The sequence below is a fragment of the Nonomuraea sp. NPDC049649 genome (assembly GCF_040675175.1).
Lineage (GTDB): Bacteria > Actinomycetota > Actinomycetes > Streptosporangiales > Streptosporangiaceae > Nonomuraea.
On record NZ_JBFAOH010000001.1, the window covers coordinates 225,078 to 281,822 of the forward strand.

A 56,745-nucleotide genomic window follows, 5' to 3' on the forward strand; every position below is an offset into this window, starting at 1 on the left:
TGGACCTGGACGGCCGGGCCGTGAACGTGCTCAAGATCGACGGCGAGCCGGTGCGGGTCCCGTACGACGTGCTGGTGCTCGCCCCGGGCAGCATGACCAGGAAGTTCGACGTGCCGGGCCTGGACGAGCACGTGCACGGCATGAAGACGCTGGCCGAGGCGGTCTATCTGCGCGACCACGCGATCGCCCAGCTGGAGCTGGCCGCCAGCACGCACGACCCGGACGAGCGGGCGGCCCGGTGCGGGTTCCTGGTGGTGGGCGCCGGTTACTCGGGCGTGGAGACGGCGGCGGCGCTGCAGCTCGTCACGCGCCGGGCGATGGCCCGCTTCCCGCACCTGGATCCCGGGCTGCTGCGCTGGACTCTGATCGACATCGCGCCGAAGGTCATGCCGGAGCTGGGCCCTGAGCTGGGCGCGGCGGCGACCCGGCTGCTGGAGAGCCGCGGCGTGGAGGTGCGGCTGGGCGTCTCGCTGGACCGGGTCGCCGAGGCCACCGCGACGCTGACGGACGGCACCCGGATGCCGGCGCGCACGGTCATCTGGACGGCGGGGGTGACGCCGCGGCCGGTGGTGTCCAGCCTCGGCACCGAGACGGTCAAGGGCCGCTTGGTCGTGGGCGCCGATCTGCGGGTGCCGGGGTGCGAGGGCGTGTTCGGGCTGGGCGACGCGGCGGCGGTGCCCGACCTGACGGCCGGGCCGGGCACGCCGTGCGCGCCGACCGCCCAGCACGCGCACCGGCAGGCGAAGGTCGCGGCGGAGAACGTGCTGGCGGCGCTGCGCGGCGGCCGGATGCGCGAGTACCGTCACCACGATCTCGGCCTGGTGGTCGATCTGGGCGGCTCCGACGCGGTGGCCAGGCCGTTCGGGCTCAACCTGGAGGGGCGGGCGGCGCAGCTCGTGACCCGCGGCTACCACCTGCTGACGACGCCCTCGGGCCGCTCCCGGCTGCGCGTGAGCGGCGACTGGCTGCTCAACATGCTGGCCCCGGACGACCTGATCAGGCTCGACTTCCTCCAGGACTCCCCCGGCACGCTGGATCAGCTGGAGCACATGCCGGTCAGGCCGCGCTCGCGCCGGATCAGCGTGACCGAGCCAGTGGGATCCCGACCGTGATCTCCCTGCCGAGCTGATGGCCGCCGAGCAGGTCGAGGTCGTCGCCGCTCCAGAACCTGCCGGGGTCGTACCAGCTGGGCCGGCGGCCCGCGGGCAGCAGCCCCATCTCCTGGTAGGTGACGGCCACCACCTCGGCGCAGTAGGCGTTCTCCAGCGCGCGTTCCCCCGCCGGGCCCCGCAGCTTGGGCAGCCGGCCGCGCAGCCAGCGGGCGGCGAGCCTGGCGGTGGACGGGAACGGCGTGCCGTCGAGCCGGGCCACGGTGCGCAGCGCGGCGTCCTCCATCTCCCGGGTGGCCTGCGGTTCGAGCTGGCGCAGCCACGCGCGCTGGCCGTAGCGGTCGGCCCAGACGGTCACCGCGTCGCGCAGGTCGTGCAACTGCACGCCGCGGTGGTGGGTGCCGGACCAGAGGTCGGGCAGCGACCTGCCGAGCTCGGCGTGCCACATCATGGGCGGCAGGTCCTCGATGACGATCGCCATGCCGACGTGGTTGACCGGGCTGTTGGTCATGGTCTGGATGGCCCGGTCGGGGACGGCGCGGCCGCGGAAGATCCACAGGTCGCCCGTCCTGGTGAGCTCAACCGCCTCGTCGAGAGTCAGCACGGGGCTAGCCTAAGCAGATGCGCTGGTGGAAGATACTCGGCCTGGCAGGGGTCGCGGGCGTCGCGGCCACGGGAGTGGCGATCGCGCGCGCCGAGCGCCGCCGCCGCGCCTACACGCCGGAGGAGATCAGGGTACGGCTGCGCGAGCGGGTCGAGGGTCAGCCCGAGGGCCGCAGGTCGTAGACGAAGACCGTGTCCGGGTAGGCCGGGTTGTCCACGTAGCCCTGCACGCTGCCCAGGTAGGCCCGCCGGTAGTTGAGCACCCACGGCATGGCCGCCGCGGCCTGCTGGTCCAGCACCCTGCGGGTGGCCCGGACGAACGCCTGCTGCGCCGTGGCCCGGTCGGTCACGGTCAGCTCGGGCAGCGAGTCGAGCAGCGCGTCGGTGGTCGGGTCGTTCAGGTAGGCCAGGTTGAACACGGGCGGGTCGGCGCTGTGGAAGACGTTGCCGAACCACGAGTAGCCGTCGGGGTAGTCGGGCCACCAGTACATGAAGATGATGTCCTGGCCGCGCTTCTTGCCCCGTTCCCACTGGTCCGGCCAGGGCAGGGCGCGGGCGCGGAGGGTGACGTTGAGCCGCAGCAGGTCCCGGCGGAGCCGGTTGACCAGGACGCGCTGGTCGGTGTCGCCCTCGGTGTAGGTGAGGGTGAGCCGCAGCGGCCTGCCCCCGGGCCCGTACCCGGCCTTCCTGAGCAGTTCGGCGGCGCCTTCGAGGTCCTGGCGGGGGGTGCGGCCGGGCACGTGGCCGAGCAGCCCCTCCGGCACCACGCCGCTGTGCGGCATGACGCCGCCGCGCAGCGCCTGGATGGCGCCGCGGTAGTCGACGGCCTTCTGCACCGCGCGCCGCACCCGGAGATCGGACATCGGCCCGTCGGCGGTGTTGAACAGCAGCATCGCGGTCTGGAAGGAGGGCCGCTCCGAGGTGCGCAGGCCCGGCCTGATCGTCGCCCGGGCGAACAGCCGCGGGTCGGGCCGGCTGAGGAAGCTGACCTCGCCGCGGAGCAGCAGCCGCCAGGCCTGCTCCTGGCCGGGCAGCACCCGGTACTTGACCGTGCGGTAGTGCGGCCGGTCCCAGCCTCCCCAGTAGCCGTCGTACGCCTTGAGCGTCAGCTCCTCCTCGGCCCCCTTCTTCCAGGAGTCCACGGTGTACGGCCCGGTCCCGGCGTCGCGGCCCGCGGCGAACCAGCCCGGCAGGTCGGGCGCCGCCTTCGTGTCGTAGATGTAGGCCGCGTAGGCGGAGGCGGCGACCACGTCGAGCGGCGCCGGGTAGCGCAGCGCGAACGTGATCGTGTACGTGTCCTCGACCCTGATGGAGGAGACCGCGTCCCAGATGTAGTAGGCGCCGGACTTGGTGGCGATGGTCCGCTCGATGGCCTCCTTGACGGCGGTGGCGTCCATGGGACGGCCGGTGTGGAAGGTGACGTCCTCGCGGAGGGTGAACGTCCAGGTCCGGCCGTCGGCGCTGCTTCTCCACTCGGTGGCCAGGCGGGGGACGCTCTTCTTGGTGACCGGGTTCCACAGGGTGAGCGTCTCGTAGACGTTCTGCAGGGCGATGATCTCGGTGGAGTAGGACGTGCCCGGGTCCCAATCGGTGATCACGTCGGTGTTCTTGACGTAGACGAACGCCGACTCTCCCAGCCGCGGCTGCCGCACCGCCTCCGGCGCCGAGCACGCCGTGGCGAGCAGCACCAGCGCGACGACCGCTGCGAGACAACGGCGCAACGCATCTCCCTCTATGACCGATCTACCGGGAGAACCTACTAGACGATCATGGCCGAATGTCCGAAACCACCGAAAAATTGGGCAATCCGGTGATCGAATTGCTATCCTCGTGCCTTGTCCCGTCCGGGGTTGCCAGCAGGGGACCTACCGGAGTGAGGTGCCATGGGTCGTAGCCGAACGATCCGTATGAAGATCATCGGCCTACTGCTGGTTCCGCTCGCCTCGATGGTGGTGCTGTGGGGCGTCATCACCGCCGTGACGGCGAGTGAGAGTCTGGAGCTGCGGCAGTACCAGACGCTCTGGACGAACCTGCGACACCCGGCGTACCGGCTCGGCAACGAGCTGCAGCGCGAACGCCTCGCCTCCGTGCAGCTCCTGCGCGGCGACGCGTCGTCCGAGAGGCCGGCGCTCACCGAGCAGCGCTCCCGCAGCGACAGGGCGATGGAGGAGTTCCAGAGACTCTCGGGCACGTCCCGGAATACGTCGGAGGCGATCCGCAAGCAGGTGGACGCGGTGGACACGCAACTCGACAGGCTCGACGCGATCCGAGGAGAGATCGACACGGGCCTGTCCGACCGTCTGCGCACGGTGGAGGCGTACAGCGCCATCATCGACACCCTCTTCGACCTGCACCGGCGGGTCGGCTACATCGACGACCTGCCGATCTACGAGCAGTCCCGGATCGTCATCGACCTCGGCTACGCCAAGGAGCTGCTCACCCGGGAGCAGGCGCTCGGCCTGGGCCCCACCACGACGGCCGAGCGCAGGCTGTTCACCCGGCTGGCCGGCAACCGGCGCTTCCTCATCGACCACTCGCTCGGCCAGCTGGACCCGAGCCTGCGCGAGACCCAGGTCTCGATCATCACCTCGCCCGCGTACCAGCGGATGCGGCTGATGGAGGACCAGATCATCGCGGGCGGGTCGCCCGCCGGGTGGCTGGACACCACAGAGTCGCTGGCGAGGTCTTTCCAAGAGGCCCAGATGCGCGCGAGCATGATCCTGCAGGAGCGCTCGGAGCCGGTGGCCGAGGCCGTCCTGGTCCGGGCTCTCCTGCTGGCCGGGACGTGCCTCGTGCTGATCCTGGTCTCGATCGCGTTCTCGCTGCGGATGGGCGGCCGGCTGTCCAAGGAGCTGGCCGGCCTCCGCGGCGCGGCGCTCGAGGTGGCCCACCATCGGCTGCCCGAGGTGGTCGCCAAGCTGCGGAAAGGGGAGGTGGTCGACGTGCCGGAGGTCTCCGTCGCGAGCACGACCGCCGAGATCGACGACGTCGGCCAGGCCTTCTCCGTCGTCCAGCAGACGGCGGTGGAGGCGGCCGTGGGCCAGGCCCAGCTGCGCGACGGCGTCGGTCACGTCTTCCGCAACCTGGCCCGGCGCAGCCAGGCGCTGCTGCACCGCCAGCGGATCCAGCTGGAGGGCATGCAGCACCGCGCCACCAACCCGGACGACCTGGACGACCTGTTCCGGCTGGACCACCTGACCACCCGGATGCGCCGCCACGCCGAGGGCCTGATCATCCTGTCGGGCGCCACCCCCGGGCGCGGCTGGAGCAAGCCGGTGCCGATGCTGGACGTGGCCCGCGGCGCCGCCGCCGAGGTCGAGGACTACCAGCGGGTGGTCGTCGAGCCGATGCCGCCCCAGTGCCTCGCCGGCCCGGTGGTCGGCGACATGATCCACCTGGTGGCCGAGCTGATCGAGAACGCCACCGTCTACTCCCCCGCGCACACCTCCGTCATCGTGCGCGGCGAGGTCGCCGCCCGCGGCTTCGCCTTCCACGTGGAGGACAGAGGGCTCGGGATGCCCGACGAGCAGCTGGCCGAGTACAACGAGCGGCTGGCCAGCCCGCCCGAGTTCGACCTGGCCGACAGCGAGCGCCTCGGCCTCTTCGTCGTTTCCCGCCTTGCCGCCAGGCATGACATTCGCGTGATGTTGCGCGATTCACCATATGGAGGGACCACCGCCATCGTGCTGATCCCGGCAGAACACGTGACAGATCCTCCGGACGAGCCGGAGGAGCCCGCCAGGGCCCCGGCCCGCCCGATCCGGGTGGTGCAAGGTGAGTAGGGACGAGCGCTGGCTGGACGAGGACGCCGGTCCGATCGTCCCGGCCTACTTACTGACCCGGGGCCGCACGGTCCCCGCGAGCGAGGCCATCGACCTCATCGCGGTCATCATCACCTCGGGCGGCCTGACGCCGCCGGTCGGGCTCGGGCCCGAGCATCTCATCATCCTGCAGAAGTGCACCAAGCCGACCCGGCTCGTGGACGTGGCCGCGGAGCTCAACCTGCCCATCGGCGTGGTGCGGGTGCTCGTCGGCGACCTGCACCAGCAGAAACTCGTCCAGGTGGAGTCGCCGCCTCCGGCCCCCGACGCCACGGTGCTCCTGGAGGTCATCGACGGCCTCAAGGCTCTCTGAGCACGTCCTCCGCCCGGTGGCAGGCGACCCGGCGTCCGTCGTGCCCGGCGAGATCGCGCAGCGCGGGCGCCCGTTCACACTCCGCGACCGCCATCGGGCAGCGCGGCCGGAACGCGCAGCCCGTCCCCGTCCCCTCGTCCGTGACCGGCCGCGCGCGCAGCGCGGGCGGCTCTCCGCCGAGCCTCGGCACCGCGTCGCGCAGCGCCCTCGTGTACGGGTGAGCGGGCCGTTCCAGCAGGCCGGCCGTGGGGCCCGACTCGACGACGCGGCCCGCGAACAGCACGTGCGAGGTGCGGCAGAGCTTCCCGACGACGGCCAGGTCGTGCGTGATGAGCAGGCGTTCGGCGGGCAGCCCCGCAAGCAGGTCGAGGATCCTGGCCTGGACCGTCACGTCGAGGGCGCTGGTGGGCTCGTCCAGGATGAGCAGCTTCGGGCCGACGGCGAGGGCGCGGGCGATGACCACGCGCTGGCGCTGGCCTCCGGAGAGCTGGTGCGGCCTGCGGCTCGCCAGGGCGGGGTCGAGGCCGACCTGTTCGAGCAGGCCGGGGACGCGGTGGCGGGCGGAGCGGGGCAGCGCCTCGGCGACGGAGCTGCCGACGCGCATCCGGGGGTCGAGGGACTCGGCCTGGAAGACGGGCTGGACGTCGGCGCGGAAGCGCTTCATGTCCACTTTTTTTAGATTTCGGTCCCCGTACAAGATATTTCCGGACATTGGGGTGAGGAGGCCGAGGAAGGCGCGCGCCAGCGTCGTCTTGCCCGACCCGCTCTCGCCGATCAGGCCCACCCCGCCCTCGGTGATGTCGAGGGTGACGTCGTGGACCACCGGCGTGCGCCCGTACCCGAGCGTCACGGCCTCCGCCCTCAGCAGGCTCACGGCAGCGCCTCCAGCAGCTCGCGGGTGTAGGGGTGGGCGGGCTCGGCGAGCACGCGGGCGGCGGGCCCGCTCTCCACGACCTCGCCGTCGCGCATGACCAGCACCCGGTCGGCGATGGTGGAGACCAGGGCCAGGTCGTGCGAGACCAGCAGCAGCGCCAGCCCGCGCTCGGCGCAGAGGCCGCGCAGCACGGCCGCCACCTCGGCCTGTACGGTCACGTCCAGCGCGCTGGTCGGCTCGTCGGCCAGGATCGCCTCCGCGCCCAGCGCGACGGCCAGCGCGATCGCGAACCGCTGCGCCTGCCCGCCGGAGATCTCGTGCGGGTAGCGGCGCAGGATGGCCGGGTCGAGCATGACCGCCCGGACGGCCTCCGTCATGACCCGTTCGGCGTCGCCCACGCGGTGCAACTTGAGCGCCCGGCGCATCAGCGTGCCGAGCCGGGTGGTGGGGCTGAGCGCGGCCTGCGGCGACTGCATGACGAGCGCCACCCGGGCGCCCCTGATCGCGCGGAGCTCGGCCGGCGAGGCGGCCGTCACGTCCACCCCGGCCACCCGGATCCGCCCGGAGACCTCGGCGCCCTCGGTGAGCCCGAGCAGCGACAGCAGCGTCGTCGACTTGCCGGAGCCGCTCTCCCCCACGATCGCCACGCACTCGCCCGGCGCCACGTCCAGCTCGGGCACCCGCGCCACGGTCCGTCCGCCATAGCTCACCCGCAGGTCGCGTACCTCGATCACGTCACGATCCTCCGCGGGTCCAGCGCGTTGCGCAGCCCCTCGCCCAGCACGTTGAACGCGAACGCGGTCAGCAGGATCGCCAGCCCGGGGAAGGTGACGACCCACCAGTTCGTGGTGAACAGCGTCTGCCCCTGCTCCACCATCAGCCCCCACTCGGCCGTCGGCTCCTGCGCGCCCAGCCCGAGGTACGAGAGCGCGGCGGCGGTGAGGATGACCCCGCCCGCGTCGAGCGAGACCTGGACCAGGACGGGCGTCAGCGAGTTCGGCAGCACGTGCCGCAGGATGATCATGTGCGCGGGCACGCCCAGGCAGCGCGCCGCGTCCACGTACGGGCGGGTGGCGATGGAGGCGGCCATCGACGCCGACAGCCGCGCGTACCACGGCCACCAAGTGACGGCGATGGCCACGATCACGGTGGTGACGCTCGGCCGCAGCACGACCGCCAGGGCCACCGACAGCAGCAGCGCGGGGAAGGCCAGGAACACGTCCGTGACCCGCATGATCACGTCTCTGACCCAGCCGCCCGCGTACCCGGCCACCACGCCGAGCAGGACGCCCGCGGTGGCCGAGACCGCCAGCACGGTCACGGCGATGAACAGCGACGTCCGCCCGCCGTACAGCACCCGGCTGAACACGTCGCGGCCCGCCGCGTCGGTGCCGAACCAGTGCGCCCCGTCCGGAGCCCGCAGCGAGTCGAACGGGTTCACCTCGTCCGGCGGGTAGGGGGCGATCCACGGCGCCAGCAGGGCGGCCAGCGCGATGAGCGCGATCAGCACGGCCCCGGCGAGGGCGAACCGGTCGGTGACCCGCGGCAGGGTGCGGCGGAGCGGCGCCGCCTCGGCGGGCGTGCTCACCGGGCCCTCGCCCTCGGATCGACGACCCCCTGCAGCAGGTCGACCACCAGGTTGGCGAGCACGTACACCAGCGCCACCAGCAGCGTGACGCCCGCGACGGCCGGGGTGTCGGAGTGGGAGATGGCGTTGACCGCGTAGCGGCCCAGGCCGGGCCAGTTGAAGACGGCCTCCACCAGGAACCCGTTGACGATCGCGTACGCGAAGACCAGCGCGATCAGCGACAGCACCGGGTTGAGCGCGGGCCGCAGCGCGAACCTGGTCAGGATCGTCGTCTCGCGGAACCCGAGCGCCCGCTCCATCCGGGCGTGGTCCTGCGACGCCTCCTCGATCAGTGTGGCGCGCACCATCTGCGCGATCACCCCCGCCGGGTAGGCGGCCACGACCAGGGCCGGGAGCACCAGGTGGGACAGCGTGCTGGTGAAGATCGGCCAGTTGCCGGTGATGAGCGCGTCCACGAGGGTGATGTTCGTCCAGAGCGTCAGCGGGCTCGTGGTGTCGAGCGCGCTGTCGTACTCGCCGGCGACCGGGAACCAGCCCAGGTGGCTGGCGAAGACCGTCTGCAGGGCCAGCGCCAGCCAGAACACCGGCAGCGACACCGCCAGCATGCTGGTCAGCCGTACCGAGAAGTCCGGGAGGCGGCCCTTGAACCGGGCGGCCAGCACCCCGACCGGGATGCCCGTCACGACGGCGATCACCAGCCCGGCCCCGACCAGCTCCAGGCTGGCCGGGAAGGCGTGGTACAGGTCCTCCAGCACCGGCCGCCGGGTGTGCAGGCTGGTCTGCCAGTCACCCGACAGCAGGTCGGTGACGTAGGCGCCGAGCTGCACCCAGAGCGGCTCGTCCAGCCCGAACCGCTCGCGCACCTCGGCGAGCTGCTCGGGCGTGGCCTTGGGCCCGGCGTAGGCGACCGCCGGATCGCCGGGCACCATCCTGGTGATGACGAACGTGAGGGCGACCACGCCGGCCATGACCAGGAGGGCCTGGCCCAGCCGGCGGATCAGGTAACGCGGCATCGCTCAGCCGGCGGGCTTGAGGTCGTGGAAGAAGACCACGTTCGGGTAGGCCGGGTTGTCGACGTACCCCTGCACGTCCGCGGAGAGCGCGCGCTGGTAGGTCTGCACGTACGGCACCGCGACCGCCGCCTGCTCGTCGATGATCTTCTTCTGCAGGTCGGCGTAGGCCTGATGGGCGGCGAGCTGATCAGTCGCGGTGAGCCGCGGCAGCCCGTCGATGGCCGCGTCGATCTCCTTGTCCTTCAGGTACGACAGGTTGAACTGGACGTCGTCGGCGCTGCGGAAGACGTTGAGGAACCACGAGTACGGGTCGGCGTAGTCGGGATACCAGTACATGACGAAGATGTCCTGGCCGCCCTTCTTGCCCTGGTCCCACTGGGCGTTCCAGGCCATCGCCCGCGCCTGGAGGTCGATGTTGACCTGCTTCAGCGCCGCCGTGAGCAGCGTGACCAGCAGCTTCTGGTCCTCGTCGCCCTGGGCGTAGGTGAGCGTGAGCTTCAGCTCCGGGTTGTCCGGGCCGTACCCGGCGTCCTGCAGCAGCTCCTGGGCCTTCTCCAGGTCCTGCTTCGGCTCCAGGCCGGCGGTGTGGCCGAGCAGGCCGGGCGGGACCAGCCCGCTCGCCTTCTGCCCCGCGCCCTTGAGCGCCGCCACCAGGCCGTCGTAGTCGATGGCGTGCTGCAGCGCCCGCCGGATCCGCACGTCCTTCAGCGGCCCGTCGGCGGTGTTGAACAGCACCAGCAGGTTCTGGAACGACGGCGCCTGCTTGGCCTGCACGCCCTCGGTCATGCCGGCCTGCTCGAACAGCTGCGGGTTGAGCCGCTGCACGAACCCGACCTCGCCACTGCGGAGAAGCTGCCAGGCCGTGGTGATCTCCGGCGTCACCCGGAAGGCGACCTTCTTGTACTGCTCGGGCTGCCAGCCGCCCCAGTAGTCCTCGAACGCCTTCAGCGTCAGCTCGGTCTCCTGGCCCTTCTGCCAGGTGTCGATCGTGTACGGGCCGGTACCGGCGTCGAGCTTGCCGTCCTCGACGTCCTCGGCGTTCTCCTCCAGGGCGTCGGCGTCGTAGATGTGGGCCGCGTACCCGGAGGAGGTGATGAGGTCCATCGGGGCGGCGTACTTGAGCTTGAACGTCAGCGTCGAGGCGTCCGGCGTCTCGATCGTGTCGACCGCGTCCCAGATGTAGGCGGCGCCGCCGCCCGCCTTCATCGTCCGCTCGATGGCCTTCTTGGCGGCCTCGGCGTCGAGCGTGCCGCCGGTGTGGAACTTCACGCCCTGACGCAGCTTGAACGTCCAGAGCTTGCCGTCGTCACCCGAGGTCCACTCCGTGGCCAGTAACGGGTCGACCTCCTTGGTCTGGGCGTTGTAGCGGGTGAGACCCTCGTAGATGTTGGCCAGGGCGATGATCTCGTTCGAGTACGAGGTCGCCGGGTCCCAGTCGGTCACCACGTCCAGGTTGGGGGCGTAGACGAAGGTGGCGTCGTTCTCCGCCGTGTTCTCCGCCGTGTTCTCCGTCGTGGTCGCCGCCGTGCTCTCTTGGCCGGTGCTCGGCTGTGGGGTGCCGCCGGCGCCGCGCACCTGGCCACCCGCGCACGCGGATGCGGCCAGGGCCACGACACCGGCGATCCCGGCTACGAGCAGACGCTTGTGCCAGCGCATGGGGGGATCCTTTCGAGTTGTCACCGGGTGAGTGGACCGGCGGCTTTGGCGTGTATCCGCACGGCAGGCTCGGCGAGATAGCTGAGCGGCACCTCGAGGAGGTCGACGATCTGGACCCGGGCCGGATCCGCGCCCGCGGCCACGGCACGCGCCGCGGCCTCCTGTCTGACCCTTTCGATCGCCTCTGTCCGGCTTCCACCCGCAGGCATGATCGTATCCACTCTGCCGCTCGCCAGGGCGATGGCGGCGCCGACGGCGTTGGCCACCTCTGCGTGCTCGGGGCGGACGACGCGGCTCACGCCGGGGATCTCGCCGGGCAGCAGGAAGGCGCCGCCACCCACCGCCACCAGCGGACGCCCGGTGCGGCCGAGCGTCATCCGGTCCACGGCGTCGGCGGCCAGGCCGTCGGCGATGGCGAGGGCGTTTTGCAGAGTGTCGCGGATATCTTCCGACATGTCGCCCAGGTCCCAGGTGACGCCCGCGGGCCGCCGCCCGGCCGCGACCGCCGCGTCCGTGAGCGTCGCCGTGCCGCCCCCGAACACCAGCGCCTCCTGCTCGATCCGGTAGCCCACCGAGTCGGGGCCGACCCCGGTGCCGCGCACGACCGTGCCGCCGCCGAGCGCGATGGCCAGGATGTCCGGCATGCGGAAGTTGGTGAGCACGCCGCCGATCTCCACCGCCGCCGCCGACTCGCGCGGGAACCCGCCGGTCAGCACCCCGAGGTCGGTCGAGGTGCCGCCGACGTCCGCCACGATCGCGTCCGGCACCCCCGACAGGAACGCGGCCCCGCGCAGCGAGTTCGCCGGGCCGGAGCCGATGGTCGCCACCGGCAGCCGGGCCGCGTGCTCCAGCGTCATCAGCGTGCCGTCGTTCTGCGCCAGGTAGGGGGTGGCCGTCAGGCCCCGCTCCGCCAGCGCCGCCGTCAGGGCCGCCGTGACATGCCGGGCGACCCCGTACAGCGCGGCGTTGAGCACGGTCGCGTTCTCGCGCTCCAGCAGCCCGAGCGAGCCGATCTCGTGGCTGACCGAGACCGGCAGCCCGTACTCGCTCCTGACCAGCTCCTCGACGGCCCGCTCGTGATCGGCGGTGGCCGGGCTGAACACGGCGGTCACCGCGACCGCGTCCGCCTCCGCCTCGTCCAGGAACCGGCGGATCGAGCCGGGGTCGACGCGGCCGATCTCGCGCCCGTCCACGTAATGACCGCCGGGCACCACGGCCTCCCCGGCCGAGACGGCCTCGCGCAGCGCGGCGGGCCAGCCGGTGAGCGGCGGCACGGATGTGGTGGCGGGCGCGCCCAGCCGCAGCACGGCCACCCGGCCCAGGTTGCGGCGCTCCAGGATGGCGTTGGTCGCGTGGGTGGTGCCCAGCATCACCCTGCCGACCCGGCCGCGCGCCTCCTCGCCCAGGCTCCGCAGTACGGCGTCCAAGGCGTCGCGCAATCCCCCGGTGACATCCCGGCTGGTCGGCCGCTTGGCCTTGGCTATCACCCGGTCGGCCGCGTCGAGCACCACCGCGTCGGTGTTGGTGCCGCCGACGTCGATCCCGATCCGCAGGTCCGGCTCAGCCATCGGTCAGGTCCTCCACGGGTACGTAGTCCAGGTCGTAGCCGAAGGCCCGGGGCCCGGCCGTGTCCAGCCCCCTGTCGGTGCGCCAGAGCGGGTCGCACGGCCAGGCGAGCACGGTGACGCGCTGGCCGTAGCGCAGCGCCTCGGTCTGGATCGCGGCCGCGGTCTCGGTGTCGACCACCGTGATCAGGTCCGGCACCATCGCGCGGGCCTGGTTGTCCTCGACGGCGACCAGGTTCTCGTTCTGCAGCTCCAGCACGAGCGTGCGGCCGCGGTCCTCGCCGGTGCCCTCGACCGTGGCCGTGCCCCTGACGAACCCACCGCTGGTGCGCCGCGCCACGTCGGTCAGCTTGCCGGTGATCAGCCGGACCGCCCCGAGCGCCGACGTCAGGGCCGCCAGCGGGTCGGCCGCGCCCTCGGTCGACCGGCCGATCTCCAGCGCGCGCGTGACCGTACCCTCGATCACCGCTCCCCTGGCCCGCTCGGCGGTGAGCACGTAGTCGGCCATCAGCGCCGACGAGCCCGACGCCACGCAGACCGCCCGCGCCAGCCGCTCCGACCACAGGCCGTCGACCGGGCGGATCGTCACCACGTTGCCCGCCACGTCCGACATGATCACCAAATCGGCGGGTAACCCCGCCACGTACATCGAGACCATCTGGACCTCGGGGAAGGCCCGGCCCATGCCGTCCGCGTCGAGCAGCGGCAACCCGAGCTGGGCGGCCCACGCCACCGGGGCGACCCCGTTCGAGCCGCCGATCTCCGACGACATGACGGCCGCCGGCGGCCTGCCGAACAGGCGCTCGACCTCCCCGGCGATGCGTACCGGCTCGTCCTCGCCGTGGAGCATCTCGTGGCTCACGGTCGGCGCGCCGATGCCGGACAGCGGGACGACCAGGGCGTCCGGAGGGAGGTCGGCCAGCCTGACGAGCGGCACCGGACCGTACGTCTCGATCGCCCGCACGGCGGCCAGCGACCCGGCCCGCACGTCGCCGCCGCCACCGGTGCCGAGGACGGCGCAGCCCCGCGCCAGGGCCGGAATGTCAGTTTCACTGATCCTCATAAGGAACCCCAAGCTCGCACATAGCACCGCATCACGCCAGTGACGTGGCGTGCGCGAACCGTCGGTGCCGGGGTTTAAAGTGCGGGGCACGGCCCGGTCGTTCACCCTCGGCGCACACTGGTCAAGTGAGACGGCGTCGTCCTGCACAATTGACCGGCGGGACCATCGAAAGGCAGGCAAGTGCTCTCTATACACCAGCGGATCGCCGAAGAGCTCGGGGTGCGCGAGGGGCAGGTGCGGTCCGCGGTCGAGCTGCTCGACGGCGGCGCGACCGTGCCGTTCATCGCGCGCTACCGCAAAGAGGTGACCGGCGGCCTCGACGACGCCCAGCTGCGCACGCTCGAGGAGCGGCTGCGCTACCTCCGCGAGCTCGACGAGCGCCGGGCCGCGATCCTGGAGTCGATCGAGTCTCAGGGCAAGCTCGACGACGAGCTGCGCGCGCAGATCATGGCGGCCGAGACCAAGGCCCGCCTCGAAGACATCTACCTGCCCTACAAGCCGAAGCGGCGCACCAAAGCGCAGATCGCCCGCGAGCTGGGGCTGGAGCCGCTGGCCGACAAGCTGCTCGGCGACCCGGCGCTCGACCCGGCCGAGACGGCCGCGGGCTTCGTCACCGAGGGCGTGGCCGACGCCGGGGCGGCGCTGGAAGGCGCCAGGGCGATCCTCATCGAGCGGTTCGCCGAGGACGCCGACCTGATCGGCGCCCTCCGCGAGCAGCTCTGGGAGCGCGGCACGCTCGTCGCCAAGGTGCGCGAGGGCAAGGAGGAGGCGGGCGCCAAGTTCTCCGACTACTTCGACTTCGCCGAGCCGTTCACGAAGCTGCCCTCCCACCGCGTCCTCGCCCTGTTCCGGGGCGAGAAGGAGGAGATCCTCACCCTCACGCTGGAGCCCGACGACCCCGCCGCCTACGAGCAGCGGATCGCCGCCCGGTTCGGCGTCTCCGACCAGGGCAGGCCCGCCGACACGTGGCTGGCCGAGACGGTCCGCTGGGCGTGGCGCACCCGCATCTTCGTCCACCTCGGCATCGACCTGCGGATGCGGCTCTGGCAGGCGGCCGAGGACGAGGCGGTGCGGGTGTTCGCGGCCAACCTGCGCGACCTGCTGCTGGCCGCGCCGGCCGGCAGCCGCCCCACCATGGGCCTCGACCCCGGCCTGCGCACCGGCGTCAAGGTGGCCGTGGTCGACGCCACCGGCAAGGTCGTCGAGACCGCCACCATCTACCCCCACGAGCCCAAGCGGCAGTGGGACCAGTCCCTGGCCGTGCTCGGCGCGCTGGCGCAGCGCCACGGCGTCGAGCTGATCGCCATCGGCAACGGCACCGCCTCCCGCGAGACCGACAGGCTCGCCGGCGAGCTGGTCAAGCACATGCCGCACATCACCAAGGTGGTGGTGTCGGAGGCGGGCGCGTCGGTCTACTCGGCGTCCGCCTACGCCTCCCAGGAGCTGCCCGAGCTGGACGTGTCGCTGCGCGGCGCGGTCTCGATCGCCCGCCGCCTGCAAGACCCGCTGGCCGAGCTGGTCAAGATCGACCCCAAGTCCATCGGCGTCGGCCAGTACCAGCACGACGTCGCCGAGACCAAGCTGTCCCGCTCGCTCGACGCGGTGGTCGAAGACTGCGTCAACGGCGTCGGCGTCGACGTCAACACCGCCTCGGCGCCGCTGCTGACCCGCGTGTCGGGCATCGGCGCCACCCTCGCCGAGAGCATCGTCCGCCACCGCGACGCCAACGGCCCCTTCCGCACCCGCACCGCGCTCAAGGACGTGCCGCGGCTGGGCCCGAAGGCGTTCGAGCAGTGCGCCGGCTTCCTGCGCATCCAGGGCGGCGACGACCCGCTCGACGCCTCCGCCGTGCACCCCGAGGCCTACCCCGTGGTCCGCCGCATCCTCGACTCGGCCGCCACCGACCTCAAGACGCTGATCGGCAACACGGCGACGCTGCGCTCGCTCGACCCCGCCGCCTACACCGACGACACCTTCGGCCTGCCGACGGTCACCGACATCCTGCGCGAGCTGGAGAAGCCCGGCCGCGACCCGCGCCCCGCCTTCCGCACGGCCGCCTTCAAGGAGGGCGTGGAGAAGCTGTCCGACCTGGAGCCGGGCATGATCCTGGAGGGCGTGGTCACCAACGTGGCCGCGTTCGGCGCCTTCGTCGACGTCGGCGTCCACCAGGACGGGCTGGTCCACGTGTCGGCCATGTCCCGCTCCTTCGTCAAGGACCCGCGCGACGTCGTCAAGCCGGGCGACATCGTCCGCGTCAAGGTGCTGGACGTCGACATCCCGCGCAAGCGCATCTCCCTCACGCTCCGCCTCGACGACGACGCCGAGCGCCAGGAGGGCAAGCGCGGCGACGGCGCCCGCCGCGACAACCCGCGCGGCAACGGCTCACGCGGAGACGGCCCCCGGGGCGACGGCGCCAAGGGCGACCGGCGCGGCGGCAACCAGCGCGGCAACGCCCAGCGCGACCGCCGCGGCCAGTCCCAGCGCCGCGCCGAGCCCACGGGCGCCATGGCCGAGGCCCTCCGCAGGGCGGGCCTCACCGGCAACAACAAGTAACCCGCCCGCCTGTGCCGCGACCCGCGGCACAGGCGGCGCTCCGACCCTGCCCTCCGTACGAAACCCGCCGCGGACCAGCACCACCACGGAGGGTCCGGAGCCACGCATCCCCCGCCCCCAGCTGGAGGATCCCTCCGCTCCTCACCCGCGGTGAGTTCCGATCCCATCGGTTGGTTCGTAAAGGCGGGGGGTTTGTCAGTCGGTCTGGCTAGTGTGCCGATCATGACTTCCCTTGCTGATGAAAGCCTGTTCTCGGCGCTCGGCCGGGTGGTGGTGCTGGTGGACGATCCGGACAAGGCCCTGGCCTTCTACCGTGACGTCCTGGGTTTCCGCGTCCTGCACGATCAGACGGCGGACGGCTACCGCTACCTGCACATGGGCGTGCCCGGCCAGGAGGCGACCGGTCTCTGGCTCATGCCTGCCACCGGCGACGCCGAACGCGACCTGATCGGACGCCAGTGCGGTGGCCAGCCCCTCCTCGTGCTCTACACCTCCGACCTGACCCGGGTCAGCGACCACCTGCGCGCACACGGCGTACGGGTGTGGAACGAACGGGAGGACACCAGCAGCCGCTCCCTCCACCTGGCGGACCTGTACGGAAACGTGATCGTCGTCGCCCAGCTGCTCGAATAGTCGCGCATCCGGCACGGAGCGATACCGTCGAAGAGTGACCACGTACAACCGCGCGATCGAGCAGGCCCGCGACCTCCTCCGCTGGCGTTCACCCCTGCGCACGGAGCTCTGGGCGTCCCGCCTGGCGTCCGAGGCCGACCAGGACCTGCTCAACCAGCTCGCCGGTGCCGACCGCCCCGAGGCCCGGCTCGCCCTGGCAGCCCTGGCCGCCATCGAAGCCACCCCGGACGCGGACGATCAGGAAGCGGACGCGGAAGGCCCACGTCACCCGGACGCACCCGGCGCGGTCGATCTCGCCGCTGCCGGGCGGGAGGCGCTGGAGTGGCTGCCCGCGTGGGCGGCCCGGATGGGGGACGTGGTCTGTGAGGGCGGCTGGTACGGGAGGGGCGACCGGTACGGCGAGCAGGTGCTGGCCGCGCTCGCGTTCCGGTACGCCAACGGCAAGGAGCCGCACCTGCTGGTGGTGGGCGTCGACCAGGCGCACGGCGGGCTGGCGGTGGACGCGGTGGTGGAGGAGCCGAAGTTCCTCGACGACCTGAACCTCGCGCCCACACCTCCGGAGGTGGTGGCCGGCCGGATGCTGGACGCGTTCGAGGTGACCGACATGCTGATGGGCGCGGAGGTCGCGGAGGGCCTGCCCGCCGTCCGCGCGCTCGCGCTGTCACGTGCCCGGTCCGTCCCCGATCCGGTACGGCACGCCCCCGACGAGACCTTGGCCGCCTTCGGCGAGCTGCCCGATCTGCCCGGGGCGGACGAGGCGTTCGGCGCGCTGGTGGAGTTCCTGGGCGAGCGCCCGCTGTGGTGGAGCCCGGCCAGGGTGTCGGCGTTCCTGACCGTGTGGCTGCCCCGCGAGGCGATCCTGAGCGAGGCGGCGATCGCCGCGATGCCCGAGGTCCTGCGGGCCTGGACCCGGCATCTGGGCGACCACGAGGAGGTCCGCGACCGGATCGCCGCGGAGGCTCCCCGCCTGCCCGCGCTCATGGCCGACGAGTCGCTCGCGGGCCTCGCCAAGCGCATCGCCCGGCGGGAGATGGAGTAGCCGGGGGCTGGCCCATTCGGCGGGGGCGGCTATGCTGCGCTGTGACGGTCACGCTTGCCCCCGCCCGGGCGTTGAGAGGGAGACTCACTCGATGTACAAGGAGTTCGCTGCCGAGGTTGTCGTCTGGATCGTGCCGGTCGTGGTCATCCTCGGCCTCGCGATTCTGGTCACCGCCTGACAGCCAGGGGCGTATCGCCCCTGGCACTCACTCGCAGGTCGAAGCGGATCTCTCCGTCGAGCCAGCGTCTCCACAGCCTCGACACCATCTCGGCGCGGTTCCTGCACATGGTTCCCCCGTGGCTGACCGGTTCGCCGCCTCCCCCTGTCGAAAGCGGCACCTCCGATTAACCCACCAGAACCTGAACAGGGTCAACCGCTCATATGTCCGGACAGGTCAGGACTGCTTGCCGGTGAAGGACGGCGAGCCAGGGCCGCTTCCCAGCGAAGAGCGGCGAGTTCCGGACAGGTCAGGACTGCTTCCCGGTGAAGGGCGGCGAGTTGCCCTCTTCGCTCAGCTCGGCGATGGCCAGCTCGGCGGTGGGCCTGATGTCGAAGAACTTGTCGAGCGCGGTGATCGCGAACAGGTGCTTACACCGCCCGTTGAGCCCGGACAGCAGCAGCTTCCCGCCCGACGCGGTGACGGCCTTGTGCAGGTAGACCAGCACGGACAGCCCGGAGGAGTCGCAGACGCTGACGGCCTGCATGTCGATGACGAGCATCGGCGGCTGGGTGAGATCGAGAGCCTTGGTGACTCGGTCGCGGACCTCGGCGGCTGAGCCGAAGTCGAAGTCGCCCGTCAGCCTCGCGATGACGCACGGCCCCTGGAGACCGAGACTGATCGACAAGGCTTGGTCGGAAGTCACCCAGCTCCACCTACCCGCGTTGCGTCTGACTTCCCCTTACTTTACGAGAAGTATCGGCGCGGGTTGAACAGCAGCATCTGGTCGATCTGGTTGTCGGTCACCCCCGCCTCGCGGAGCGCGGGCAGGACGTCGTCGTAAATGTGGTCGTAACGCCAGTTCGGGACGACCTCGGCGACCATGTCCCATTCATGGGGGAAATAGTCCATGAAGCAGGACGCGTCGTGGCTCAGGACCATCCGGTCGGCGTAGCCGCGCTCGCACAGCGCCGCGACGGTGGCCACCCGCTGCGCCGTCGGGTTGTAGAGGTCGAGCCCGAACCGGTCCATGCCGAGCGTCGCCCCGGTGTCGGCGAGCCGCCGCAGGTAGTCGAGGTCGTTGCTGTCGCCGGCGTGCCCGACCACGACCTTGGTCAGGTCCACGCCCTCCTCGGCGAACAGGTCGAGCGCGGTGATCCCGCTCTGGGTGGCGGAGTTGGTGTGCACGGTGATCGGCGCGCCGGTGCGCACGTGCGCCTGGGCGACGGCCCGGCAGATGCGCTCCACGCCCGGCGTGAGCCCCTTCGCGTCGACCACGCACTTGAGGAAGGACGCCTTGACGCCGGTGTCGGCGATCCCCACGGTGAGGTCGCGGACGAAGTCGTCGATCATCGGGTCGGGCATGTCGAGGAGCAGCCCGGGGCCGCGGTGCTCGTACTGGTGGGGCAGTTCCTCGAAGCTGTAGATGCCGGTGGCGACGATGATGTTGAGCCCCGGCACCCCCTCGGCGACCCGCTGGATGCGCGGGATGTAGCGGCCGAGCCCCCACACGGTCGGGTCGGCCAGCGTCCGCACGCCCTTGGCCACGAGCGCGTTGAGCTTCTCGATCGCGTCGGCGACCCGGACCTCCTCGTCCCACCAGCCGCCCTTGCCGTAGTTGTCGAGATGCTCGGTGGAGGTGACGAAGATGTGCTCGTGCATGAGGGTCTGCCCGAGCTCGGCGACGTCGACGGGGCCCCGGACGGTGTTGACGACGGACATGGCGCACTCCATACCGTTGGGTCTGTTCCGCGCCACCCTAGCGACTGTTGATCACCCGTCAACCCTCCTTCAGCCGGGGAAAGAGCGGCTCAGGCAGCGCCCGCCGCCCGCCGGAAGTCGAACGCCTCCAGCGCCTCGTGCACCCGCTCCCCCGCGCGTGCGACCGCCTCCAGCGGCTCCGGCCGCGCCTCGGGCACCCGCCCGCCGCGGAACCGGTGCACCATCGTCACCACCCGGTTGACCAGGTTGCCCGCCCCGTCGGCCAGATCCGCGTCGGCCCGCGCCACCAGCCGCTCCTCGGTGAAGTCGGCGTCGCCCACCCGCGGCACCTCGCGCAGCAGCCACCACCGCACCGCGTCCACCCCGTACGCGCCCGAGAGCGCTGCCGGGTCGGCCGTCACGCCGCCCGACTTGCTGATCTTGCGGCCGCCGGCGGTGATGTAGTCGTGCACGAAGATCCGCGTGGGCAGCGGCAGCCCGGCGGAGAGCAGCATCGCCGGCCAGTACACGGCGTGGAAGCGGATCACACCCTTGCCCATGAGGTGGACCTTGCGGGGCTCGCGTTCCCACCAGCGCGCGTAGTCGTCGCCCTCCAGCGCCGTGATGTAGTTGGCCAGCGCGTCCCACCACACGTAGACCACCTGGTCCGGGTCGCCCGGCACCGGGATGCCCCAGCCGCGCGAGCGCGCCGCCGACCGGGAGATGCTGATGTCCTCCAGCCCGGCCTTCAGGAACGCCAGCACCTCGTTCCGCCGCCCGGCCGGCTCGATCGCCAGTTCGCCGCTCCCGATCAGGTCCAGCAGCGGTTCGCGGTAGCGGGAGAGCCGGAAGAACCAGTTCTCCTCCGACACCCGCCGCAGCGGCGCCTCGTGCCCGTCCGGGCAGGGCCCCTCCGGGTAGAACTGCTCGCAGCCGACGCAGTAGAGCCCTTCGTAGTGCCTGCGGTACACGTCGTGCGCGGTCGCCCGCCACAGCCGCGCCACCCCCGCCCGGTGCCCCGGATGCGTGCTGGTCCGGATGAACGCGTCGAACGACAGGTCCAGCGGCCCGCGCAGCCCCTCGAACGCGGCGGCGTTCCGGTCCACCAGCTCCCGCACCGGCACCCCCGCCGCCTCGGCCGCCAGCACGTTCTTCAGCGAGTTGTCGTCGGAACCGGTCTGGAACCGCACCGGCTCCCCGCGCCGCCGATGATGGCGCGCCAGCACGTCGGCCTGCACGATCTCCAGCGCGAACCCGAGATGCGGCCGGGCGTTCACATACGGAATGGTCGTCGTGATGTACATCGGGTGCGCCTCCCGCCGCCCATTTTTCGCTCGTACGAGTGAAGCAGTTCCGACGAGTTACCCGTACGAGAAAGCCGGTCCACGAGACCGCGCGGCACGACTCCTCAGCCGCACCACCGGCCCGGCGCGTCAGGTGGAGCGGCGGCGCAGCACCCATAGCGCCGTGCCCACGGCGAACACGATCAGCCCGGCCACCACGGACGGCACCGGGAGGGTGGCGGCGAGCAGCAGGCAGAGGGCCAGCCCGAGCACCGGAACCGCCCGGGGCGGCGCTCCCTCGTCGCGGCGCAGGGTCAGCGCGGAGGCGTTCGCGATCGCGTAATAGACGAGGACTCCGAAGGAGGAGAACCCGATCGCCCCCCGCAGGTCGGCGACCAGCACCAGCACGACCACCGCAGCGCCGACCGCCAGTTCCGCCCGCCGCGGCACCTGATGGACGGGGTCGACGGCGGCGAGCGCGCCGGGCAGGTCGCGTTCGCGGGCCATGGCCAGCACCGTCCGGGAGACGCCGAGCAGCAGCGCGAGCAGTGCGCCGAGCGCCGCCACCGCAGCCCCGGCCCGCACCACGGCGGACAGCCCCGCCAAGACCGGTTCCGGCGAACCCCGGCCCGCCACGTTCACCACGTCGACCAGCGGCGCGTCAGAGGCGGCAAGGGGCCCCGGCCCGAGCGTGCGCAGCGCGGCCACCGCGACCAGGGTGTAGACGACCAGCGTGATGCCGAGGGCGATGCCGACGGCGCGCGGGATCGTCCGGGCCGGGTCGCGCACCTCCTCTCCCAGCGTGGCGATCCGGGCGTACCCGGCGAACGCGAAGAACAGCAGCCCGGCCCCCTGCAGCACACCCCACCCGCTCACCTCGGGGCCGAGGATGACGTCGACGCCGAACGGCAGGTCGTCCGCGAGCACCTGTTGAAAAGCCACCGCCACCACAAGGGCCAGGACCAGCAGGACGAACCCCACCATGATCCGGGCGGCCCCCGCCGACCGCTCCACCCCGAACAGGTTCAGCGCGGTCAGCACCACCACCGCCCCGACGGCCAGCGGCCTGGCGAGGTCGGGAGCCGCGTACGCGCCGAAGGTCAGCGCCATGGCCGCGCAGGAGGCGGTCTTGCCGACGGTGAACCCCCACCCCGCGAGGTAGCCCCAGAAAGGCCCCAACCGCCGTCGCCCGTACACATAGGTCCCGCCCGACTCGGGATGGCGGGCCGCCAGCCGGGCGGAGGAGGTCGCGTTGCAGTACGCCACGACGGCGGCCAGCGCGAGCGCGGCGAGCAGCCACGACCCGGCAGCCCCGGCCGCGGGCGCGAACACCGCGAACACCCCGGCGCCGATCATGGCGCTCAGCCCGACGACGACGGCGTCCCGCGTCCCGAGCCGGCGCGCCAGTTCTCCGCCCACCCCCACCACCTCCCCGACCGGAGCACTCTGCCTCACCCGCCGGGCCACGATCAACCACATGCGGCGGAACAACAGCCGTCCAACAGGAAGCGCCCCACCAGCAGGCGCGGGGGACCCGGCCGCCGCAAGAGCGCGGAACAGCGAAAAAGACAGAGGTCCCTACCCGGCACTCTTCGAGCAGGGCACGACCAGGACCGGCCGCCGGGCGTGGTGCAGGACCCGGTCGGAGGTGCTGCCGAGCAGCAGCGACTTCACCCCGCCGAGCCCGCGGGTGCCGGTCACGATCAGCTCGGCGTCCAGTTCGTCCGCCACGTCCACGATCGTCGACCAGACGGCGAGCGCGTTCGGCTCGCACCTGGGCCGGGCGTCGAGCCCGGCCGCGCGCGCCCGCTCGGCCCCCTCCCCGGCCAGCTCGCTCATGGACCGCTGGATCGCCGCCTCCTCCTCGGGGGTCGCGTCGACGGCCACCACCAGCCCGGCGGAGGCCCGCGTGGTGGTCATCGCCAGCCGCTCCCACGCGGTCAGCACCACGGCGTCCCGCCCGCCGAACATCCGCCCGCAGAAGTCGATGGCCGCCTTGGCGTCGTCGGACCCGTCGTACGCGATCAGAATCGTCATGCCGCTCCTCTACCGAGAAGCGGGCCGCTTACGCCAGAACCGGCGCGGCGGCGGAGCGTTCGGCCCGCCACGGGGCCGCGAGCCCGGCCAGCCAGAGCACGCCCAGTTCGGTGACGACCACGGTGCGCTGGATCAGCCCCGCCGGGAAGTCCTCGTCGGCGAGCGGGATGCCGAGCATCCGCACCACGTACGGGATCACGACCAGCACCAGCGCCCCCAGGGCGACCAGGCTGAGCACCCGTACCAGCCTGGCGTGCCGGATCCCGGTCCTGGCCAGCAGCAGCCCCGCCAGCGGCATCACCAGGAACGCGACGAAGGCGGCGTAGCGGTGGATCCCCGCGGACACCGACAGCGGCACCCCCGGCGGGTCGGTCGGGAAGGCGCCGACCAGGACCATGCACATCCCCCAGACGGCCAGCAGCGCCACCACCCGCCGGTCCGCGCCGGAGCGGCGCAGCGCCTCGGCGATCAGGGCCGCGCCGAACGCGAACAGCGTCAGGGACAGCGGCAGCAGCCAGCCCGCCGCCTGGAAGGCGTACTCGCTGATGACGGTGTGCGCCGGGTCGAGCCCCGCCTCCGTGTGCAGGACGAGCATGGCGCCGGTGCCGGTGCCGATGGCCGTGAATCCGCTGACGACTAATCCCCTCATGCATTCCAAGGTCGCGGCCGGCGGCCTCGCGGAGTATCGGAGAGAATCCCCAGCGTTCCCTGGTCGCACCCTTAGTACTTAGGTCGTACCACCCTGAGATACCGCCCGTGGCCTGCCCGGATACGCCCTTCGGTAGGGCGCGCCCCCTCAGGGGGAGGTGGGCAGGTCGAAGTAGGCGCGCACCACGGTGGCGCCGGCGCGGGTGTGGACCCGTACCAGGTCGCTGAGCAGGTTGACGATGAGCAGGCCGCGCGAGCCGGGCACGTGCGGCGCGACCGGCCGGCGCCCGGCCAGCGGGTCGGTGATGTGGCCGGCGTCGCTGACCTCGCAGACCAGGCGGGCGTCGGCGCACCACAGCCGGATGAGCCCGGCGCCGCCGCCGTGGTCGAGGCTGTTGGCGCCCAGTTCGGCGACGACCAGCCGGACGTCGTCGAGCCGCCGGCCGGTGAAGCCCAGCCCGGCGGCCGTGGTCGCGGCGAGGTCGCGGGCGGCGGCCAGGTTGCCGTGGCCGAAGCAGAGGCTGACGGGGCGGTCGGGCTCGGCGAGCGGCCGGTTGTGGCCGTCGAGGACGCGGTGCGGGGCGTAGCGGCCGCTCGGCCGCTCCCCGTCGGCGTCGCGCAGCACCGGGTGGGTGAGCTCCGCGTCGCGCAGCGCCTCGGCGTCGAGCCTTCCGGCGTCGTACGGGCAGAGGATCGTGAGGCGGCGGCCGGTGAACGCGGCGTTGATGAGCGCCTCGTGCTGGGCGCAGGCCGGGTATTCGAGACGGGTGCGCCCGGGCCAGACCGGCTCGCCGACGATGCGGGCGCGGCGGTCGCGGTGGCGGTCGGCGAAGCCGAAGAGCACGGCCGGGAGGATGCGGCCGGGGTTGCGCCCTTCGCGCGCCATGTCGAGCATCAGGACGCGGGCGGCGTCGGCGCCCAGCTCCCGCTCGACCAGTTCCAGCCGGGGGCCGGGGACCGCGACGGCGACGGGCTCGCCGGCGGCCAGGCCCTCGCGGACGAAGGCGGTGACGGCGTCGGCGTACTCCCGGTCGCCTCTGTAGAAGAGCGCCGGGTGGGCGAACGGCTCGGCGTGCATCGTCTTTCAAGCTACCCGGATTCGACCGGTTCAAGGCGCGCTGTTGACCCTGGGCTACTGACCGTAAACTCCCGTTCCTGGTTTGGTGAACCTATGCTCATAACATGTCGGAATTGCGGATGCGCGTCTCGGACGCGGACCGGGAGCAGGTCGCCCAGCAGCTGCAGCACGCCTTCACCGAGGGCCGGCTCGACCAGTTCGAGCTGGAGGAGCGCCTCGGCAAGGCGCTGAGCGCCAAGGTCCACGGCGATCTGGTCGACCTGGTCGCCGACCTGCCCGCGGCCGTGGCGCCGGTGGAGGACGTGGTGACGCTGAAGAGCACCCACGACACCGTCCGGCGCACCGGCGACTGGGCGGTCCCGCGCAAGCTGCGGATCGCCACCAAGTACGGCGCCGTCCACCTCGACTTCACCGAGGCGGTGGTCCCGCACCGGACGGTCGAGATCGACCTCGACCTTCATTACGGGACCGTCAGGATCATCCTGCCGCCCGGCGCCTCGGCCGACGTCGACCGTTTCACCAGCGACTGGGGCAGCACGAGCGTCGCCGACGTCCCGGGCAGGCAGCAGCCCGGGAACCTGCACGTGGTGATCAGCGGCCGGAGCAAGTACGGGAGCCTGGCCGTCCGCTATCCCCGTAAGCGCTGGTTCACCCAGTCGTGAAAGGCGGAGATGTGGTGCTCGCTGGGCACCAGCACCCCGCCTGACCGGTAGGCCCGCGAGTACATGCCGGGCTGGGTCCGCTCGCAGGCGTCGAAGTCCTGCTCGTTGACCCGGTGGAACAGCTCCACCGACGGCGCGAGGTCGGCCCCGGAGGCGACCACGTCGGGGTGGTAGAGCCAGTCGCACTCCACGACCGTGCGATCGACCGCCATCGGGAACATCCGGTGCAGGATGACGTGGTCCGGCACCAGGTTGACGAAGACCTGCGGCTTGACGGTGATCGCGTAGTAGCGCCGGTCCTGCTCGGCGGAGAGGCCGGGCAGCCTGCCGAAGCCGGGGCCGCCGTCCACGGTGAAGCCCTGCACCCGCCGGCCGAACTCGGCGCCGTGGCCCACGTAGTACTGCGCGGCGTACCCGCCGGCGAACTCCGGCAGCACGGCCGTGAGCTCGGGGTGGATGGTCGCGCAGTGGTAGCACTCCATGAAGTTCTCGACGATCAGCTTCCAGTTGGCCCGCACGTCGTAGCGGATGCGGCGGCCCAGGGCGAGGTCGCCGGCGCGGTAGTGCTCGATGGCGGCCGGGTCGCCGAGCCGTTCGGTGGCCGCGTGGACGACCGTGTCCTCGAACGAGGGCGGCTCGTCGGCGAGGCAGACCCAGGCGTAGCCGAGCCATTCGCGCAGGGCCACCGGGATCAGGCCGTACGCGACGCGGTCCACGTCGGGCATCCTGACCAGGTTGGGCGCGGCGGCCAGGCGGCCGTCGAGGTCGTAGGCCCAGGCGTGGTAGGGGCACTTGAGCGTACGCCTGGTCTCGCCGGTCTCCTCGACGCAGAGCCGCGCGCCGCGGTGCCTGCAGACGTTGAGGAACGCCCGCAGGACCTCGTCCCGGCCGCGCACCACGATCACGCTCTCCCTGCCGACCTGGACCGTCCGGAACGCGCCGGGCTTGGCGAGTTCGTCGCAGCGGAGCGCGCAGAACCAGAGCGCCTCGAAGATCCTGGCCTGTTCCTGCTCGAACAGCGCCGGATCGGTGTAGGAGCGTCCGGGCAGCGTGGAGATCAAACTCGATGTGCTGGTCAACGGCACTCCTAGTTGCGTATTACGCACCGAGTTGCTCTATATGCGACATAGTCGAGTCGGCTCAGGGACGTGTCAAGAGGGAGATCCTGCTTTACGGCGGCTTGACCCGATAGCTGCTACCGACGTGCAAGCGACGCTCAAGAACGCCTCCCTACCGTGCCTTCGTCCCTGAACCGAGGAAAGGCACGACCATGACACCCCCACACCGCCGCATGGCCCTCACGATCGCGGCGCTCGCGTGCGCCGGCATGACGATCAGCGGGTGTGGCGCCCTGGGCCAGGCGGTCGACTGCAACACCGCCGCCAACGAAGTCACCACGATCATGAACGACTTCACCGCCGCCACGGCGTCGGCCGCCGCCACGGACCCGAAGGCGGTGGAGACCGCGGCCGACGACGCCGCCGGCAAGGTGAAGACGCTCGCGGCGGACTACGACGGTGAGGTCGGCGCCGCGCTGAACGACCTCGCGGCGGTCCTGGACGGCATCAAGATCGACGGCACCGACCCGGCCGGCTCGATGGAGTCGGTCACCAAGCTGCAGGGCTTCGTCACCAAGCTCCAGCAGGCCTGCGGTTAAGTGGGGGTGGCCGCGTTCGGCGGGCGGGAGGCCAGCCGATCCGCGATCGCCTGCTCCCATGACTTGAGGAAGTCCCCGTAGCCGGCGGCGAACCCGCGCAGTTCGCGCGCCCCCTGCGGGGACAGGGCCGTCAGCTCGTACGTGACCTCGACCGTCGTGCCGCCGCGGCCGTCGTCCGCGGCGGTGACCGTCACCAGACCGGCCCGCGAGCCCGGGGTGACCCGGGCGTACCTGATGCGGCGGCCTTCCTGCCGGTCGGCCACCACCCAGATCGTGCGCTCGCCGTGGGAGTCGGTCTCGAAGACCGTGCCGGGCCGGGAGTCGTCGGCGGCCGGGACGGGGAAGCGGGGGCGCCAGCCCTTGACCCACTCCTCCTCGCCGCACGGCGTGAACAGCCGCAGCGCCTCGCCCGGCGGCAGCGGGACCGGAACGTGACCGGTCAGTGCGTAGTGCCCGTCGCTCACCGGTCGGCCAGCCGGCGGGCGTGGCTCATCGTCGTCACCACGACAACAACATAACCCGATCAGGCGCGGCCCGCCGCTTCGGCGTAGGCCCGGTCGAAACCCGCGAGCACGGCCGGCCAGGAGCCCGCGGCGGGCGGGTTCGCCCGGTTGTGCCGGGTGATCCGCTCCCGCAGCCCGCGGTCCTCGCAGAGCCGCGCCACGGCCTCCGCCAGCGCGCCGGGGTCGCGGCCGAGCAGCCCCTCGGTGCCGTGCTCGACGAAGTCGGCCACCCCGCTCTGCGACCGCGCCACCACCGGCAGCCCGGCGGTCCTGGCCTCCAGGGCGGCGATGCCGAACGACTCGCGCGGCGCCGGCGCCACGAACAGGTCGGCCGACTCCAGCACCTTCGCGATCCGTTCCCTGCTGTAGCGGCCGGGCAGCGACACCCACCCGCCCATGCCCCGCCTGGCCAGGTAGCGCTCCATGGCGGGCCGGGCCGGGCCGTCGCCGATCACCGTGGCCCGCAGCGGGATCGCCGCGGGCACCCGCGCCCGCGCCTTCTCCAGGATCCGCAGCAGGCCCACCGGCCGCTTGCGCGGGGCCAGCCGCCCGACGGCGACGATGTGCACCTCGCCGCGGGCCTCCGGGGCGCCTCCATCCGGGAAGAGCCGCCAGCCGGACAGGTCGAGCCCGTTGGAGACCACCCGCACCGGCACCTGCGGCCCGGCGACCCGGCGGATCGGGGCCGCCGCCGCACCGCTCACCGTGGTGGCCACCAACCCCCACCGCTGCCACCCGTACAGCAGCTTGAGCAGCCGGTAGAGCGCCCGCGTGAGCGGATCCCACATGCTGTGGACGGTCACCACGCACGGCAGCCCGCGGCGCACGGCGGCGCGCACCCCCATCCACGCGAACGGTGAGACCGCCCCCATGTGCACGTGCACCACGTCGGGCCTCGACAGCGCCAGCCGCCGCGTGATGCGGCTCACCCCGCGCGGATGGACCGGCAGGTCGAACGGCATCCTGGCGACGACGCGATGCACCCCCTCCAGCGGCTCGCCGCGGGTGGCGGTGACCACCTCCACGGCGTGCCCGGACTCGCGCTGCATCCGCACGAGATCGGCGACCTGCACCTCGATGCCCCCGAGGCGCGGGAGGTAACAGTCGCTCACGTGAAAGATCCGCACCTCGCCCAGACTAATCTGGGGCCTGTGCCTCCACGTACCGCAGTCTTCTTCCACGCTCACCCCGACGACGAGGCCCTGCTGACGGCGGGCACGATGGCGATGCTCGCGGCCGAGGGGCACCGCGTGGTGCTCGTGGTGGCCACCGCCGGCGAGCGCGGCCTGGCCGACGTGGAGCCGGGCGAGTCGCTGGGCGAGACCCGGATGAAAGAGCTCTACCAGTCGGCCGCGGCGCTGGGCTGCGCCCGCGTGGAGTGCCTGGGCTACGGCGACTCGGGGCTGAGCCCGCAGGGCGGCGTCGCCGACGAGCGCCCCGACAACGCGTTCATCGACGCCGACACCGAGAAGGCCGCCACCGCGCTCGCCGACATCCTGCGCGAGGAGGAGGCGGGCCTGCTCACCATCTACGACCCGGCGGGCGGCTACGGCCATCCCGACCACGTGCAGGTCCACCGGGTGGGCAAGCGGGCGGCGGAGATCGCCGGGACGCCGATCGTGCTGGAGGCGACGGTCAACCGCGACCCCCTGCTGCGGCTGCTGCGCCTGGCCAAGAAGGTCTACTCGTTCCCGCCGGAGTTCGACCTGCGCACCTTCGAGCGCGCCTACTCGGCGGGCGAGACCATCACCCACCGGGTCAACGTGCGCCGCTACGCCCGCCAGAAGCGGGCCGCGATGGCCGCGCACGCCTCCCAGGCGACGGGCGGCGACACCGACCGGACGCTCGCCGTGATGCTCAAGGTCCCGGGGCCGCTGTTCCGCCTGGTCTTCGGCACCGAGTGGTACGTACGGCGCGACCTGCCGCCCGGCACCCGCCTGCGTCACCCCTTCGATCCGGGGCCGAATTAGTGCCCTGGAATGACTCCGGCCGCGCCCGGCAGCCGACAGACTGGACCTGATGAAGAACAAGTGGCTGCAGATCGCGCTCTCCGCCCTGTCGCTGGGGCTGGCGGTGACGCTCGTGGTCTACCTGCCGCAGATCGTCCACACGCTGACCGGCAAGGACGTCTCCTGGCGGGAGATCTGGGCGGTGTTCGGCTCGCTCGGCGCCGGCCCGGTCCTGCTGATGACCGCGCTGTGGCTGCTCAGCCTGCTCGCCTACACGTTCGTGCTGACCGGCTCGCTGCCCGGGCTGGGCCGCCTGCAGGCGCTGACGCTGAACGCGGCGGGCAGCGCGGTGAGCAACCTGCTGCCGTTCGGCGGCGCCGCGGGGGTGGCGCTGACGTTCGCGATGGCCCGGGGGTGGGGGTTCGGCAACCGCGCGATCGTGGTCATGACGCTGGTGAGCGGGGTGTGGAACACCCTGTTCAGGTTCGTCCTGCCCGCCGTGGGCATCATCGCGCTGCTGATCGCGGGCCGGGTGCCCGACCAGACGGTCGCCGGCGCGGGCTGGGCGGGCGCGGTGTCGATCCTGGTCCTGGTCGCGGTGGTCGCGGTGGCGCTCTACTGGGACCGCGCCGCCGCCGTGCTGGGCCGGGGGCTCGACTTCCTGGTACGGGCGATCAGGCTGCGGGCGCGGCCCTCGGAGGCGTTCCACCGGCTGCGGGCCGACACCGCGGGGATCATCAGGACCAGGTGGCTGCCGCTGTCGGGCGGCATGACCGCGTTCCTGGTGATGCAGTGGGCGATCATGCTGGCCTGCCTGGTCGCCACCGGCGCCTATCCGGGCCTGGCCGAGTCGATCGCGGTGTTCGCGCTGTCGCGGGTGCTGACGACCGCCCTGGTCACGCCGAGCGGGGCGGGCATCATGGAGGCGGGCGTGGTGGTCCTGCTCACCGGCGCGTTCGGCGTGCCGCTGGCGCCGGCGACCGCCGCCGCACTCCTTTTCGGCTTCTGGACTTACACTATCGAGATCCCGTTCGGTGGCCTCGCGCTCGGCGCGTGGGCGCTCCTGCGCAGGCGTGACCGCCGTGATGCCGCCACGGAGCCCCCGTCCGCGATCTCGAAGGCCCCCAGGTGACGATCAGATACGTAACGCTCGATTATCAACCACGGGCCTTGTGCGTGCTTCGGAAGCACGCATAGCGTGGCGGCTGAAATGGTGGCGTTCCGAGTTCTGGGGCCAGTCGAGGCGTACGAACACGACGACGAACTCGACCTCGGCGGGTTGCGGCAGCGGGCCGTCCTCGCCCGGCTCCTCGTGGCCAGGGGCCAGGTCGTGCCCGTCGACACGCTGCTCTACGACCTGTGGGACGACGACACGGCCAAGGGCGCCCAGTCCGGTCTGCAGGTCTACATCTCGCGGCTGCGCCGGGTGCTGGAGCCCGGCCGCCCGCGCGGCGGGCCCAACCGGCTGCTGGTGACGGTCGCCTCCGGCTACGCCCTGCGGGTGGCGCCCGACCAGGTCGACGGGCTCCGGTTCGAGCAGCTCGTCCGCGCGGCGGGCGAGCACCTGGAGGAGGGCGACCCGCAGTCGGCGCGCGGGCGCCTGGAGAAGGCGCTCGGCCTGTGGCGCGGCACCCCCTACTCCGACTTCGCCGACCAGCAGTGGGCCGAGGCCGAGGTCAACCGGCTCACCGAGCTGCGGCTGGTGGCGCGCGAGCGGCACGCCGACACCGGGCTGCGCCTGGGCCTGCCCGCCGAGACGGTGCCCGACCTGGAGGCGATGACCACCGAGCATCCGCTGCGCGAGGAGGGCTGGCGGCTGCTGGCGCTGGGCCTCTACCGCTGCGGCCGGCAGGGCGACGCGCTGGCCGCGCTCCGCCGGGCCCGCGGCATCCTCGCCGACGAGCTGGGCATCGACCCCGGCCCGGCGCTGCGCAAGCTGGAGTCCGACATCCTGGCCCAGTCGCCCGAGCTCGACCTGACGCCGGCGCCGCGCCCGTCCAGGCCGGTCCCGCCGGCCGACACCTGGCCGCCCCGCCCGGCCACGCCGGTGGAGCCGCCGCCGCTGGAGCCGGAGCCGTTCGTGGGCCGCGACGCGGAGCTGGCCCGGCTGACCACGGCCGCCGCCCGCACCGGCCGCTTCCAGGTGGCGATCGTCACGGGCGTGGCGGGGGCCGGCAAGACCACGCTGCTCCGCCAGCTCCAGAGCAGGCTCGCCGCCGACGGCTGGATGACCGCCTCCGGCGCCTGCCCCGACTCCAGCGCCACCCCGCCCGGCTGGGCCTGGGTGGAGATCCTGCGCGCGCTGGTCGGGGTGACCGGCGCGGGCGAGTACGCCCAGCTGCTCGCCCCGCTGCTGGACGACGCCGCCCCCGACCCCGACGACGACGAGCTGTCGGGCGGGTTCCGGCTGCACCGCGCGGTCGGCGGCTACCTGGCGGGCGTGGCGAGCCGTTCGCCCGTCCTGCTCACGCTAGAGGACCTCCACTGGGCCGACGACCAGACGCTGGCGCTGCTGCGCGCGCTGCCCAGCCTGCTGGCCACCAGCCGGGTGCTGCTCGTGGTCACCTGCCGCGAGGGCGAGCTGGACGACAGCCAGGCCGACGTGCTCGCCGCCCTGGCCCGGCTGGGGCCGGTCCGGGTGGGCCTGTCCGGGCTCGACCCGAAGGCGGTGGCGCAGCTCGTCCGCGCCACCTGCGTGCGCGAGATCGAGGACGACGCGGTCGAGTCGATCGTCGAGCGCACCGGGGGCAACCCGTTCTTCGTGCGTGAGACCGTACGCCTGCTCGACGCCGAGGGCGCGGCCGACCGGGCGAGCGCGGCCGAGGTGCTGTCACAGGTGCCGTCCGGGGTCCGCGACGTGCTGCGGCGGCGCATCTCCCGGCTGCCGGCCGGGGCGCAGCAGATCCTGCTGCAGGCCGCGGTGATCGGCCGCGACGTGGACGTGGACGTGCTGGTCGACGTGGCCGGCGACGAGGACGCGGTGGTCGAGGCGGTGGAGGCCGCGCTGCTGGCGGGGCTGGTGACCGAGCCGGGGCCGGGGCTGCTGAGGTTCGACCACGACCTCGTCCGCGACACGATCTACTCCGACGCCTCGCGGCTGCGCCGCACCCGGCTGCACGCCGCGGTGGCGGCGGTGATCGAGCGGCGCGCCCCGTCCGACGTGGCGGCGCTGGCCCACCACTACTACCTGGCCGACGCCGCCGAGAAGGCGGTCCACTACGCCGGGCTGGCGGCCGAGCAGGCCGAGCGGCGCTTCGCGCACCGCGAGGCGGCCACGCTCTGGGAGCAGGCCACCGCCGCGTCCGACCGCTCCGGCGGCGACACCAGGCAGCGCCTGCAGCTCATGCTGCGCCGCATCCGGGCGCTGGCGCTCTGCGGCGACATGTCGGCGGCGCGGCTGCTGCGGCGCGAGGCGATGGACGCCGCGCTGCCGCTCGGCGACCTGGAGCTGACGGCCCGGGTGGCGGCGTCGCTGGCGGTGCCGCACAAGGGCATGGCGCGCGACTTCACCCGGACCGCCTGGGAGATCGTCGACATCACCGAGCGGGCGCTGTCGGAGCTGCCTGAGGGCGAGCAGTCGCTCCGCGCCAGCCTGCTTACCACGCTGGCGCTGGAGCTGGAGGGCTCCTCCTCGCCCGAGCGGGGCCGCCAGGCGTCGCTGGAGGCGCTGGAGGTGGCCCGGCAGAGCGGCGACCCGGCGCTGATCGCGGTCGCGCTGAGCGCGCGGCTGCGCCAGTCCTACGACATCCCGGCGGTCGACACCCGCGAGAGCATCGGCCGTGAGCTGCTGGACGTGGCGCGGCGCTCCGGGCAGGTGGCCACGCAGGCGCTGGCCCACCTGGTGCTGCTGGAGTGCGCGGCGGCGCGGGGCGACTTCGCGGTGGCCGACGAGCACGCCGCCGCCGCCGACCAGCTGGCCCGCCAGTACGACCTTCAGGCCCCGGCCGCGGTGCACGCCTGGTACGTCGGGCTGCGGCGCATGATCGCCGGCGACTACCCGGCGGCCGAGCGCGCCTACCGCGACGCGGCCCGGCTGACCGCCCGGGCGGGCATGCTGGAAGGCCGCCAGGACCTGCCGCTGATCACCGCGTTCTGCCTCCACCTGGTCGACGGGCGGGCCGCGGAGATGGCCGGGCCGCTGGGCGAGGCCCATCAGCGCGGCGCCAAGTGGTCGCTCGACGCCTACGCGCTGGCGCTCGCCTCCGGGGGCCACCTGGCCGACGCCAAGGCCGTCGCGGCGGTGCGCCCGCCGGTGCGGCCCGACTTCCTGTACGAGCTCGCCATGACGTGGCGGGCGCTGGCCGGGATGCTCCTGGACGACCGGGAGCGGATGGTCGACTGCTACGACAAGCTCAAGCCGTTCGCCGACCGGGTGGCGGGCGCCGGCACCGGCGTGGTGGCGCTCTGGCCGGTGGCGCTGACGCTCGGCGACCTGGCCGTGCGGCTGGGCCAGCCCGAGGCCGCCCGCGACCACTACCTGAAGGCGCTGGAGGTGGCCCGGCGGGTGGGGGTGCCGCGCTGGGTGGAGGCGGCGCAGCGCTCGGTCAGCAACTCACCCTGAACCGGGCGCTCTTGATCGTTTTTGCGCCCTCGGGGGCCAGCTCGACGCGGTACCAGCCGGGGTTGGCGGAGATCGTGGCCTCCCAGGCGGCGGTCCTGCGGGCGCCGGAGAAGCCGGCGTAGTCGACGAGGTAGCTGCGCCAGGTCTTGGTCTTCGGGCTCCAGCGGGCCAGCCGCCAGCTGTAGGAGAGGGTCCGGCCGGGGTCCGGGTTGACCAGGAGGGTGCGCGCGACGAAGGTCTCGACGCAGCCGGGCTCGGCGGGCAGGGCGCTGAGGGTGACCGTGCCGGCGGCCAGGGCGCGCGCGGCGCCGACCGGGGTCTCCTGGACGGCCGGGAGGATCACGGCGGCGGGCTCGGCGGGAGTCTGGGCGGAGCTCGCGATAGCGTAGGCCGACAAGCCCGCGTACGCGGCGGTGAAGGCCAGGGCCGCCACCGCGAACTTGGCCGCGCTCGCCGTGCCGCCGGTCAGGAACGCGCCGTTTCTCGTCGTCATGGTCACCGCCTCTTCCGCTCACCCACAGGTGTACGGGCAGCCGGTTGACCGCGGCTTGCAGGCCGGTATGGATGCCGCTTGCACGGTGAATTAAGGTAAGGCTGACCTAACGATTGGGGTGGGAGTCCGCCATGAGGCACCTCGCTCTCCCGGCGCCGACGGAGCCGTTCTGGTGGGGCCTGCCGTACTGGCTGGTGGGCGTGATCCTCATGATCGCCCTCTTCGCCGTGTTCCAGGTCTACTACTGGGTCGGCCGCCGGCTGGGCGAGAAGCTGTACGAGTCCCGCGTCGGCGAGCGGATCGGCCGGGACCGGATCGCCCGGATCGAGCGGACGGTCGAGAAGTGGGGGGCGCTCGCCGTCTACGGCTGCTTCTGGGTGCCGATGCTGCGCCACACGCTGCCGTGGGTGGCGGGGGCGCTGCGGGTCTCCTATCCCTGGTACGTGGTGGCGAGCGCGCTCGGCTGCATGACGTGGGCGCCGCTGTGGTGGTTCGGCGGCATGGTCGCGATCTGGGCGTGGCTGCGGCTCGCCGCCCAGTCGCCGCTCGCGGCCGCGCTGGTGGCGGTGGCCGTGGTCGCCGCGATCGCGGCGTACGTGGCCCGGCGGCGCAGGAAGCGGGCGGAGCGGGAGGAAGAGCTCGCCACTTGACGGTCCTAGCTTGACCGTCCCAACCGGCATGTTTTCCCGGAATGGCGGACTCGCGATGTCAGCATGGGGCTCATGCGCATCGCTGCCGCCGCCGGTTCCGCCCTGCTCGTCCTGACCACCGGCGTGGCCGCGCCGCCGCCGGCCGCCGCGCGGGCCCCGGCCGTGGCCGCCGGGCACGCCTTCGTGGTGGACGACGCGGGAATGGTGTACGCCTGGAAGCGCGAGAACGCCCGGGTTCCGGTGGCCAGCCTGGTCAAGGTGATGACCGCGTACGTTGTCCTGCGCGAGGCGAAGCTGTCGGAGGTCGTCACGGTCACCGCGGCCGACGTCCGCCACGGCGCCAAGGGCGGCGCGGCGACGGCGGGCCTGCGCGCGGGCGAGCGGTTCACGGTCCGGGACCTGCTGTACGCGCTGCTGCTGCCCTCGGGGGCCGACGCCGCGCACGCGCTGGCCCGCTCCTACGGGCCGGGCAAGCGCCGGTTCGTGGCCAAGATGAACGCCGCCGCCCGCGGCATGGGCATGGACGACACGCTCTACACCAACGCCGACGGGATGCCCACCCCGCGCGACGGCGGCCACTCGACGGCCGTCGACCAGGTGCGGCTGGCCCGGCACGCGCTGGACATCCCGGTCTTCAGGACGGTCGTGTCGCGCAGGACGCACCGGGTCACCGAGACGGCGGTGCACCGGGCCCACACCTGGAACAACACCAACAAGCTGCTCGGCCGGGCGTCCGGCGCGATCGGGATCAAGACGGGCTACACCCGCAAGGCCGGGTTCTGCCTGATGTTCGCGGCGCGGCGGGCCGGGCGCGAGGTGGTCGGGGTGCTGCTCAACGACCAGGACGAGCGCCGGTTCAAGACCGCGGAGCGGCTGCTGGACCACGCGGGCCGGGAGCTCGCCCTAGGGTGACCCGGGGATGCAAGAGCGTCAAGTGGCGAGATGGGTAGCATTTTCAGCCAATTAACTAGATTGACCCTTGTTGCGTGGAACACGTAGTTTCTCGGATCGATGGCCGAAATCCGACCCCCAGGAGAACGGTTGAACACGAACGTGAGCGCGACGACGGGTGTCGCGATCGTCGGCTGCGGCAACATCGCCCAGAGATACGCCGCCGACCTGGCCTCCTACCCCGAGATCGAGCTACGCGGCGTGCAGGACGTCGACCCCGCGCGGGCGGAGGCGCTGGCCGCCGAGCACGGCGTGCGCGCGTACGCGACACTCGACGAGCTGCTCGCCGACCCCGGAGTCGGCATCGTGGTCAACCTGACCGCGCACAAGGCCCACTACGAAGTCATCCGGCGCTGCCTGGAGGCGGGCCGGCACGTCCACAGCGAGAAGCCGCTCGCGCTGCGGTACGAGGACGCCGCCGAACTGGTGGCGCTGGCCGGCGAGCGCGGGCTGCGGCTCGGCGGCGCGCCCGCCACGTTCCTCGGCGAGTCCCAGCAGACGGCGCTCAAGCTGCTGCGCGAGGAGGCGGTCGGCCGCGTCCGGCTGGTGTACGCGGAGGTCAACTGGGGCCGGATCGAGGTCTGGCACCCGGACCCGGTCGGCTTCTACGAGGTGGGGGCGCTCTTCGACGTGGGCGTCTACCCGCTCACCATCGCCACCGCCGCCCTCGGCCCGGCCCGGCGGGTGACGGCGTTCGCCGCCACCCTGCACCCGCAGCGCACCCGCCTCGACGGGACGCCGTTCACGCTGACCACCCCCGACTACGTGGTGGCCAACGTCGAGTTCGAAGGCGGCGTCCAGCTCAGGCTCACCTGCGACTTCTACGTCGACGGGCACAACACCGGCCAGCACGGCATGGAGTTCCACGGCGACGACGGATCGCTGCTGCTGCGCGGCTGGCACGACTTCGACGCGCCGCTGGAGATCTCCGCCTTCCGTGAGGAGCCCCGGCCGGTGACGCCGCTGCGCGAACCGTACCCGGGCGTCGAGTGGGGCAGGGCCGTGCGGGACCTCGCCGCCGCGATCCGCGAGGACCGCCCGCACCGCGCCACCGGCCGGCAGGCCGCGCACGTGGTGGAGATCCTCTGCGCCGCGCGCACCTCGTACGAGAAGGGCGGGACGGTCGAGCTGACCAGTTCCTTCGAACCCCCCGCGCCGATGGACTGGGCCGCCGGCGGGTAGATCCCCTCCGGGAAGCGGCCACGAGGGGGACACGATGCCGATCAGGGTCACGGTGTGGGGCGAGAACCGCCACGAGCAGCGCGAGGAGGAGGTGCGCCGCCGCTACCCGGACGGCATGCACGGGGCGATCGCGGCCGGGCTCGCCGAACACCTCGGCGCCCGGGTCCGCGTCCGCACCGCGGTCCTCGACGACCCCGGGCAGGGGCTGCCGGAGAAGGAGCTCGCCGAGACCGACGTGCTCACCTGGTGGGGGCACGTGGCCCACGAGGAGGTCGCCGACGAGGTGGTCGAGCGGGTGCGGCGGCGGGTGCTCGGCGGCATGGGGCTGCTGGTGCTCCACTCCGGCCACTACTCCAAGCTGTTCCGCGCGCTGATGGGCACCACCTGCACCCTCAACTGGCGCGACGCCGCCGAGCGCGAACTGGTGTGGACCGTGGCGCCCGGCCACCCCATCGCGCGGGGCGTGCCGCACCCGATCGTCATCCCCGAGCACGAGACCTACGGCGAGCCGTTCGGCGTCCCCGAGCCGGACGAGCTGGTGTTCATCAGCTCGTCCGGCGGCGGCGAGGCGTTCCGCAGCGGCTGCTGCTACCGGCGCGGGCTGGGCCGGATCTTCTACTTCAGCCCCGGCGACCAGGGATACCCCGTTTACCACCACCCCGACGTGCGCCGCGTGCTGGCCAACGCGGTGCTCTGGGCGGCCCCGCCCGGCGGCGTCGGCGAACCGCTGGACAACGCCCACACCCCCATCCGGTGGTGATTCGACGCCGCCGCGGCCCCGGTCAAGAGCCCCGCCCTCACCGCGAACGCCCTCTACAAGACGGGCCCGCTCCCCCGTACCAAGTGCGCCGAGAAGCGCGTCAGACCCGGTGACAAGAAGCAGGCCCGCGCCTACGTGGACGCCGTCGTCACCTGCCTGGACAGGACGTGGGGCGCGCACCTGGGCAAGGCCGGCATGAACTTCCGGAAGGCACGGGTCAAGCACGTCAACCGGATCCCCCGCAAGTACTGCGACCTCGACCCGGGCAACGAGCCCTCGCAGATCCTCTACTGCGCCGACGACAAGACCCTCTACGTCCAGCTCGGCAAGGACTGGCTGAAGAGCCCGGGCGACCTGTGGCTCTTCCACATCACCGCCGCCGTCTACGCCTTCCACGTCCAGACCCTCACGGGCATCACCGCCGCGTACGACGACGAGCCCTACCGGAACAGCGGCGAGCTGCTGGAGCAGGCGCGCCGCTACAGCCTGCAGTCCGACTGCCTCGCCGGGGCCTTCCTCAAGAGCGTCTGGCCGCTCAAGGGCCGGTCGGCGCGCGACCGGCGCGAGCTGGCGAGCCTCATCCAGGGTGACCAGCGGGGGCAGGAGCGCCTCACCGGCAGCACGGCCAACGCGCGCGCCTGGCTCAAGCGCGGCCTGGCCGCCGGCGACCCCAGGGCGTGCAACACCTGGACGGCGCCGCCGCGCAAGGTCGCCTGATCACGCGGATCGCATCAGGCCGTGGCAGGCGATGGCCGCCGCGGCCACCACGTTCAGCGAGTCGACGCCCGACTCCATCGCGGCCGGGCTCATCGGGATGCAGACCGCCTCGTCGGCCTCGTGCAGCCAGCGGGACGACAGGCCGTCGCCCTCGGCGCCGAGCAGCAGCGCGACCCGGTCGCCCAGCTTGACCTGGTCGAGCGGGGTGACCGACTGGTCGGGGGTCAGCGCCAGGGTCCGGAACCCGGCCGCGCGCAGCTCGTCCAGACCGTGGTACCAGTCGTCCATCCGGGCGTACGGGATGGAGAACACCGCCCCCATGGAGACCTTGACCGCACGCCGGTAGAGGGGGTCGGCGCAGCGGGGCGACAGGATGACGCCGCCGACGCCGAGGGCGGCGGCGCAGCGGAAGATCGCGCCGACGTTGGCGTGGTCGACGATGTCCTCCAGGACGACCAGCCGGTCGGCGGACTCCAGGACGGAGGCGGTGGACGGCAGCGGGAGGCGGGCCATCGAGGCGAGGGCGCCGCGGTGGACCCGGAAGCCCGCCACGGACGACATGATCTCGTCGCTGACCACGTACACGGTGGCGTCGCCGAGCACGCCGGCGAGCGCGTCGAGCCAGCGGCGGGTGGTGAGGACGGAGCGGATCGGGTAACCGGCGGCGACGGCGCGCCTGATCACCTTCTCGCCCTCGGCCAGGAACAGGCCGCGCTCGGCCTCCAGGCTCTTGCGCAGCTCGACGTCGCGCAGCCGGGTGAAGTCCGTCAGGCGGGGGTCGGCGGCGTCGGTGACGTACTCAAGCACGTTCCGATACTGTCACGAGCCGCCTGACGTGCCATCCGGCGGCGTAGCAGAGGAGCACGAGGCAGAGGCCGACGACGGTGCCGGCGCCGACCTTGGTGATGACGGCCGGCAGGCCGAAGGCCGGGTTGGGCTCGTCCACCCGGGGCCAGACGAAGGCGCCGGCCACGATGCCGACGGCGCCCCAGGTCAGCACCGTCCAGCGCACCCGCGCCGAGATGCGCAGGCTGTCGGGCACCGGCACGGGCGCCATCCTGGACAGGCCGCGCCAGGCCCACCAGACGACGATCGCCAGCCCCACCGCCGACGAGCCGTACTGCAGCGCCCGGAAGAGCGGCAGCACCCCGAGCACCGGGGCCGCCAGCCACTCGCCCCACAGCGCCGGCCCGGTGGAGTGGGTGAAGGAGTCCCACATGACGTGGGTGGACGAGCCGATCAGCCCGCCGGCGACGACGGCGGGCACGCGGCGGGCGAGGCTCGGCCAGGCGGGGCGGAGCGTGGCGGCGCGACCGGCCAGCGCGGGCGGCAGGAGAGACAGGAGCGGGTCGCGGAGCAGGCCGTGGAAGACCACCAGCAGGATCAGCACCGCCGCCAGGTCCACGGTCAGCACGCCCTGCAAGGAGTGCCAGTCGCTGTAGGCGGGCAGGAACGGCAGGAAGATCGGCAGGTCGGGCACCATCGCGCCGAGCGCCAGCGCCCACGGGTCGGCCAGGCGGCGCACGCGGGCGGACGAGATGAGCGGCAGCACCGCCGCCATGTGGCTGGGTGTGAACGGCACGGTCCCCCCTGGGCGAATCCCCTCTGGATCATGACATTACCCGTGAAGTTTGACCTTCCGTTACGGCGGAGCCCCGGCGGTCACAGTGAGTAGTCGGTACCGTACGGAGGGCACAGCCGGGATCACGGAGGTGGAAAGTGCCTGACCAGCGGATTCGCGAGCATCCTGTGGCGTCCGCGGAGTGGCTGCGGGCGGCCGGGCACGCGCGGTGGCTGTCCCTGGTGACGCTGGTCTGGCTCGGGGTGGAGAGCACGCTGGGGCTGGCGGCCGGGTTCGGCGCGCACTCGGTCGCGCTGATCGGATGGGGCCTGTCGGCCCTGGTGGAGGCGCTGGCCAGCCTGATCGTGGTGTGGCGGTTCACCGGGGCGCGCACGCTGTCGGAGACGGCCGAGCACCGGGCGCGGCGGGCGGTGGCGGTGAGCTTCTGGCTGCTCGCCCCGTACCTGGTCCTGCACGTGGGGCATGACCTGGACGCGGGTCATCGCGCGGAGGTGAGCCTGCTCGGCATCGTGGTGACGGCGGTGAGCCTGGTCAGCATGCCGGTACTGGGCGTGCTGAAGCGGCGGCTGGGCGTGCGGCTGGCGTCCGGGGCGACCGCGGGCGAGGGCACGCAGAACATCATCTGCGGCGCGACCGCCGCGGGTGTGCTGGCCGGGCTCTGGCTCAACACCGCGGGGCTGTGGTGGGTCGATCCGATCGTGGCGCTGGCCCTCGCGGTGGTCGCGGTACGGGAGGGGATCCGGGCCTGGCGTGGTCACGTTTGTTGCCATTGACCACCACACTAGGTGATAACCGCACCATAACGGCTGTTTTGCCGCAGCAAGCGCACCGAGTATCGTTCCCCGGGTATCACGGAGAACCCCTCACCAGGTCTCCGGAAGGTCAAGCCGGGCGATCAGAACACCAAGAGGACAGCCGTGGGGCGACACCGCACAGACGAATTCGACGGCGGCTACAGGGCTCAGAATCCATCCCCCCGGACCTCGCGCCGCCGGGCGCGGTCCGGACGCGGGCGGGTGCTCGTACCGCTGGCCGGGGCCGTGGCGCTGGCCGTGCTGCTCGGCGTCGCGGCTTTCGTCATCTTCAACCGCGAGCACGACTGCTCGGCGGGCAAGCTGCCGCTGCGCGTGGTCGCCAGCCCGGACATCCAGCCCGCGCTCTCGAAGATCGCTAAATCCTACAACGAGGACATGCACTCGATCGACAGCCAGTGCGTCGAGGTCACGGTGGCCAAGGAGACCTCGGCACGGGTGGCGAGCGCGGTCGCGGCCGGGAAGTTCGACGGCGACGTCTGGGTGCCCGACTCCAGCCTGATCCTGAGCCGGCTGAGCACCCGCTCGGTCGAGCAGGGCGGGGTCCCCGAACCGGCGGGGTCGATCGCCAGCTCGCCGGTGGTGCTGGCGACGGCGAAGTCCTCGGCGGCCAAGCTCACCGGCACGCTGAAGCCGAGCTGGGTCAACCTGGTGGCGGCGGCGAACGTGGCCAACCCCGACGGGCCCGGCAAGAAGGTGCGCGTGGTCGCGCTCGACCCGCAGAAGAGCTCGGCCGGGATGGCCGCGCTGATGGCCGCCTCCGGCGTGGCCAGGAAGGCGGGCCAGAGCAAGGCGCTGGTGGGCGCCCTGAAGGAGCTGTCCACCCAGGTGGCGGCCGACTCGGCCGCGCTGCTCGCCAGCCTCACGGTGCGGTCCGGCAGCAGGGTGCCCGTCGGTGTCAGCTCCGAGCAGGCCATCCACGTGCACAACACCAAGAAGCCGGACACCCCGGCGGTGGCGCTCTACCCGGCCGAGGGCACACTGAGCCTGGACTACCCGCTCACCGTCTTCACCAAGGACCTGGCCGGGCAGAAGGCCGCGGCGGACTTCCGCCAGGCGCTGTCGGAGGAGTCCGCGCTGAAGGTGCTGCGCGCCCAGGGCTTCCGCGACCCCGACGGCACCGCGGGCGAGACGCTGTCGGAGGCCAAGGGGTTCAACCCGGCGGCCCCCAAGGCGCTGCCCGCCCCCGACCCCAAGACGGTGGCCTCCGTCAGCCAGACCTGGACCAGGCTGAACCTCGGCACCCGCCTGCTCACCCTGCTCGACGTCTCGGGCACGATGGCGCTGCCGGTCCCCGGCACCAACCTGACCCGCATGCAGGCCATCAGCAAGATCGCCACCGAGGGCCTGACACTCTTCCCCGCGGACTCGGAGATGGGGGTGTGGATGTTCTCCACCCACCTCGACGGCCACGGCAAGGACTGGAAGGAGATCGTCTCGGTCGGCCCGCTCACCGAGCGGATCGACGGGGTGCTGCGCAAGGAGGTGCTGGCCAAGGAGCTCTCCACGGTCCAGGCCAAGCCCACCGGTGACACCGGCCTGAACGACACGCTCAAGGCCGCCTACACCGAGATGACCAAGACGTACGCGCGCGACCGGATCAACACGATCCTGATCCTGACCGACGGCGCCGGCAACGACGACCCCGACGGCGGCGTCAGCGACACGGAGATCCTGCGGTTCCTGAAGGAGAACTACAACCCGGAGCGGCCGGTCAGCATCCTGCTGATCGCGTTCGGCCCGGAGGCCGAGACGGGCAAGCGGCAGATGGACGCGCTGGCGCGGGCCACGGGCGGCGAGGCGTACATCGCCAAGGACCCGATGCAGGTGCGCGACTTCTTCCTCCAGGGCTTCGAACGCCGTCTCTGCTCCCCCAACTGCGACAGCTGACCCACCAGTCACAGTTTTACCTGGTTCATGCCTCTTAGGCGGGTTCTGGCAACCCCCCGGGTGGCCGGGGCGTCCTCTACGCCGGGGATGTCCTGGCTACCCGCGGGGAGGTACGCGTGCCTGGATGGCCGAGGGTCGACCGTGCCCGTGATCTGGAGCTCGTCGCGGCGCTCCGCCGCGGCGAGCGGGGGGCTCCGGAGAGCCTGTACGACGCGTACGGCGACCGGCTGCACGACTACGCCAGCTCGCTCTTAGGCGACCGGCGCGCGGCCGACGCGGTGCACGACGCGGTGGTGACCGCGCAGGGGCACGCCGACCGGCTGCGCGAGCCCGCCCGGTTCCGGGCCTGGCTGTACGCGCTGGTCAGGTTCCAGGCCATGGCCCGGCTGGGCCACCATCGCGGGACCGCCGAGCCGCCGGACGACCCCGACGACCCGGAGCTGGCCGAGCTCGTCGGGGTCACGCTGGGCGAGATGCGCCGGAGCGAGCGGGAGATCCTGGAGCTGTCGCTGCGGCACGGGCTCTCGCCCGCCGAGACCGGCTCGGTGCTGGGCCTGACCTCGCGGCAGGCGGCGAGCAGGCTGCGCCGGGCGCGCGACCTGCTGGAGACCGCGGCCGCGGCGGTGGTGCTGGCCAGGACCGGGCGGGCGCACTGCCCGGAGCTCTCGGCCCTGCTGGACTCGTGGGAGGGCCCGCTCACAGCGGCGCTGCGCCGGCGGCTGACCGCGCACATCGGCGCCTGCGAGGTCTGCACCGAACGGCGGCACCGGCAGGTCTCGGCCGCCCGGCTATTGGAGATGCTGCCGGTGGCGTACGCGCCGTTCTCGCTGCGCGGGCGGGTGCTGGCCACGTGCGGCGACCCGGCGCAGGGCAACACCCGCACCATGATCATCGACCGCGGCGAGGGCTTCGACCGCGGCGGCTTCCCGGTGCGGCCCGGCCGGTCGCGGCGGCGGGCGCGGCGCGGGCTCGCCCCGGCGCTGCTGGGGGCGGCGGCGCTGCTGGCGGGCGTGACCGTGCTGGTCGCGGTGACCGGCTACGAGGGCGCCAGGACCTCGCTCCGGCTGCACGACCCCGCGCCCACCCTGGACGTCCTGCCGGAGAGCCTGCCCGCCGAGCCCGAGGAGAGCCGCACCCCGAGCCCGACCGCGAGCGAGCCCGACCCGACGCCCTCGCCGTCGCGGTCGTCGTCGGCGTCGCCGAAGCCGAGCGGGCGGCCCGCTCCCGAGGTGGCGACCACCCGGCCCCCGGTCGTCAGCCCGCCGGCCCGGCGGCGGTCCGCCCGTCCCGCCCGGCCCGCCAGGCTCACCGTGACGTGCCCGCCCGAGGCGGGCGACGCGGCCACTGTCGGGTTGCGCGCCCGCAACAGGACCGTCTCCTGGAAGGCAGCGGCGTCGGAGGGCCTGACCGCGGTCCCCGCCCAGGGCTCGATCAGGCCGGGCGGCACGGCGGTCGTCTGGGTGACGGTGGACGACCCCGGCGCCGCGGGCAGCGGCACAGTGACCGTCACCTCGAACGGCGGCGCCGCCACCTGCGCGCTGAGCTGGGACGGCCCGGCCTCGCCCGCCCCGACCCGGCTGCCGGAGGAGGACGTCACCCGGACGGCCGGGCCGACCGGCACCCCCGCGCCTGAGGCGGCCCAGGCCACCGATCCAGACGAAAAATAATGACTTGCCGGATGTCGGGTCGATACTTATGGGACACATAGGGCATCCTGGTGTGCCTGGGATGCGTCGGACCGAGCCCGTTTCTTTGCTCTGTGGTGAATCTCACACGGAAAAAGGGCGGCTGCGGTAAACCTGACACGGCAACCAAGCGTCGGCGTTGACGTGCGCTCGTACGCGTTGATGCGATGGAGCGATCGACCACGCGCCTCACAGCGAACCAGGAGAGATACGGCACATGCTCAAGCAGCACCGCAGAGCACTCACATGGCTGCTCTCGCTGTCCTGCATAGCGGGGGCGCTGAGCGCCCTGCTCGATATCGACACACCTCTGCGGCCTTTTCTGATCTCCCTGTTCCTGCTGGTGGTGCCCGGCACCGCCGTCGTCGGCCTGCTGCGCGACCGCGACCCGCTGGCCGCGCTGTCCGTGGGCGCCGCCGCGAGCCTGGTCATCAACGTGCTGCTCGCCCAGGCCATGCTGATGTTCGACGCGTGGTCCCCCCGGGCGGGGGTGGCCACGATCGCCGTGCTCGGCGGGTTCATGTACGTGCTCCGCGTCCTGTACCGGGGGAAGAACACGCAGACCGGACAGGGGGCCAGGGCGAGGTGAAGATCAGCATCGCACGCCCGGGCGAGCTCGGCGAACCCGAGCGGGCCCGCTGGCGCGAGCTCCAGAAGGCCGACCCGAGCCTCGACAACCCGTTCCTCTCGGTCGAGTTCGCGCTGGCCATGGACCGGCTGCGCGACTACGTCCGCGTCGCGGTCGTCGAGCTCGACAACCGCATCGTCGGGTTCTTCCCGTACGAGCGGCACAGCTTCGGCATCGGCAAGCCGCTCGGGGGCTTCCTGACCACCTGCCACGGCCTGATCTCGATCCCCGACCTGAAGGTCGACGTCCGCGAGCTGCTGCGCGCGTGCCGCCTCACCGTCTTCGACTTCGACCACCTGGTCGCCGGGCAGCCGACGTTCGCCCCGTACGAGAGCGACGTCCGCCCGGCGCCGGTCATGGACTTCACCGCCGGCTTCGACGCCTGGCTCGCCCAGGTCAAGGCCAACTCGCCGAAGAACCTCAAGACCGTCCGCTACAAGGAGCGCAAGCTCGGCAGGGAGCACGGCGAGCTCCGCCTCTCCTGGGCCTCGCCCGACCCGGCCGAGCTGCGCGCGCTGCTCGCCTGGAAGTCCGACCAGTACCGGCGCACCGGGCGCGTCGACCGGTTCGCTCAGCCGTGGATCGTCGAGCTGACCGAGCTGATGCACGCCTCGCGGTCGCCCGACTTCTCCGGCGTGCTCACCATGCTGTACGCGGGAGACGTGCCGGTCGCCGGCCACTTCGGGCTGATGACGGCCACCACGCTCGTCGGCTGGTTCCCCGCCTACGACACCGAGTACGCCCGCTACTCCCCCGGCATCGTGCACCACATGCGGATGGCGGAGGCGGCGGCGCGGCACGGACTGCACACCATCGACATGGGCAAGGGCGGCAGGGAGTACAAGGACTGGCTCAAGAGCGGCACCCTGTACGTCGCCGAGGGGCGCGTGTCGCGCCCGACCCCCGTGGCCGCCGTCCATTGGATCGGTCGAACTCCCTTGAACAAGGCACGAACAATCGTGCTGGATCGGCCGTCTCTCTATAGGGCGGCCGATCGGGTCCTCAAGGGATTCGGCCGGGTACGCAGTTCCGCCCAGTCCGATCCGAACACAGTACCGAAGGAAGTACCGGGAGCGCGCTAGCCGGCGTTCCCAGCAGCAGACACACCCCCAGGCAGAACCCCCACCTCACTGGACTGGCCGATGCACCACCTGTCTCGTCAGCTATTCCCTCAGCACCAGGGGATCACTGGCGCCGGCATGTCTCGGCCCGTCTCGGAAGGAACAACCTCACCATGAGTCCCGAGATCGTCAAGCACAACGGCAAGGCCCCCGTCACGCCCTTGCGTTCGATGCCGCCCATCGAGCGGTTCACGCCGATCACCCCGCATCTGGCCATCTCACCCTCGGTGAGCGTGGTGGTGCCGGCGATGAACGAGGCGGAGAACCTCCCCCACGTGTTCGCCACGCTGCCGCAGTGGATCGACGAGATCGTGCTCGTGGACGGGAACTCCGTCGACGACACGGTGGCCGTGGCGCGGCGCCTGCGGCCGAACGTGAAGATCGTCAGGCAGACCGGGCGGGGCAAGGGCAACGCCCTCGCGGAGGGCTTCGCCGCCTGCACGGGCGACATCATCGTGATGATAGACGCCGACGGCTCGACCGACGGGCACGAGATCATCACCTTCGTGGGCGCCCTCATGACCGGGGCCGACTTCGTGAAGGGCTCGCGCTACGCCTCCGGCGGCGGCAGCGACGACCTCACCTTCAGCCGCCGGCTCGGCAACCGGATCCTCACCGGCATCGTGAACAAGATGTACGGCACGCAGTACACCGACCTGTGCTACGGCTACAACGCCTTCTGGGCGCGCCACCTCGACGTGCTCAACCTCGACTGCGACGGCTTCGAGGTGGAGACGCTGATGAACATCCGCGCCGCCAAGGGCGGGCTCAAGGTGCACGAGGTGCCAAGCCACGAGCGCGACCGCATCCACGGCGAGAGCAACCTGCACGTCGTGCGCGACGGCCTGCGGGTGCTCAGGACGATTCTGCGCGAGTGGCGCCGCCAGCCCGCTCCGCCCAGGGCCGAGCCGGCCACCACCCCCGCCGCGGACCGGGGTGTCGCGTAACCGCGCTCGAACGCCTGAAGGAATCGCCGTGAACACCTCTGTCGTCATCTGCGTCTACACCGAGGAACGGTGGGAGGACATCAGGCAGGCCGTGGAGTCGGTGGAGCGCCAGACGCGCCCGCCCCACGAGCTCATCCTGGTGGTCGACCACAACCCCGATCTGCACCTGAAGCTGAAGCGGGCCTACCCCGACGCCATCGTCGTGGCGAACTCGCATGAGCAGGGCCTGTCCGGTGGCAAGAACACCGGCGTGGCCGCGGCCAACGGCGAGATCGTCGCGTTCCTCGACGACGACGCGGTCGCCGACCCCGGCTGGCTGGAGGCATTGGAGGAGGGCTTCCAGGATCCGGGCGTCGTCGGCGTCGGCGGGCGCACCGACCCCATCTGGGCGTCGGGGCGCCGGCCGCGCTGGTTCCCGCACGAGTTCGACTGGACGGTCGGCTGCACCTACCGGGGCATGCCCGAGGTGAAGGCGCCGATCCGCAACGTGATGGGAGGCAACGCGGCCTTCCTGCGCGACGCGGTGACAGAGGTGGGCGGTTTCCACAGCGGCATCGGCCGTAGCGTGCAGGGCCGCAAGAGCCGTCCGCTGGGCTGCGAGGAGACCGAGTTCTGCATCCGCCTGAGCCAGCGGAAGCCGGGCTCGGTGATGCTCTTCCAGCCCGCGGCGGTGATCGGTCACAAGGTGTCCAGGCAGCGCGAGACGTTCGCCTACTTCCGCTCCCGCTGCTACGCGGAGGGCCTGTCGAAAGCACTGGTCACCCGGGAGGTGGGCAGCCAGGACGGACTGTCCAGCGAGCGGGCGCACGCGCTGAAGACGCTGCCGCTGGGCGCCCTGCGCGGACTCGGCGAGGCGCTGCGGGGCGACGCGGGCGGCCTCGGCCGGGCCGGCGCCATCGTGGTCGGCCTGGCCTGGACCGCCTGGGGCTACCTGGTGGGCTCGATCCGGCTGAAGGCGGTGCGCTCATGACTCGGGTGCCGATCCTGATGTACCACTCGGTCACCGACACGCCGAACGAGGAGACCCGGCCCCACTCGGTGCGGCCGGGCGACCTCGACGAGCAGCTCGCCTACCTGGCGGAGAACGGCTTCACGCCGCTGACGCTGGGAGACCTGGTGGCCAGGCTCAACAAGATCAACGGCAAGGAGCTGCCGGACAAGCCGATCGTGCTCACCTTCGACGACGGCTACGCCGACTTCCACGCGCAGGCGCTGCCCCTGCTGGAACGGCACAAGTTCCCCGCCACGGTCTTCCTGACCAGCGGCTGGGTCGCCGACGCCGGCAAGGACGCCGCCGGCAGGCCGCTGGACGCCATGCTGAGCTGGAGCCAGGCCCGCGAGGCCGCCGAGACCGGCATCGAGATCGGCGGCCACAGCCACAGCCACCCCCAGCTCGACCAGCTCCCCGGCGAGCAGCTCCGCCAGGAGCTGCGCCGCAACAAAGGCCTGCTCGAAGACAAGCTGGGCGCGCCGGTCGCCACCATGGCCTACCCGTACGGCTACTCCAGCGCCCGGGTCCGCCGCGAGGTGCGCAAGGCGGGCTACTTCGCCGCCTGCGCGGTGAACAACACGATCGCCGCCGACCGGCACGACATGCTCGCCATCCCGCGCCTCACCGTCGCCCGGCACACCACGATCGGCATGTTCACCAAGGCCGTCGAAGGCACCGCCGTGCCCCTCATCTACCTGCGCGAACGCATCCTGACCAAGGGCTACGCCGTCGTCCGGAGGACGCGATACGGGCTGCAACGGGTACGCGGCCATGTCTAGCCTCTGGCGGAAGGTGCGCCACGACCTGAGCAACCCGCTCTTCCGCAACGGCTACGCGCTGATGGCCAACACCGGCATCACCGCGGTGCTCGGCATGGGCTACTGGCTGCTGGCCGCCCACTACTTCTCGGAGGAGGAGTTCGGCCGGGGCCAGGCGGTCATCACGCTCATGCGGCTGTTCGCGTCGCTGACGGCGCTGGGCCTGGTGGGCGCGCTGGCCCGCTACCTGCCGATCGCGGGCCGCCGCACTCCGGGGCTCATCCTGCGGGGGTACGGGACCGCCGCCGCCACGGGCGTGACCGCGGCGCTCGGATTCCTGCTGACGCTTCCCCTGTGGGGCGAGACGTACTCCGTGCTCGGCGGGTTCGGCCCCGGGCTGTTCTTCCTCGGCTCGGTCGCGGTCTGGGCCGTCTTCACGCTCCAGGACGTGGTGCTGACCGGGCTGCGCAACGCCGTCTGGGTGCCGGTCAACAGCATCGTGTTCGGCCTGATGAAGATGGGGCTGCTGATCGCGCTCGCCGGGGCGCTGCCCGACGGCGGGATCTTCGTGTCCTGGATGGTGCCGACCGCGATAGCGCTCATCCCCATCAACTGGCTGATCTTCGGTTTCGTGGTGCCGCGGCACGTGCGGCGGTCCGCCGACCGGCACCCGCACCCGCCCGGGATGCGGGAGATCGGCCGGTTCCTGTCCGGCGACTTCCCCGGCACGCTCTCCGTGCTGGCGATCGTCTACCTGGTGCCGGTGGCCGTCGCCACGCAGGTGGGCGAGGCGACGTTCGGGCGCTTCTCGATGGCCCACACGCTGGGCTGCATGATCGAACTGCTGGCCATGAACATGGCGGTCTCGCTGACCGTCGAGGGCTCCTTCGACCGGTCGCGGCTCGCCGCCAACTGCCGCAACGCGCTGCGCCGGGCCCTGATGATCATCGTGCCGATCATCGTGGTGGCGGTCGCCGCCGCGCCGCTCATCCTGCGGATCTTCGGCGAGTCCTTCGCCGCCGAGGGGACGCTGCTGCTCCGGCTCATGGCGCTGGCCGTGCTGCCGCGCGTACTGATCGAGATCTACCTGAGCGCGCTGCGGGCGCAGAGCCAGGTCCGCAAGCTGGCGGCGCTCCAGATCGGGCTGGCCGCGATGGTGCTGGCGTCGATCGCGGTGCTCTTCCCGTTCGCTCACGTGGAAGCGGTCGGGTACGGCATGCTGATCAGCCAGACCGTGATCGCATTGGTGATCTTCGGAAAACTCCGTAAAATCCTCAACCCTGTCGAAAATCGGCAGCTCAACGTCGCTCAGGGGTCGCCCGGGGCCCCATGATGGTCAGCGTGAGGCAACGGGACGGCGATGGTATGACAGCGGGTTTCACCGGCTCTTCCGGCGTACGGAGGGACACGGGAAAGGAGACAGAAGTGCCCTTCGATCCGGAGGCCACGGGGATCATCCCGCGGCTCGGCCTCGACGCTTCCAACCCCGGCCCCACCGGCGCAGACAACCCGCCGTCCGACGACCAGGAGCAGGCCCGGCCGGAGCCCCCCGCCCAGGACGACTCGTCGCCGACCGACACGGCTCCCGCAGCGCAGGACGACTCACAGCGGCCGGCCACCTCCGCCCAGGAGTCCCCGGACGACTCGAAGTCGCCGACCGACACGGCTCCCGCAGCGCAGGACGACTCACAGCCGTCGGCCACCTCCGCCCAGGAGTCCCCGGCCCGGGACGACTTGGAGTTCCCGGCCCGGGACGGCTTGAAGCCCTCGGCCCGGGACGGCTTGGAGTCGTCGCCCAGGTCCGACGCGGCGCCCTCGGTCGAGGACGACACGGAGTCCGAGGCGCCGGAGACGACCATGCTCCCCAGGATCACCGCCGGTTCTCTGCCTCCGGAGGCGGGCGGGACCGTCCCGTTCGCCATCCAGCAGTCCCGCCCCACCCCGCCCCCCACCCCTGCGAAGAGCCCGGCCTCCGACCAGCGGACCTCGTCGGCGCAGCCGGCTTCGGCAGGCGAAGCCGCCGAGCAGTCAGCCTCGGCTGCCAGTAAGGCCGAGCCCGGAAGGCCGGAGGCCGTCCCGGAGGAGGGCGTCACGCACCGGGAGAAGGGGGTCACGCACCGGGAGAAGGGGGTCACGCACCGGGGGGAGGGGATCACGCGCCGGGAGAAGCGCCCGGTTGCCCCCGAACCTGAGGCCCAGAGCGCCGCAGGCAGGGTCCCGGACGCCGCAGGCGGAGTCTCGGACGTAGCAGGCGAAATCCCGGACGCGGCAGGCGGAGTCCCGGACGCGGCAGGTGGGGTCCCGGACGCCGCAGTCCGGACGACCGAGGTCCCCAGGGCCGAAGTCCAGAGCGCCGCGACCAAGGTGACCGAGATCCGCCGGGAGGAAGTCCGGGACGCCGGAGTCCAGAGGACGGCGGTCCAAGAGGCCGGAGTCCAGAGGACGGCGGTCCAAGAGGCCGGAGTCCAGAGGACGGCGGTCCAAGAGGCCGAAGTCCAGGAGGCCGGACTCCAGAAGGCGGTTCAGGAGGCCGAGGTCCGGAGGGGCGGGGAGCCGGGCGGGCTCTGGGCGAGGTTGCTGGTCAGTGCCCCGAAGTGGCTGCCTGTGCTGCTGGTGTTCGAGGGCCTGATCATGTACGTGCTGGCGATCAAGGCGCCGCCGGGCCCGTTCTGGGGGGTCGACCCGGAGGACATCAACGGCATCGGCCTGATCGCGGCGATGCCCCCCACCGCCTTCCTGGCGATCCTCATCATGATCGCCTCGTTCTTCGTCACGGTCGCCCAGAGCACGGACCGCAAGTTCCTGCTGCTGTTCCAGATCGCCGCCATCACGTTCGCCCTGCACGGGGTGGGGGCGCTGGTGGCCGAGGAACCACGGTTCCCGACCGCGTACATCCACGCCGGTTTCGTGGAGTTCATCGGCAGGACGGGCGAGACGGCGATCAACCTCGACGCCCGCATGGCGTGGCCGGGCTTCTTCGCGCTCTTCGCGTTCGTGACGAAGTCCGCCGGGATCGAGGACCTGACGCCGATCCTGAACTGGTCGCCGCTGCTGTCGAACCTGCTCTACCTGCTGCCGTTCGTGCTCATCCTGCGCCAGGTGGTGGCGACCACGCGGGCGCGCTGGTTCGCGGCGCTGCTGTTCATCCTGGTGCAGTGGATCGGGCAGGACTACTTCTCGCCGCAGGGCTTCACGTTCGCCCTCTATCTGGTGTTCGTGGCGATTCTGCTGCGCTGGTTCGGGCGGGTGGAGCCGCGCACCAAGCCGATCCCGGACAAGGGGCTGCGCCGGCTGATCGCCCGCCTGGACGCGATGACGCCGGGCGAGCTGGCCAACACCGGCATGTACCGGGCCGACAAGCTGCTGATGCTGATGCTGCTGATGGCCCTGTTCGTGGCCTCGACGGCGTCGCATCAGATCACGCCGTTCATGATGCTCGGTGTGCTGACGGCGTTCCTGCTGTTCAAGCGGACGTCGCTGACGTGGGGGATGCCGTTCTTCCTCGGCATGGTGGTGGCGGCCTGGATCAGCTACATGGCGGTCAGCTTCTGGGTCGGCCAGATCGAGACGATCTTCGGCGGGCTCGGCCGGGTGCTCGACAACCTGCAGACCAACACGGGCGACCGCATCGCGGGCACCGACCCGCTGCACGCGCTGGTGCTGCAGGCGCGGCTGGGCATCCTGGTGATGATCCTGGCGCTGGCGGCGGTGGGCATCTACCGCCGGCTCCACCGGGGCGTGTTCGACCGGGCGGCGCTGATCCTGCTCTGCGTGCCGGCGCTGGCGCTGGCCATGCAGAGCTACGGCGGCGAGATGGGGCTGCGCATCTACATGTTCGCGCTGCCCGGCGCGTGCCTGCTCGCCGCGTACGCGTTCTTCCCGAACCTGCCGGCCGACAGCGCGGACGTGCGCGAGGAGACCGTCCCGATGCGGAAGCGGAACGTCCGCTTCAGCCCCGGCCTGACGAGGAAGATCTCGCTGGTGCTCGCCGCGTGCATGGCGGTGGTGTTCGCGGGCGCCTTCCTGGTCGCGCGGTACGGGAACGAGAAGTTCGAGCGGGTGACCTCGGGCGAGGTCGCCGCGATGCACTACGTGTACGAGCACGACAAGCCGAGCGCCCGGGTGCTGTACATGGTGCCGAAGCTGGGCCCGGAGGTCACGCCGATCCTGCCGTGGGGTGAGCGCGACATCGAGCTGGTCGACTTCTCCGGCCAGGCGCTGGTGCACAAGGACCCGACGGACATCACCGACGTGATCGAGCGGCTGCGGCCGGGGCCGGACAGCCCGCGCAACACCTACCTGGCGGTCAGCCGCGGCCAGATCAGCTACCTGCAGCTCAACGAGGGCTACCCGAAGGGCTGGGGGGAGAAGTTCCGGGCCGCGCTGGACGCCGCGCCGGAGCTGGAGAAGGTCTACGCGAACAAGGACGCGGCGCTCTACACCTGGCGCGAGTGGGTCCGCGGCACGGAGATCCCCGATCCGCGCCCGTACACGGTGCGGGGCGACCCGACCTCGCCGTGGACGCCGGTCGGCATCGCGGCGCTGGTCCTGATGTGGATCACGCTGTTCAGCTACGAGGTGATCCGGCTGCACGGCCCGGACCGCGCGCCGCGGGCCCGCCGCTGGATGCTGGGACTGGCCGTCCCGTCGTTCACAGTGGCGCTCGCGGTGATCGTCGAACGGTTCATCTACATCGCCGGCCTCGGCTGACGCCGCCCGTACAGCAGCGGCAGCGCGGCGACGGCGAGACCCAGGTTGCCGAGCAGGGCCGCGCCGAAGGCGGAGCGGCCGGCGGCGAAGATCAGCCCGAGGACGGTCACACCGAGGGACATGCCGAGCTGCGCGGCGGTTTCGAGCACGCCGCCGGCCGCTCCGGCGTGCTCGGCGGGGACGCCGTTCAGCACGGTCCCGAAGAGCGGGCTGACCCCGAGCCCCTGGCCGAACCCGATGACGGCCAGGGAGGGGAGCATCGTCCACCCGGTCGCGCGGTCGGCCGCCAAGACCGTGGCGAGCAGGGCCAGCGTGCCGCGGCGTTGATCCCGTACCCGAGTGTGAGGGTGTGGCGGCCCAGCCGGGCCTGCAGGCGGGCCCCCAGCAGCGAGGCGGCCGTGAACGCCGCGGCGAGGGGGACGAAGGCCAGGCCCGCCGTCAGCGGAGAGTAGCCCAGCCCGTCCTGCAGGTGCAGGGTGAGGACGAAGAACAGGCCCGCATTGCCCGCGAAGAAGGCCAGCCCGATGGTGGTGCCGAACGCCGCGAACGCCCGGGCCCGCCCGGTGAAGACCGTCTGCAGCACGGCCAGCACCTGGGGGTAGAACAGGGCGGCTCCGGCGGCCTGGACGGCGCGGGCGGCGATGAGCGCCACCGGCCCGGGGGCCAGCCCGGCGCCCAGCGAGCCGAGGAGGAACACCCAGGCCGGCGCGGAGGGACGGCACCGCCACGTTCACGATGAACGAGTCCATGCGGGAGACGCACTTCGCCGACCCGCTCGGCCCGCTGCGGTCGGGCGAGGTGGACGTGCTGATCACCCGGCTGCCGGTGGACGAGCCGGACCTGACCGTGGGCCCGGTCGTGCTGTCCCCCGCGTCACCCCGGGCGGCGCGCCCATCCTCAGGGGCGAGGACGTGGCCATCTTCCAGGAGCTGCTGGTGCTGATCGCGGCGGGCCGGGGCGTCTCGCCGGTGGCCGCCTCGGTGGCCCGCTACTACGCCCGGCCCGACCTCGCGTTCGTCCCCATCGACGATGCGCCGCACACCGGCGTGGCGCTGGTCTGGCGGAGCGCGGGCGAAACCGCGCGGGTCCGCGCGTCCGCGCGGGCCGCCCGTGACGCGGTCGGGGCCGACGGGGGTCCCGCGCGCTTCTGATCAGGCGCCGCCGCGGCCGCTCCACTGGACCTCGTACGGCCGGAGCGTGACCTGCTTGCCGTCGACGGTGGCGGTCACGGCGGTGCCGGCGGTGTTGACCATGACGAGCTGGTGTTCCTGGGCCAGGACGCGGACTCTCGGGTCGGAGGAGCCGACCTGCTCCAGCCGGACGCCGGCGGGGAACCACTTGGTGAAGCCGCTCAGCAGCCCGGCCATCGGCAGCTCCTCGCCGGTGCCGGGCCGCCACAGGCAGCCGGGGCACTCGCCGCGGCCCTTGACCTGCGGGTTCCAGTAGAGGGCCGTGTTCACGCCGCTCTTGGCGAACTCCATGAGGGCGGTGGCCTGGACGGCGACCCGCTTCTCCTCGGTCCAGTCAGAGTTCTCCGGCTCCACGTACCACTCGGCCCACCAGACCGGCAGGCCGCCGGACTTCTGCTTGAGCCACTCGGTGATCGCGCTGAACTTGGCCGTGGCGGCGAAGTCGTCGGGGACGTTGCCGCCGTCGGTGGTCACGGTGGCGCCGTCGACGACGATGAAGTCGGCGCCCTTCTTGTGCTTGATCCAGTACTCGATCGCGTCCAGCGCCCGCTGGTCGACGGTGCCGTACGGGCCCTTCAGCTCGGAGGGGCGGTCGGCCTTGGTGCTCTCGATCGGCACGTAGGGGCCGCCGACCTTGATGTTCGGGTTCACCTTCTTGAGGGCGTCGTAGACCTTGTTGTACATCTCGGTGTAGCCCTCGGCGTCCCAGCGGTGGGCTGACTCGTTCCAAAAGCCCTTGAACTCGTTCCAGACCATGTAGTGCTCGACGGTCGGGTACTGCTGAGCGACCCGGGCGGCGAGCTTGGCGTAGTCGTCGAAGTGCTCGGGCCGGACCGCGACCGTGGGGTTCTTGCTCCAGTCGGTCCGGCCGGCCTGGCCGCCCTTCATCCAGTCGGGCGCGCAACAGAGCGTGATCACCGGGACGGCCTGGGAGGACGACATGAACGTCAGCCGCCGGTTGAGGTCGGTGAAGTTGTACTGGCCGGGGCTCGGCTCGGGGTTGCCCGCGCCCCAGCCCATGATGTGCTGGTTCTGCAGCATGGGCACCCGGCCGAGGAGATGCCTGGCCTGGTCCTGGACCTCGCTGCTCTCGTTGTCGGCGCTGTACTGGGTGTGGGTGACGCCCCAGCGCGGCCAGGCGTCCAGCTCGGGCGGGGGAGGCAGCGTCGGCGCGGGCTCGTCGGGCGCGGTGGAGGCGATCTCGCCGCCGCCGGCGTAGGCGTCCGGCCCGTCGTCCGGCCCGGACCGCATTGCGGCGTACGTCATGATGCCGGCGACCAGCAGGACCGCGATGATCCCCGCCCCCACGGCCAGTGGCCACGGGGATCTCCTGCGGGCATGTCGACCGTCCGTCGGAATCACCGAATCCACCCTTCAACACGAACGTTTGCGTAGATCAAGCGCTTGGGTCTCGACCCTATTCACCGTAACGGTCCGTGTTGCGAGCGGCTTGCGAACGGTTATGGCGAGGGAGGCCGTTGCCCGCCGACGGGGCCGGGAACGCCCGCGTAACGGTACGCGACCGGTTGCCTACCGGGCTGCACGACGAGCAGATTACCGGTGTCGTCGGCGTAGCAGGCGGATTCCACCGCGGCGGCCACCTCGTCGGCCT

54 protein-coding genes and 1 pseudogene (2 of these 55 running past the window's edge) are annotated in these 56,745 nt (G+C 72.2%); 29 read left to right on the forward strand and 26 right to left on the reverse strand.

What is annotated here, in order from left to right:
• On the forward strand, positions 1 to 1,112 hold the 3' portion of the coding sequence (locus AB0J42_RS01070; RefSeq protein ID WP_364286950.1) for an NAD(P)/FAD-dependent oxidoreductase. The gene continues 238 nt to the left of window position 1, outside the view; only the last 1,112 of its 1,350 coding nucleotides appear in the window; the start codon falls outside the window, past its left edge; its stop codon occupies positions 1,110 to 1,112.
• Here the strand turns inward: AB0J42_RS01070 and AB0J42_RS01075 are convergent.
• Positions 1,078 to 1,710: a hypothetical protein gene (locus AB0J42_RS01075; RefSeq protein ID WP_364288165.1), complete on the reverse strand. Its 633-nt coding sequence runs from the start codon at positions 1,708 to 1,710 to the stop codon at positions 1,078 to 1,080. The two genes, AB0J42_RS01070 and AB0J42_RS01075, sit on opposite strands and share 35 nt — an antisense overlap.
• 20 nt (positions 1,711 to 1,730) lie before the next feature.
• On the opposite strand from AB0J42_RS01075, the gene AB0J42_RS01080 reads away from it, so the two are divergent.
• Entirely contained in the window at positions 1,731 to 1,895 is a 165-nt protein-coding gene (locus tag AB0J42_RS01080) for a hypothetical protein (RefSeq protein ID WP_187280982.1), read from the forward strand.
• Here the strand turns inward: AB0J42_RS01080 and AB0J42_RS01085 are convergent.
• Complete coding sequence (locus tag AB0J42_RS01085; protein ID WP_364286953.1) at positions 1,871 to 3,433, reverse strand: ABC transporter substrate-binding protein; 1,563 nt, start codon at positions 3,431 to 3,433, stop codon at positions 1,871 to 1,873. The genes AB0J42_RS01080 and AB0J42_RS01085 overlap by 25 nt on opposite strands.
• Before the next feature lie 186 nt (positions 3,434 to 3,619).
• On the opposite strand from AB0J42_RS01085, the gene AB0J42_RS01090 reads away from it, so the two are divergent.
• Together AB0J42_RS01090 and AB0J42_RS01095 are read left to right on the forward strand one after the other, a co-directional pair.
• Complete coding sequence (locus AB0J42_RS01090) at positions 3,620 to 5,494, forward strand: nitrate- and nitrite sensing domain-containing protein (protein WP_364286955.1); 1,875 nt, start codon at positions 3,620 to 3,622, stop codon at positions 5,492 to 5,494.
• Positions 5,487 to 5,846 carry a DUF742 domain-containing protein gene (locus tag AB0J42_RS01095; RefSeq protein WP_148029695.1) on the forward strand — a complete coding sequence of 120 codons (360 nt, stop codon included), beginning with the start codon at positions 5,487 to 5,489 and terminating at the stop codon, positions 5,844 to 5,846. The genes AB0J42_RS01090 and AB0J42_RS01095 overlap by 8 nt, the downstream gene beginning before the upstream one ends.
• Here AB0J42_RS01095 and AB0J42_RS01100 read toward each other — a convergent pair.
• From AB0J42_RS01100 to AB0J42_RS01130, 7 genes are read right to left on the reverse strand one after another with little or no spacing between them, the layout of a single operon-like run.
• Positions 5,833 to 6,720, reverse strand: a complete 888-nt coding sequence (locus AB0J42_RS01100) for an ABC transporter ATP-binding protein (RefSeq protein WP_364286958.1) — start codon at positions 6,718 to 6,720, stop codon at positions 5,833 to 5,835. The two genes, AB0J42_RS01095 and AB0J42_RS01100, sit on opposite strands and share 14 nt — an antisense overlap.
• Complete coding sequence (locus AB0J42_RS01105) at positions 6,717 to 7,454, reverse strand: ABC transporter ATP-binding protein (RefSeq protein ID WP_364286961.1); 738 nt, start codon at positions 7,452 to 7,454, stop codon at positions 6,717 to 6,719. The genes AB0J42_RS01100 and AB0J42_RS01105 overlap by 4 nt, the downstream gene beginning before the upstream one ends.
• Entirely contained in the window at positions 7,451 to 8,308 is an 858-nt protein-coding gene (locus AB0J42_RS01110; protein WP_364286964.1) for an ABC transporter permease, read from the reverse strand. The genes AB0J42_RS01105 and AB0J42_RS01110 overlap by 4 nt, the downstream gene beginning before the upstream one ends.
• Positions 8,305 to 9,321: an ABC transporter permease gene (locus AB0J42_RS01115; RefSeq protein ID WP_364286967.1), complete on the reverse strand. Its 1,017-nt coding sequence runs from the start codon at positions 9,319 to 9,321 to the stop codon at positions 8,305 to 8,307. The genes AB0J42_RS01110 and AB0J42_RS01115 overlap by 4 nt, the downstream gene beginning before the upstream one ends.
• Positions 9,322 to 9,324: 3 nt before the next feature.
• On the reverse strand, positions 9,325 to 10,977 hold the full coding sequence (locus AB0J42_RS01120) for an ABC transporter substrate-binding protein (RefSeq protein WP_364286970.1): 1,653 nt from the start codon (positions 10,975 to 10,977) through the stop codon (positions 9,325 to 9,327).
• 20 nt (positions 10,978 to 10,997) lie between these two features.
• Positions 10,998 to 12,545 (reverse strand): hydantoinase/oxoprolinase family protein, encoded by a 1,548-nt coding sequence (locus AB0J42_RS01125; protein ID WP_364286973.1) that lies wholly within the window; start codon positions 12,543 to 12,545, stop codon positions 10,998 to 11,000.
• Positions 12,538 to 13,605 carry a DUF917 domain-containing protein gene (locus AB0J42_RS01130; RefSeq protein ID WP_364286976.1) on the reverse strand — a complete coding sequence of 356 codons (1,068 nt, stop codon included), beginning with the start codon at positions 13,603 to 13,605 and terminating at the stop codon, positions 12,538 to 12,540. The genes AB0J42_RS01125 and AB0J42_RS01130 overlap by 8 nt, the downstream gene beginning before the upstream one ends.
• Before the next feature lie 180 nt (positions 13,606 to 13,785).
• On the opposite strand from AB0J42_RS01130, the gene AB0J42_RS01135 reads away from it, so the two are divergent.
• The 3 genes from AB0J42_RS01135 (at position 13,786) to AB0J42_RS01145 (ending at position 17,830) form a co-directional block, all read left to right on the forward strand.
• Positions 13,786 to 16,158 carry a Tex family protein gene (locus tag AB0J42_RS01135; protein WP_364286979.1) on the forward strand — a complete coding sequence of 791 codons (2,373 nt, stop codon included), beginning with the start codon at positions 13,786 to 13,788 and terminating at the stop codon, positions 16,156 to 16,158.
• 222 nt (positions 16,159 to 16,380) lie between these two features.
• Entirely contained in the window at positions 16,381 to 16,791 is a 411-nt protein-coding gene (locus AB0J42_RS01140) for a VOC family protein (RefSeq protein WP_364286982.1), read from the forward strand.
• A gap of 34 nt (positions 16,792 to 16,825) precedes the next feature.
• Positions 16,826 to 17,830, forward strand: a complete 1,005-nt coding sequence (locus AB0J42_RS01145; protein WP_364286985.1) for a hypothetical protein — start codon at positions 16,826 to 16,828, stop codon at positions 17,828 to 17,830.
• 467 nt (positions 17,831 to 18,297) lie between these two features.
• Here the strand turns inward: AB0J42_RS01145 and AB0J42_RS01150 are convergent, their stop codons facing one another.
• From AB0J42_RS01150 to AB0J42_RS01180, 7 genes are all read right to left on the reverse strand, one after another.
• Complete coding sequence (locus tag AB0J42_RS01150) at positions 18,298 to 18,693, reverse strand: STAS domain-containing protein (protein ID WP_364286988.1); 396 nt, start codon at positions 18,691 to 18,693, stop codon at positions 18,298 to 18,300.
• A 41-nt stretch (positions 18,694 to 18,734) separates the two neighbouring features.
• Complete coding sequence (locus tag AB0J42_RS01155; RefSeq protein ID WP_364286991.1) at positions 18,735 to 19,709, reverse strand: phosphotriesterase-related protein; 975 nt, start codon at positions 19,707 to 19,709, stop codon at positions 18,735 to 18,737.
• Positions 19,710 to 19,798: 89 nt separating this feature from the next.
• Complete coding sequence (locus AB0J42_RS01160; protein ID WP_364286994.1) at positions 19,799 to 20,992, reverse strand: methionine--tRNA ligase; 1,194 nt, start codon at positions 20,990 to 20,992, stop codon at positions 19,799 to 19,801.
• A gap of 129 nt (positions 20,993 to 21,121) precedes the next feature.
• Positions 21,122 to 22,390 (reverse strand): APC family permease, encoded by a 1,269-nt coding sequence (locus tag AB0J42_RS01165; RefSeq protein WP_364286997.1) that lies wholly within the window; start codon positions 22,388 to 22,390, stop codon positions 21,122 to 21,124.
• Positions 22,391 to 22,549: 159 nt separating this feature from the next.
• The gene (locus AB0J42_RS01170; RefSeq protein WP_364287000.1) at positions 22,550 to 23,008 is read right to left on the reverse strand and encodes a universal stress protein; all 459 of its coding nucleotides are present in this window, start codon (positions 23,006 to 23,008) and stop codon (positions 22,550 to 22,552) included.
• Positions 23,009 to 23,036: 28 nt separating this feature from the next.
• Entirely contained in the window at positions 23,037 to 23,657 is a 621-nt protein-coding gene (locus AB0J42_RS01175) for a DUF998 domain-containing protein (RefSeq protein WP_364287003.1), read from the reverse strand.
• A 147-nt stretch (positions 23,658 to 23,804) separates the two neighbouring features.
• Positions 23,805 to 24,734 carry an anti-sigma factor RsbA family regulatory protein gene (locus AB0J42_RS01180; protein WP_364287006.1) on the reverse strand — a complete coding sequence of 310 codons (930 nt, stop codon included), beginning with the start codon at positions 24,732 to 24,734 and terminating at the stop codon, positions 23,805 to 23,807.
• A gap of 104 nt (positions 24,735 to 24,838) precedes the next feature.
• Between AB0J42_RS01180 and AB0J42_RS01185 the strand changes: the two genes are divergently transcribed.
• Entirely contained in the window at positions 24,839 to 25,396 is a 558-nt protein-coding gene (locus AB0J42_RS01185) for a DUF1707 domain-containing protein (RefSeq protein ID WP_364287009.1), read from the forward strand.
• On the opposite strand, the gene AB0J42_RS01190 is transcribed toward AB0J42_RS01185, so the two are convergent.
• A complete protein-coding gene (locus tag AB0J42_RS01190) occupies positions 25,363 to 26,475 on the reverse strand; it encodes an aromatic ring-hydroxylating dioxygenase subunit alpha (RefSeq protein WP_364287012.1) in 1,113 nt (370 codons plus the stop codon). The genes AB0J42_RS01185 and AB0J42_RS01190 overlap by 34 nt on opposite strands.
• A 191-nt stretch (positions 26,476 to 26,666) precedes the next feature.
• Between AB0J42_RS01190 and AB0J42_RS01195 the strand changes: the two genes are divergently transcribed.
• Positions 26,667 to 27,053, forward strand: a complete 387-nt coding sequence (locus AB0J42_RS01195) for a hypothetical protein (RefSeq protein WP_364287015.1) — start codon at positions 26,667 to 26,669, stop codon at positions 27,051 to 27,053.
• On the opposite strand, the gene AB0J42_RS01200 is transcribed toward AB0J42_RS01195, so the two are convergent.
• Together AB0J42_RS01200 and AB0J42_RS01205 are read right to left on the reverse strand one after the other, a co-directional pair.
• On the reverse strand, positions 27,050 to 27,517 hold the full coding sequence (locus tag AB0J42_RS01200; protein WP_364287018.1) for an SRPBCC family protein: 468 nt from the start codon (positions 27,515 to 27,517) through the stop codon (positions 27,050 to 27,052). The two genes, AB0J42_RS01195 and AB0J42_RS01200, sit on opposite strands and share 4 nt — an antisense overlap.
• 59 nt (positions 27,518 to 27,576) lie before the next feature.
• The gene (locus AB0J42_RS01205; protein ID WP_364287021.1) at positions 27,577 to 28,668 is read right to left on the reverse strand and encodes a glycosyltransferase family 4 protein; all 1,092 of its coding nucleotides are present in this window, start codon (positions 28,666 to 28,668) and stop codon (positions 27,577 to 27,579) included.
• A 39-nt stretch (positions 28,669 to 28,707) separates the two neighbouring features.
• Between AB0J42_RS01205 and AB0J42_RS01210 the strand changes: the two genes are divergently transcribed.
• From AB0J42_RS01210 to AB0J42_RS01220, 3 genes are all read left to right on the forward strand, one after another.
• Positions 28,708 to 29,526 (forward strand): PIG-L family deacetylase, encoded by an 819-nt coding sequence (locus tag AB0J42_RS01210; protein WP_364287024.1) that lies wholly within the window; start codon positions 28,708 to 28,710, stop codon positions 29,524 to 29,526.
• A 49-nt stretch (positions 29,527 to 29,575) separates the two neighbouring features.
• Complete coding sequence (locus tag AB0J42_RS01215; protein WP_364287027.1) at positions 29,576 to 30,637, forward strand: lysylphosphatidylglycerol synthase domain-containing protein; 1,062 nt, start codon at positions 29,576 to 29,578, stop codon at positions 30,635 to 30,637.
• 66 nt (positions 30,638 to 30,703) lie between these two features.
• A complete protein-coding gene (locus tag AB0J42_RS01220; protein ID WP_364287030.1) occupies positions 30,704 to 34,066 on the forward strand; it encodes a BTAD domain-containing putative transcriptional regulator in 3,363 nt (1,120 codons plus the stop codon).
• Here AB0J42_RS01220 and AB0J42_RS01225 read toward each other — a convergent pair.
• A complete protein-coding gene (locus tag AB0J42_RS01225) occupies positions 34,050 to 34,559 on the reverse strand; it encodes a hypothetical protein (protein WP_364287033.1) in 510 nt (169 codons plus the stop codon). The genes AB0J42_RS01220 and AB0J42_RS01225 overlap by 17 nt on opposite strands.
• Positions 34,560 to 34,690: 131 nt before the next feature.
• Between AB0J42_RS01225 and AB0J42_RS01230 the strand changes: the two genes are divergently transcribed.
• The 5 genes and pseudogenes from AB0J42_RS01230 to AB0J42_RS01250 all read left to right on the forward strand — a co-directional run.
• Positions 34,691 to 35,209, forward strand: coding sequence for a VTT domain-containing protein (locus AB0J42_RS01230; protein ID WP_364287036.1), 519 nt, complete (start codon positions 34,691 to 34,693; stop codon positions 35,207 to 35,209).
• A gap of 72 nt (positions 35,210 to 35,281) precedes the next feature.
• Positions 35,282 to 36,121 carry a serine hydrolase gene (locus tag AB0J42_RS01235; protein ID WP_364287039.1) on the forward strand — a complete coding sequence of 280 codons (840 nt, stop codon included), beginning with the start codon at positions 35,282 to 35,284 and terminating at the stop codon, positions 36,119 to 36,121.
• 129 nt (positions 36,122 to 36,250) lie between these two features.
• On the forward strand, positions 36,251 to 37,342 hold the full coding sequence (locus AB0J42_RS01240; protein WP_364287042.1) for a Gfo/Idh/MocA family oxidoreductase: 1,092 nt from the start codon (positions 36,251 to 36,253) through the stop codon (positions 37,340 to 37,342).
• 34 nt (positions 37,343 to 37,376) lie between these two features.
• Positions 37,377 to 38,102 (forward strand): ThuA domain-containing protein, encoded by a 726-nt coding sequence (locus tag AB0J42_RS01245; RefSeq protein ID WP_364287045.1) that lies wholly within the window; start codon positions 37,377 to 37,379, stop codon positions 38,100 to 38,102.
• A gap of 123 nt (positions 38,103 to 38,225) precedes the next feature.
• Positions 38,226 to 38,819 (forward strand): annotated as a pseudogene (locus AB0J42_RS01250) (neutral zinc metallopeptidase); the annotation flags it as partial.
• Here AB0J42_RS01250 and AB0J42_RS01255 read toward each other — a convergent pair.
• Positions 38,820 to 39,626 carry an RNA methyltransferase gene (locus AB0J42_RS01255; protein WP_364287048.1) on the reverse strand — a complete coding sequence of 269 codons (807 nt, stop codon included), beginning with the start codon at positions 39,624 to 39,626 and terminating at the stop codon, positions 38,820 to 38,822. It abuts the pseudogene before it with no gap.
• Entirely contained in the window at positions 39,619 to 40,401 is a 783-nt protein-coding gene (locus tag AB0J42_RS01260) for a DUF4184 family protein (protein WP_364287051.1), read from the reverse strand. The genes AB0J42_RS01255 and AB0J42_RS01260 overlap by 8 nt, the downstream gene beginning before the upstream one ends.
• Before the next feature lie 137 nt (positions 40,402 to 40,538).
• On the opposite strand from AB0J42_RS01260, the gene AB0J42_RS01265 reads away from it, so the two are divergent.
• From AB0J42_RS01265 to AB0J42_RS01310, 10 genes are all read left to right on the forward strand, one after another.
• Positions 40,539 to 41,174, forward strand: a complete 636-nt coding sequence (locus AB0J42_RS01265; RefSeq protein WP_364287054.1) for a hypothetical protein — start codon at positions 40,539 to 40,541, stop codon at positions 41,172 to 41,174.
• A 243-nt stretch (positions 41,175 to 41,417) separates the two neighbouring features.
• Complete coding sequence (locus AB0J42_RS01270) at positions 41,418 to 43,103, forward strand: substrate-binding and VWA domain-containing protein (RefSeq protein ID WP_364287057.1); 1,686 nt, start codon at positions 41,418 to 41,420, stop codon at positions 43,101 to 43,103.
• Positions 43,104 to 43,219: 116 nt separating this feature from the next.
• Positions 43,220 to 44,770, forward strand: coding sequence for a sigma factor (locus tag AB0J42_RS01275; RefSeq protein WP_364287060.1), 1,551 nt, complete (start codon positions 43,220 to 43,222; stop codon positions 44,768 to 44,770).
• 235 nt (positions 44,771 to 45,005) lie between these two features.
• Entirely contained in the window at positions 45,006 to 45,377 is a 372-nt protein-coding gene (locus AB0J42_RS01280; protein ID WP_364287063.1) for a hypothetical protein, read from the forward strand.
• The gene (locus tag AB0J42_RS01285) at positions 45,374 to 46,498 is read left to right on the forward strand and encodes a GNAT family N-acetyltransferase (protein WP_364287066.1); all 1,125 of its coding nucleotides are present in this window, start codon (positions 45,374 to 45,376) and stop codon (positions 46,496 to 46,498) included. The genes AB0J42_RS01280 and AB0J42_RS01285 overlap by 4 nt, the downstream gene beginning before the upstream one ends.
• 152 nt (positions 46,499 to 46,650) lie before the next feature.
• Positions 46,651 to 47,484, forward strand: a complete 834-nt coding sequence (locus tag AB0J42_RS01290; protein ID WP_364287069.1) for a glycosyltransferase family 2 protein — start codon at positions 46,651 to 46,653, stop codon at positions 47,482 to 47,484.
• A 28-nt stretch (positions 47,485 to 47,512) separates the two neighbouring features.
• Positions 47,513 to 48,454: a glycosyltransferase family 2 protein gene (locus tag AB0J42_RS01295; protein ID WP_364287072.1), complete on the forward strand. Its 942-nt coding sequence runs from the start codon at positions 47,513 to 47,515 to the stop codon at positions 48,452 to 48,454.
• Positions 48,451 to 49,254: a polysaccharide deacetylase family protein gene (locus AB0J42_RS01300; RefSeq protein WP_364287075.1), complete on the forward strand. Its 804-nt coding sequence runs from the start codon at positions 48,451 to 48,453 to the stop codon at positions 49,252 to 49,254. Before AB0J42_RS01295 ends, AB0J42_RS01300 begins: the two co-directional genes overlap by 4 nt.
• A complete protein-coding gene (locus AB0J42_RS01305; protein ID WP_364287078.1) occupies positions 49,247 to 50,566 on the forward strand; it encodes a hypothetical protein in 1,320 nt (439 codons plus the stop codon). Before AB0J42_RS01300 ends, AB0J42_RS01305 begins: the two co-directional genes overlap by 8 nt.
• Before the next feature lie 92 nt (positions 50,567 to 50,658).
• Positions 50,659 to 53,943: a hypothetical protein gene (locus tag AB0J42_RS01310; protein WP_364287081.1), complete on the forward strand. Its 3,285-nt coding sequence runs from the start codon at positions 50,659 to 50,661 to the stop codon at positions 53,941 to 53,943.
• Here AB0J42_RS01310 and AB0J42_RS01315 read toward each other — a convergent pair.
• Both AB0J42_RS01315 and AB0J42_RS01320 read right to left on the reverse strand, forming a co-directional pair.
• On the reverse strand, positions 53,922 to 54,137 hold the full coding sequence (locus AB0J42_RS01315; protein ID WP_364287084.1) for a hypothetical protein: 216 nt from the start codon (positions 54,135 to 54,137) through the stop codon (positions 53,922 to 53,924). The genes AB0J42_RS01310 and AB0J42_RS01315 overlap by 22 nt on opposite strands.
• A complete protein-coding gene (locus tag AB0J42_RS01320; protein WP_364287087.1) occupies positions 54,131 to 54,640 on the reverse strand; it encodes a hypothetical protein in 510 nt (169 codons plus the stop codon). Before AB0J42_RS01320 ends, AB0J42_RS01315 begins: the two co-directional genes overlap by 7 nt.
• Before the next feature lie 50 nt (positions 54,641 to 54,690).
• On the opposite strand from AB0J42_RS01320, the gene AB0J42_RS01325 reads away from it, so the two are divergent.
• Together AB0J42_RS01325 and AB0J42_RS01330 are read left to right on the forward strand one after the other, a co-directional pair.
• Complete coding sequence (locus AB0J42_RS01325; protein WP_364287090.1) at positions 54,691 to 54,885, forward strand: hypothetical protein; 195 nt, start codon at positions 54,691 to 54,693, stop codon at positions 54,883 to 54,885.
• Positions 54,855 to 55,094: a hypothetical protein gene (locus tag AB0J42_RS01330; RefSeq protein WP_364287093.1), complete on the forward strand. Its 240-nt coding sequence runs from the start codon at positions 54,855 to 54,857 to the stop codon at positions 55,092 to 55,094. Before AB0J42_RS01325 ends, AB0J42_RS01330 begins: the two co-directional genes overlap by 31 nt.
• Here the strand turns inward: AB0J42_RS01330 and AB0J42_RS01335 are convergent, their stop codons facing one another.
• The gene (locus AB0J42_RS01335) at positions 55,095 to 56,441 is read right to left on the reverse strand and encodes a xylan 1,4-beta-xylosidase (protein ID WP_364287096.1); all 1,347 of its coding nucleotides are present in this window, start codon (positions 56,439 to 56,441) and stop codon (positions 55,095 to 55,097) included.
• A gap of 152 nt (positions 56,442 to 56,593) precedes the next feature.
• Positions 56,594 to 56,745: the 3' end of an SDR family oxidoreductase gene (locus tag AB0J42_RS01340; RefSeq protein ID WP_364287099.1), read on the reverse strand. The gene runs 598 nt beyond the window's last position; the window shows 152 of its 750 coding nt (coding positions 599-750); its start codon lies off the right edge, out of view; it ends in the stop codon at positions 56,594 to 56,596.

What these genes read in the sequence shown, in the direction of transcription:
- AB0J42_RS01125 (WP_364286973.1), bottom strand. Translation starts at nt 12,545, where the DNA reads ATGGCTGAGCCGGACCTGCGGATCGGGATCGACGTCGGCGGCACCAAC.
- AB0J42_RS01225 (WP_364287033.1), bottom strand. Translation starts at nt 34,559, where the DNA reads ATGACGACGAGAAACGGCGCGTTCCTGACCGGCGGCACGGCGAGCGCG.
- AB0J42_RS01215 (WP_364287027.1), top strand. Translation starts at nt 29,576, where the DNA reads ATGAAGAACAAGTGGCTGCAGATCGCGCTCTCCGCCCTGTCGCTGGGG.
- AB0J42_RS01170 (WP_364287000.1), bottom strand. Translation starts at nt 23,008, where the DNA reads ATGACGATTCTGATCGCGTACGACGGGTCCGACGACGCCAAGGCGGCC.
- AB0J42_RS01325 (WP_364287090.1), top strand. Translation starts at nt 54,691, where the DNA reads ATGCGGGAGACGCACTTCGCCGACCCGCTCGGCCCGCTGCGGTCGGGC.
- AB0J42_RS01280 (WP_364287063.1), top strand. Translation starts at nt 45,006, where the DNA reads ATGCTCAAGCAGCACCGCAGAGCACTCACATGGCTGCTCTCGCTGTCC.
- AB0J42_RS01155 (WP_364286991.1), bottom strand. Translation starts at nt 19,709, where the DNA reads ATGTCCGTCGTCAACACCGTCCGGGGCCCCGTCGACGTCGCCGAGCTC.
- AB0J42_RS01120 (WP_364286970.1), bottom strand. Translation starts at nt 10,977, where the DNA reads ATGCGCTGGCACAAGCGTCTGCTCGTAGCCGGGATCGCCGGTGTCGTG.
- AB0J42_RS01115 (WP_364286967.1), bottom strand. Translation starts at nt 9,321, where the DNA reads ATGCCGCGTTACCTGATCCGCCGGCTGGGCCAGGCCCTCCTGGTCATG.
- AB0J42_RS01130 (WP_364286976.1), bottom strand. Translation starts at nt 13,605, where the DNA reads ATGAGGATCAGTGAAACTGACATTCCGGCCCTGGCGCGGGGCTGCGCC.
- AB0J42_RS01180 (WP_364287006.1), bottom strand. Translation starts at nt 24,734, where the DNA reads ATGCACGCCGAGCCGTTCGCCCACCCGGCGCTCTTCTACAGAGGCGAC.
- AB0J42_RS01090 (WP_364286955.1), top strand. Translation starts at nt 3,620, where the DNA reads ATGAAGATCATCGGCCTACTGCTGGTTCCGCTCGCCTCGATGGTGGTG.
- AB0J42_RS01230 (WP_364287036.1), top strand. Translation starts at nt 34,691, where the DNA reads ATGAGGCACCTCGCTCTCCCGGCGCCGACGGAGCCGTTCTGGTGGGGC.
- AB0J42_RS01235 (WP_364287039.1), top strand. Translation starts at nt 35,282, where the DNA reads ATGCGCATCGCTGCCGCCGCCGGTTCCGCCCTGCTCGTCCTGACCACC.
- AB0J42_RS01290 (WP_364287069.1), top strand. Translation starts at nt 46,651, where the DNA reads ATGAGTCCCGAGATCGTCAAGCACAACGGCAAGGCCCCCGTCACGCCC.
- AB0J42_RS01140 (WP_364286982.1), top strand. Translation starts at nt 16,381, where the DNA reads ATGACTTCCCTTGCTGATGAAAGCCTGTTCTCGGCGCTCGGCCGGGTG.
- AB0J42_RS01185 (WP_364287009.1), top strand. Translation starts at nt 24,839, where the DNA reads ATGTCGGAATTGCGGATGCGCGTCTCGGACGCGGACCGGGAGCAGGTC.
- AB0J42_RS01080 (WP_187280982.1), top strand. Translation starts at nt 1,731, where the DNA reads ATGCGCTGGTGGAAGATACTCGGCCTGGCAGGGGTCGCGGGCGTCGCG.
- AB0J42_RS01305 (WP_364287078.1), top strand. Translation starts at nt 49,247, where the DNA reads ATGTCTAGCCTCTGGCGGAAGGTGCGCCACGACCTGAGCAACCCGCTC.
- AB0J42_RS01175 (WP_364287003.1), bottom strand. Translation starts at nt 23,657, where the DNA reads ATGAGGGGATTAGTCGTCAGCGGATTCACGGCCATCGGCACCGGCACC.
- AB0J42_RS01160 (WP_364286994.1), bottom strand. Translation starts at nt 20,992, where the DNA reads ATGTACATCACGACGACCATTCCGTATGTGAACGCCCGGCCGCATCTC.
- AB0J42_RS01300 (WP_364287075.1), top strand. Translation starts at nt 48,451, where the DNA reads ATGACTCGGGTGCCGATCCTGATGTACCACTCGGTCACCGACACGCCG.
- AB0J42_RS01195 (WP_364287015.1), top strand. Translation starts at nt 26,667, where the DNA reads ATGACACCCCCACACCGCCGCATGGCCCTCACGATCGCGGCGCTCGCG.
- AB0J42_RS01245 (WP_364287045.1), top strand. Translation starts at nt 37,377, where the DNA reads ATGCCGATCAGGGTCACGGTGTGGGGCGAGAACCGCCACGAGCAGCGC.